The organism is Enterobacter sp. KB-221C9 (assembly GCF_041320715.1).
GTDB classification, from domain to species: domain Bacteria; phylum Pseudomonadota; class Gammaproteobacteria; order Enterobacterales; family Enterobacteriaceae; genus Enterobacter; species Enterobacter asburiae_D.
In genome coordinates this window covers 57,497-115,167 of record NZ_JBGIWG010000001.1, presented here as the reverse complement: position 1 = coordinate 115,167, position 57,671 = coordinate 57,497, and the positions used below count along the sequence as shown (strand labels likewise).

Sequence of the window (57,671 nt, the reverse complement as noted above, 5' to 3'; positions counted from 1 at the left end):
CATATTGAATTTGTAGCGCCCTAAAGAGTTGTGCGCCCCGGGAGCCTGCTGGAAACGGAACGGCAGATTCGACGCGGTGATCGTCGACCAGTCGACCATATAAGGATCGATAGCCTCTTTACTGTTCCATCCACGCATCACCGTATAGCCATGACGCTCCAGATAACCCGGATCGTTCCAGACCTTCGGCAAAATATCTTTTCGCGCTAGAGTCGGCGGCACGTTCCACGGCGGGTTAACCACCACGTTATTCAGCGCGCTGCTCATCATCGGTGTTTTACGATCCGGACGCCCGACAATCACGCGAGACGCCAGCTTTTCGCTACCATCCTGATAATAGACCAGGGAATACGCCGGGATGTTAACCATAATCCCGGTAGAGAGCGTTCCCGGCAGCAAGCGCAAACGCTGAATATTGAGCGCCAGTACCCCTGCCCGCTGCGCAGGCGATACGTTAAGCCAGTCGCGCGTCGTCTGGCCAATGACGCCATCGGCCCCCAGCCCCTGAGCGGCCTGGAATTGCTTAACGGCCGCAACCAGCTCGCGATCGTAAGCCGCAGGTTTGCTGCTCAGGGCATCGGCTTTCTTCTCTTTCACGGGAGCTGACGGGCTGACGGCGACGCTTTGCGAATCATCACCCGGGAGAGCAATCTTTGGCCCGCCGTCAAGAAGACCGGAACGCATCAGGATCTCGCGCAGGGCAGGCACATCGCTGCTCCACTGCCCTGGACGCAGCGTCGCGGTACCGCGCATTTGCGGCCACGGACGCGTGTCCCCCACCAGCGCGAGGAGCGACTGGTGCAGAGTGGCATATTGTGGATGCGCCGGTGCAAGGCTGGCGATAAAGCGCGGCAGATCGCCGTTATCCAGCGCTAGCTGCCATTGGTTAATCACCGACAGCGCCGGCGTCGCCAGCTTGTACGGCTTATCGCTGTACAGCCAGCGGTTACCGTTGACCGGAATACCCGCCACGAACTGCAGGTAGCCCATCATGGCATCGGAAAGCACCACGTCCCGCGCCTGCCCGGTGACGGCAGGATCGGTTAACAGCTCAACCCACTTTGTAAACTGCGGCTGAAATCCTGCAATCGCAACCTCCGCCAGCTGCTGCTGGAAGGCGCGCACGGCATCGCGGTTTTCCCACATGGGTTTCATATCGCGGGCAGCATAGAGGAGCGTAAGCTGATTGATATAGACAGGCGCGTAGCCTGACGGCAGCTCCGACTGCAGCTGCTGGCTGAGCGATTCGGCGTCGATGCCTTCCGGCAGCGGTTTAATACCGGCCATGATAGCCGTTGCCGGAGACTGGTCCAGCGGCTGGGACAACGACGTTGGCTGCGCGCCTGTCGTTGCCGAGCTGTCAGTCGGTACAATTTCAGGCTCGTCGGCCTGGGCGGTTAACAGCGGAGCAAACATCACTGCCAGGCATAAACTCAGCGCAGACAGCTGACGACCACATTCTTTCTTAAGCAACATCCCTTGCCCCCTGTTTTCACGACATGCCCATCACGTTGGGGCTTTCTTTCATTATAGGTAGACGGCTAAGCTGTTGCCTTACCTTATGTAAAGAAGTTTAAAGATAACGCAGCCCTAAGCACAAGTTAAGTTTAAAAAAAAAGCGGCGCCAGTGCGCCGCTTCGGGTCAGAAGACGCGTCAGGAAGCGTCCGCCGTGGTTTCCGGCAATGATTCCGGCGGCTGCGGCGCAAAGCCACGCAGCCCCACAACGTGAACGTGTTCGCTGTTCTGGAACACTTTACGCACCAGTTTGTAGGTCGTGCCCTTCTCGGGGCTGATGTTCTCCGGCGCCGCGATAATGAGCTGCATGTCGAGACGTTCGCAAAGCTCGAACAGCGTAGCAATTGAGCGGGCATCAAGACGCGCCGCCTCATCCAGGAACAGCAGTCGGCATGGCGAGATGTCTTTGCCGCGCAGGCGGCGCGCTTCATCTTCCCAGCTCTGTACGACCATCACCAGAATTGACATCCCGGTACCGATCGCTTCACCGGTAGAGAGCGCCCCGGATTCCGCACGCAGCCAGCCGTCTGAGCCACGGTTTACCTCAACTTCCATTTCCAGGTAGTTACGGTAGTCCAGCAGCTCTTCACCGATGGTTTGCGGCGTACGTTGCCCCATATCAATCTGCGGGTTCAGGCGCTGATACAGCTTCGCCAGCGCTTCGGAGAAGGTCAGACGGTTGCTGTTGAACAGATCCTGATGCTGCTCGTGCTGCTCAGACAGCACTTCCAGCAGCGTCGCGTGGGCTTCACGCACGTTGACGTTGAGGCGCACGCTGTTCACCTGGCCAAACGACACGCTCTGCAGACCCTGGTTCAGCTGGCGGATACGGTTCTGCTCGCGCTGAATGGTTTTACGAATGATGTTCGCCACGCTGCGGGAGCTGATCGCCAGCTTCTGCTCGCGGGAGGTCAGCTCTTCCGTCAGGCGACCCAGCTCGATTTCCATCTGTTCGATGGCTTCAACCGGATCGTCGGTACGGATGATGTCCTGACGAATACGCTCGCGCAGGTGCTGGTAAACCGCCACGAAGAACTGGATTTTACGTTCCGGACGTTTTGGATCTTCCGACATACGCAGCACGTCGCGCAGGTGTTCGTTATCCGCCACCGCCAGACGCAGCGCACCCAACGCCTTATCCGACATAGAACGCAGCTCATCGGCAGAGAGGTACGCCAGTTCACGGCGGTGCAGACGACGCTCAACGTTATTGTCTTTCACCATGCGCATCACCGCGCACCAGCCCGCCTTGGCGGTCACGACCTGCTCGCGCATCTCAAAGTAGTCGCGCTCCAGCTTGCGCAGGCGACGGGTCAGGTTATCCATTTCCGCTTCGCAGAAGGTCAGCGCTTTTTCCAGCTGATTACGACGCGCGCGGTTATTGCTGAGCTGAGAATGCAGCTCGTCACGACGAATACGCGCGCGCTCTTCTGCCCCGCTGTCGGCACGCACGCCGATGTCCTGAAGCTCTTTCTGCAGATCGTTTAACAGCTCTTTCTTGGTATCGAAGGAGCTTTTCAGCGAGGCCAGCACCTGGTTGTACTGGTTCAGCTGAGCGGAGTGGCTGCGCATTGCTTCGCGGGCGCGAGTACGTTCCGCTTCCGCCTGCTCAAGGCGCTGGCGCAGTTTTTCGTTCAGGTCGCTGTTACCGCTCAGCATTTCAGCCGAATCGGAGTAGCCAAAGTGGGCCCGACGCTGCACCACTTCCGTCAGGGCAAACGCCTGCTGACGCGCTTCGCGCTGCACCTGCTGCGACCAGGCATAATCTTCTTTTAACTGCTCGAACTGTTCCGGGTCGCTCTGCAGTACAGACACGACCGGCTCCAGCTTCGCCAGCTGATTGCCGTGCTGCTGAACGAAACGCGCAGCTTCCTGCGCTTCATCCAGACGCTCCTGGATCTCATCCACACGGTCAGCCAGCGTGTCGTCCGCCAGCAGGTTCAGGCGCGGCAGGATGCGGTTAAGGGCAGCGACGCCCTCTTTCGCCTGTTCAAACTGAACGCGACTCTGCTGGTTATCACTTTCATGGCTGGCAATGGCACGTTCCAGCTCGCCACGACGGGTATTGAGCTTGCGGATTTCGGCTTCCGGATCCGCGTCAAACGCCACGGCGAGATGGCTGCCGATAAAGCGGCTGAACGCCTGGTGCAGACGCTGGGTTTTCTGCACGTCAAACGACAGGGTCGCAAAACGTTCAGACAGCGTCTCACGCTCGGCGTGCAGGCTTTCGATGCGGCTTTCGCGCGCGGCGCGGCCAAACAGCGGCAGCTCAGGGAAGCGGGAATAACGCCACTGACGGTCGGCGATTTTCACCACTACCGCTTTTTCCAGCTCGTCGACGCTGAATACGCTGTCATCGAACGACTGCGGATCCCCTTCGATCAGATAGAGATCTTCCGGGCAATCTTCCAGGCCGGCAAGCTGGTCAGAAATCAGCGACAGATCCGGGACCACAATCGCGTTGCGGGATGGACCGTACAGCGCGGAGAAGTACGGGGCATCGTCAAGGCCAACATCGTCATAAATCTCGGACAGCAGCACGCCGCCAAAACGCTCGGCTAGCGCATTCAGGCGCGGATCTTCTGACCCGCCCGGCTGGCTTAAGCGCTCAATTTCTTCATCGACGTCGCGCTTGCGGGCGCCCACTTCGTCACGCTCAACAATGGCTTCGCGCTCGCGCTCCAGCAGCTGCTGCAGGTATTCGGTCACTTCCTGGCTGGATTCGAACTGCTCGCCGCACTGCTCGCTGAGCTGATTCAGGCTGCTTTGAGCCGCCAGCCAGACCGGCGCTCGTTGCAAGAGCGTCTTCGAACGGGACTGAATCTGCTCCAGCTCCTGACGCAGCGTCATACGCTGTTCGCTGGCGTTTGATACGGTATCGGACAGGGCCGCAATACGCGCTTCCAGCTCCTGATGCAGGGCCTCAAGCTCGTCGAAGTCGTAATTTTTACCCTGACGCTTGCAGAAATCTGACAGCAGACGCTCGGCTTCCTGCTGCTCGCGCAGGCGCTGCTCCAGCTCGTTCAGACGCATACGCAGCGGCTGAACCTGCTCGGCCAGATGGCGCTGGTTCACACCGTCGCGCAGCAGTTCACGGGCAACGTCCCAGGCTTCGCTACGCGCCAGCGGGCCGTTAATCGCGACCACCAGCTGATAAGCCTGCTCAAACTGGCTGTGCGCCGTTTGCGCGACGCTCATTTTTTGTTCGAGAGACAGCAGTTTCTCGGTGGCTTCCTGCTCTTTGGCCTGGAAGGTATCCAGCCACTCGTCGGCGCTGTCCGGCGTCAAGTCAGGCAGATGGCACAGCTCTTTCGCACGCTGTAATGCCTGCAATGCCTGGGTGTACTGAATCGCTCGCGTCTGCTGCACGTCAAGTGCCTGCTGGTAATCGGCAAGCTGGTTTTTCAGCTCATCCACTTCCAGCTCGGCCGCTTCGGCGCGGGCTTCGTTCTCTTCCTGCATGTCGGCAGCTTCAGCCACCACTTCATTCTGCTCTTCGAGACGAATTTGCAGCTCATCGAGGTCCGCTTCGTAGCGCTCGATTTTTTCCTGCTGACGCAGCGCGGTCTGCACCAGGTTCAGGTGATCGCTGGCGGCCTGGTAATCGGCTTCCAGGTCGCCTTCAGCACCGTTGTGCTCGCCCAGCTCGCGCGCCATTTCGACGTGCTTGTACTGCTCGGCCACCAGCTGCTTACGGGAGGTAAACAGCTCGCGGCGGTATTCTAATGCCTGATCGAGATGCACCCGGCGCTCGTTGGCGTGGCGCATGTAGTCCGCCGCCACGTAGTTGGTGGCTTCGCTAATCAGGTGTTTAAACAGGTCGCGGTCAGACTGGGTAACGCGAATCGCTTCCAGCGTCATGCGGTTTTCACGCAGCGCCGCTTCCATATCCTGGAAGGCCTTACGCACGCCGCTGTTTTCCGGCAGCAGGTAGTCGCGCAGGGAGCGGGTAATCGCGCTGGAGATACCGCCGTACAGAGACGCTTCGATCAGGCGGTAGTATTTGCTACGGTCTGATGCCGTGCGCAGACGACGCGCCACCACGCCCAGATCGAACATCAGCGAGTGGTAGTCGGTAATGGAGTTGAACTGCTTGAACTGCACGCCTTCGATGGCTTCGAGCTTGTCCTTCAGCTCCTGCAGCGTCAGCACGCGCGCCTGACGTTCGTTCAGGGTTTCCGTCAGCAGCGACGTCGGCTGCACGGACGTTGGCAGACCCTGGATCGCGAACGGTTTGATATCCACTTTACGGTCGCGACCGGCGACCTGCTGCAGGCGCACGCCCACCACCACACGCTGATGACGGGAGTTAATGACGTCCAGAACCGAATAACAAACGCCGGCCTTCAGCTTACCGTGCAGACCTTTATCGCGGGAGCCGCTTGTTGCCCCCGCTTCGGTGGTGTTACGGAAGTGAAGCAGCGTCAGATCGGGGATCAGCGCCGTAACAAAGGCCGCCATGGTGGTGGATTTACCCGCACCGTTACCGCCGGAGAGCGTCGTGACCAGCTCATCCAGATCGAACGTTCGGGCAAAGAAGCCGTTCCAGTTAATCAGCGTCAGTGAGCGAAATTTACCGCGTTCAATCATTACTCTTCCTCCCCGCTATCCGGCAGATTCTCTTCATGCTCATCATTGAGCTGCAAATGGTTTTCCACCGGCATCGCTTCACCGTCGCGGATCATGCGAAGCTGCGCTTCACGCGCGTCATCGCCCGCACGCACGTCGGCGCCGAAGCGGAAGACAGATTCCGTGATGCGGAATTTGCTGCTGTCGTGGCCCATAAACCAGACCATCCCCAGACGACGCAGACGGTTCAGGGAAGAGCGAACCTTTTCCTGTAATTTCTGACGGTCAAGATCCGACCCCGTAGAGCGGTTGTTCACCAGCTTGAGCAGCTTGCTCTCATCAGCCAGCGTCAACAGCTCGTCGTAAAGTTCCTGCTGAGTGAAGATCCCTTCATTCGCCAGACGTTCCGGGCTGAGGTAGAGGTAGCAAAGAATTTTGCCGACCATCATATCCAGCTCGGAGAGCACGGAACGCGGAATCAGCGTCGTGGAGCGCGGGCGCAGGTAGAAAAACCCTTCCGGCGCGCGGATAAGCTCCACGTTGTAGCGTGCGTAAAACTCTTCCAGGTACTCCTGAAAGTCCATCAAAAAGGCGTGATTATCCAGCTCGTCTAAGCCAATGTGACGACCGGCACGCAGCTGGCTGTCCAGCGCCGGAAATAACGGATTCGCCAGCGCCTGTGCCAGTTTAACCGGCATCACTTGTTCAATATTTGTCAATGACATGCGCCTGTACCTTGGCTCCGTAATCGTTAATTGGCTGCCACTTCGGCGGCAGTCCGGTGAAATCTGCTTGCGCGACGCCCAGACGCACCGCCTGGTCTACCACAATGCGGGCTATGTCGAAGTGGCGCGCGCGTGGATATTGCGCCAGATAGTCGCGCACCACGAGCCCAAGATCCAGCGGCACTTGTCTGGTTTTGTAGACGGCGAGCTGTTCTTCGATCATCGCCGCAAGCTGCTCGCGAATTTCGTTAAATTCTTCGTATTCCAGATCCGGCGGCAGTTCACCGGTCACCTCTTCATCGCGCAGCGCCATCTCTTCGTCGCGCATATCCAGCAGACGATCGGCATTGGCGTAGGTCAGCGCCCACGGCGCATCGAAATAGGTCTGCACTGACTGACGCAGACGCTGAGCAAAGACGCGGTTTTTATCCATATCAATCGCGGTACGGATAAATTTATGCACGTGTCGGTCGTAGCCGATCCACAGGTCGATCGACTGCTGGCCCCAGCTGATAATGCGGTCGAGTTTGCTCTGCAGATCGAATACCAGACGGTCGATAAAATGCAGATCGTCATGCGCCAGCGTCGCGTCCTGGATGCGCAGCAGGTGAGCCTGCAGCTTGTCCCCTGCGGCTTCCAGCGTATCCTGGAGCTCACGCAGCGTGCCGGAGGTTTCTGACAGCAGAAGTTCACAGCTGGAGATGGCCGCTCGCCAGTCTTTATTCAGCAGCTGCGCGATATCGTCTTTAACCTGCTGCTGCTGTTCGTCCATCAGGCGCTGGGTGAGATCGATACTGTCGAAAATCTCGGCCACCGAATATTTCAGCGGCGCGTAGACGTTACGGTGCCAGTGGAATTCGTCACCGTTTTCATCCGCCGCGTCGGCGGCGCGCTTAAGTTCCCCCGCCACGATCGAGAGCTGCATGGAAAGACGCAGCGTGGAAAATTCACGCTGGCGAATATAGTAATCGGTGATGCCGATGCCCAGCGGCGTCAGGCGATAGATGGCGTTTCCTTCCGCCTGCTCGCTGGTAAAGCGGTTCAGCAGACGTTGACGCACCATATCGTTGATCGCGTTGTTGGCACGCACGCTAATGGTTTCGCTGGTTTGCTCAAACGCATCACTGACATGGCGGAACGCATCCACCAGTTCACCCTCGCTCATTTCACCGTCCAGCCGTTCGCCGTTCAGCGTGGCAACCGCCAGCAGGAAAGAGAGTCTGTCTACCGGCAGCGAGATGGAGAAATCGTTTTTCCTGGCCCAGGCAACCAGTTCGGGGACTGTCTGGGAAAATTCACTCATAGGTTATCCTTGCATCTGCGGCTTGTGCGCGGTGACGTGAATATAGCGGCCAAGGCTGATAAAAGGCTCCTGACGGCAATACCGCGTTTCTAATTCTGTTAAGGTGTCAAAACAGTCACGCTGTTTGTGTTTTTCACGCAGATAATCATGAAACACCCTGACGCCCGTCTTCCCGACGATCTGCCAGCCAATCGCTTCCAGCCAGCCATAAACCTGCTGTGGATCGCGCGGATAGTCCGGGGAAAGCGTGCGCTTTTTCTTTTTGGGCATCCCGACCTGAACATAGTCGAAGTTTCCTGCAACCATGTTGTGCATCAGGAAGCCGTTAGCATTGTAGAACATCAGCGACAGCGTGCCGCCCGGGCGTAACATCGACCACAGGGTTTGTAACACGCTTTGCGGATCGGCAACCCACTCCAGCACCGCATGAAACAATATCAGATCAACCTGGGTTTCCAAATGCTGTGCGATGTCCTGAGCGGCGCATTGTATAAAATGCATGTTGTCGCTCACACCTTTCTCTTCTGCAGCACGCGTCGCGCGGGCGACCATTTCAGCAGAAAGATCGCAAAGCGTGACGTGATGACCGCGCTCGGCCATTTTTATCGCCGTCTGCCCTTCACCACCACCGGCGTCCAGCACGCGCAACGTTTGGCCGCCGAAGGTCGCCAGAATGGTGTCCAGATCCTGCCAGAGGATCGTCTGACGGAGCTGTCCTTTGGTGGTGCCATAAATGTTGCGCGAAAACTTTTCCGCGATGTCATCAAAATTGCGATCCCGCATTGGGAGAGTTCCACTCGCTAACTGCAAAACCGCTATTTTGTCACACCCGCGCGGAGAATGAACCTCTCTGGTGTAATATCACGGGTAATCGCCTGCTGTATGGTCAAAAAAGGAACCAAAAAGGATGCTTTTTACCCTTAAGAAATACTTTGGAGGGATGATGCTTCCCCTTCCGCTGCTACTCATCATCATCGCGCTGGGGCTGGCGCTGGTGTGGTTCAGTCGCTTTCAGAAGAGTGGCAAAACGCTTATCACGCTCGGCTGGTTTGTCCTGCTGCTGTTGAGCCTGCAGCCGGTCGCGGATGGTCTTTTACGCCCCATCGAAAACAAGTACCCAACATGGCAGGGAAATCAGAAAGTGGCGTATATCGTGGTGCTGGGCGGCGGATATACCTGGGATCCTGACTGGGCCCCCAGTTCAAACCTGATCAACAACAGCCTGCCACGGCTAAACGAAGGCATTCGCCTCTGGCTGGCGAATCCGGGATCAAAAATGATCTTCACCGGCGCGGCGGCCAAAACGAACCCGGTGAGTACGGCTGAAGCGGGCGCCAGAGTCGCGGAATCACTCGGCGTGCCGCGCTCCTCAATCATCACCCTGGACAGCCCAAAAGATACCGAAGAAGAGGCAGCCGCTGTGAAGCAGGCGATTGGCGATGTCCCGTTCTTACTGGTGACCTCCGCCTCACACCTGCCGCGCGCGATGATTTTCTTTGAGAAGCAAGGCCTGCACCCGCTTCCTGCACCGGCAAACCAGATGGCCATCGACGCGCCGCTCAACCCGTGGGAACGGGCGATACCGTCCCCGGCGTGGCTGATGCATAGCGATCGCGTCGGTTATGAGACGCTCGGACGCCTCTGGCAATGGCTAAAAGGCTCGTCAGGCGAGCCAGGGCAAGAGTGATTTTGTTGCCAGATCGAAGTTTGCGCGATTAAAACGTCCGGTGTTGACCAGCTGCGCGACTTCGTCCCAGAGCAGGTAAAGCCAGCGCCGCCAGAGAAACGCTTCTGCAACGGGCGCGCGTTGAAGGTAGTGCCACAGCAAACCTTCCGCCGCCCCGCTGTCGCTGAGCCTGAACAGCTCGTATTCGCGTGGAGCCCAGAGCATGATCCCCGGCCCCAACATCGCCAGAAGCTGATCGCTGCGGGAGTCTTTGAGCATGCTGCGCAGGGTGAAATTACCGTGGATCAGCACGCAGTTGTCATTAAAACCGTCGAACAGCGCCGGTAAGCACTCGCGGGTGCGAAACAGAATACGCTTATCCTGCATGGTTAAACCGGTATTGTTGAACTGGTTGAGCGTCCCCCACAGGACTTCAACCCGCTGGCGATACCACAATGGCCACAGGTTTTCCTGAGTGCTGTCGACCGGACCGACAAGCCCGCGGCTATCCTGACGGTGCCAGGCCAGCAGCGCCTCGACAATCTGGTCTTTTAGCTGCTCCCAGCGTTCCGGCGTGCGCGCGGGCGCTTCAACGGGCACGCCGCGCAGGCGCTCAATCAGCAGCACGTCCGGGCCGGGGTGTTCCTCATGCGTCATCACGCCGTACACCGTCGGCATACGGACGGTTCCCTCCCGCGCCAGCATCGACATTTTCCATGCAAGCTGCCTGGCAACGCCCGGCGAGGTGAAACTTCTGGCCATCAGCGGCATTGGGTTGCCCTGACTGTCATACAACGACCAAAGCGCGGTATCGGCCTTTTCACTCACGCATTCGATCCGGCTTAATTTCTCACCCAGCAGATGGCTAAGTTCGGCACGCAGCTGTTCCATATGAGATTACCCCCCATTAAGACTACTGCTTTTATAATGAGCGTCCTGAAGGAAGATGTCACCCGGAAGAGATCAATTAGGGGAAAAGAAAGGGGAATTAGCGGGAGAGGACATCCCCCCGACCGGAGGGATGCAGGCGGTATTAGCGCAGCTCGGCGCGGACGCGCTCAAGATCTTCCGGCGTATCAACGCCCGTTCCAGGCACTTCGCTGGCAACGGCAACGTGAATTTTTTCGCCATACCAGAGCACGCGAAGCTGCTCCAGCATTTCGATATGCTCCAGCGGACTCGGCGCCCAGGTAACATATCGACGAATAAAACCGGCCCGATAGCCGTAGATCCCAATATGACGCAGGAAGGTATCACCGATGGTCTCTTTAGAGAGCGCAAAGCGATCGCGATCCCACGGGATCGTGGCGCGCGAGAAATAGAGCGCATAGCCTTCAGCATCCATGACCACCTTCACCGCATTCGGATTGAATGCCTCTTCAGCGTGGTGAATCGGCACCGCGAGCGTCGCCATACCAACCTGCCGCTGAGCCAGGTTTTCTGCCACCTGACGGATAATCACCGCCGGGATCATCGGCTCGTCACCCTGCACGTTAACGATGACCGTATCATCACTGAAACCACATTTCTCAACCACTTCCGCCAGACGCTCGGTGCCGGACTGGTGATCGGCGCGTGTCATGCATACCTCACCGCCTGCCGCCTCAACCGCACGGGCGACGTCAGGATGATCGGTAGCAACAATCACGCGATCGGCACCGGATTCACGCGCACGCTCAAGAACATGCACAATCATCGGCTTGCCGTTGATATCCACCAGCGGTTTACCCGGCAGACGCGTCGAGGCATAACGCGCAGGAATAATGACAACAAAACTCATGGTTTGCTCTCTTCTGCCACCAGGGAACGAGCTTCATTTTCCAGCAGTACCGGAATGCCGTCACGCAGCGGGAAAGCCAGGCTGTCCAGCTTGCAGATCAGCTCCTGTTTATCCTGGCTGTAGTAGAGTTTGCCGTTGCATACCGGGCAGGCAATAATTTCAAGTAAACGGTGATCCATAGTTCCTCCGTATGGGTAATCGCTAAAGCTTAACACATTCCCTTTTCAGGGAGTGCCTGTTTCCCAGCCACTTCGACAGGATGTAAACAGTCCGTCGGGTACCCGGCCCAGCGTCACGTCGCGGGCACCCTGCCAGCGCGCGAATTCGCTAATGGCGAACGTTAACCCTTTCTCCAGGCTCGCCGTCACCCTGACGCCCTCTTCCAGATAAAGCGCAATGATTTCAAGCGTGCCGGTCTTGCGGTGCATTTTGGCGTCCATGCGCCCGACCAGTTGCCCCTTATGCAGCAGCGGGAGAACAAAGTAACCATACTGGCGCTTTGGGGCCGGGGTATAACATTCCAGCCGGTAGCTAAAATCGAACAGCTGCTCGGCGCGTTTTCTGTCCCAGACGACCGGGTCGAAAGGCGACAACACCGCACTGTGGGTTGCCTGAAGTTTCCCCTCCAGGGCCAGAGGCAGTAGCGGGAGGAGATCCGCATGCAGCCACATTTCGCCCAGCGTTTCCACCGTGACGGGGATAACGCGCTGTTCGCGTTGCCATACGTCCAGCAGCGGTTTCAGCGCGGGCTGGCGAAGGCGATAATAATCTGCCAGCCATTGCGTGCGGAAAATCCCCAGGCTGCGGGCGCTGTTCTCCAGCATGATGGCCTCGGCTGCCTCCTGGGTAAGCAGGTCACGCTCGTCGTCCCAGTGCGGCATCACGCGATGCGTCAGGTCGTAGACGCGCTGAAAATTACGCCGCTCAATCACCATGACTTTGCCAGAGGTAAACAGCCCTTCGAGATGGCGTTTATGCGGCTTCCACTCCCACCAGCCGCTGGTGCCTTTGCGCGGGTGTTCAAAATCGGCGGAGCGTACGGGACCGTTATCCTGAATATGCGCGATTAGCTGCTCAATTTCGGCCGCATGTTCCAGCATCCACGCCTGTCGGTATTTCCAGCCCATCTTTTCCGGGGCAAGCATACGGTGGCGAACCAGGGCAAAATCGCTGCGGGGCAGGAAGCAGGCTTCATGCGCCCAGTACTCCATTAACTCTCCCTTGCTGAGCGCCTCATCCAGCCACTGCGAAGGATAATTTCCCAGGCGGCTAAACAGGACCAGGTAAGGGCTACGGGCCACAATGTTAATGGTGTCGATTTGAAGCAGCGACATGCGCTGGACGGTAGAGAGAATATCGGTAGGCTGGGCGCGGCGGCGCGGCTTTTTAAGTAGCCCCTGCGCGGCAAGGTGTAAATGACGTGCGGCTGAAAGCGAGAGTTGCGGTAAAGACATGCGTTTTCCTGTCAGTCAAAGCGCCACCAGAACCGCGTAAGCCTTTACTGCACCAACGCAATCAGTTCCTGGAGCAAGTGTTCCGGCTGCTCGCCGCTGAGTTCAGCGTCAACCGGCAGATACCACCAGTTATCTTTCGCAAAGGCACGGCATTTCACCGCATCTTTTTCGGTCATGATCAGCGACTGCCCGGGTACGGTCAGGGCGTCAACCTGCCCTTCCACCAGCGCCTGGTGGTCGGCCAGCGGAACGTGTTTTTCCAGCCGGGCACCGCACTGTTCCAGCGTCGTGAAGAAGCGCGGCGGATGACCAATCCCCGCCATCGCCACCAGGGAAGGCAGCTCAGCAACCGACCGGCGTTCCCCCGTCACCAGGTTGATCGCCAGACCCGGCTGCAGGTGCATCGGGATTTCACCCGCGCTTGCTTTACCACCGTTAACAACCACCGCATCAACGGACTTAAGACGCGAAGCGCGTTCGCGCATGGGGCCAGCCGGCAGCCACCAGCCGTTACCGAAACGGCGAACGCCGTCGATGACCACAATCTCTTTATCACGCGCCAGGGCGTAATGCTGCAGGCCATCGTCAGTGATAATGATTTGTACCGCGTGTTCGGCAAGCAGTGCCTGAACGGCATCGCTGCGCACCGGGGAGACCGCAACCGGTGCGCCGGTACGCTGGAAAATCAATACCGGTTCATCACCCGCTTCGGCGGTCGTGGTTTCCGCCGTCAGCAGCAGCGGATAACGCGCTGCTTTACCACCATATCCGCGCGATACCACCCCCGGGCGGATACCGCGTTTTTGCAATTGCTCCACCAGCCAGATCACCACCGGCGTTTTACCGTTGCCGCCTGCCGTAAGATTACCGACAACCACAACCGGAACCGGCGCGCGCCAGGCACGCTTCAGCCCCAGACGGTAAAGCAGACGGATAGAGCCGCTCACCAGGCCGTATAGCCAGGAGAGCGGCAAAAGCAGCAGCCACAGCGGAGATTCACCGGACCAGATGCGTGCAATCATTGTTGGCCAAACTGCATCTTATGAAGCTGAGCGTAAACGCCGCGGTGTTCCAGCAAATCAGCATGGCTCCCGCGTTCAACAATGACGCCATCCTCAACCACGACGATTTCATCAGCCTGCTCGATAGTCGACAGTCGGTGCGCAATCACCAGCGAGGTACGGTTCTTTTGCAGCTCATCCAGCGCAGACTGAATAGCGCGTTCAGATTCGGTATCCAGCGCAGAGGTCGCTTCGTCGAGAATCAGAATCGGGCTGTCGCGCAGCAGCGCACGCGCAATGGCGATACGCTGTCGCTGACCACCGGAGAGCAGTACCCCGTTCTCACCGATTATCGTATCCAGACCGTTATCCATCTTGTTGATAAAGTCCATTGCGTAGGCCATACGCGCGGCGTTCTCAATCTGTTCGCGGCTGTACTCATCAGTGCGTGCGTAAGCGATGTTGTTGGCGACCGTATCGTTAAACAGATGCACGTTCTGAGAGACCAGCGCAACCTGGTTACGCAGCGACTGCAGGGTATACTCCCGCAGGTCATGACCGTCTAACAGGATCTCACCTTCGTTAATGTCGTAGAAACGGGTCATCAGGCTGGCAATAGTCGATTTACCCGAACCAGAACGGCCCACCAGCGCAACGGTTTTACCCGCCGGAATAGACAGGTTGATATTACGCAGGGCAGGCACTTCGCGGCCTGGATAGGTAAAGGTCACGTTGCGGAATTCAACGTCTCCGTTTGCACGCTCGATCACGCGCTTACCTTCATCTTTTTCCTGTTCGGAATCCAGAATGCTGAACAGCGTCTGACAGGCGGCCATCCCGCGCTGGAACTGGGCGTTGACGTTCGTCAGTGATTTCAGCGGGCGCATCAGTGCAATCATAGAGGAGAAGACCACGGTGATGGTACCCGCCGTCAGCGTCTCCATGACGCTCGGGAAGCTTGCCGCATACAGGACGAATGCCAGTGCAAGGGAGGCAATCAGCTGAATAATCGGATCAGAGATGGAAGAGGCCGAGACCATTTTCATCCCCTGAAGACGCATTTTGTTGCTGACTTTATCAAAGCGTTTGGTTTCGACGTCCTGACCGCCAAAAATCAGAACTTCTTTATGCCCTTTCAGCATCTGTTCCGCGCTGGTCGTCACCTGGCCCATCGTGTTCTGCATATTCTTACTGATATTGCGGAAGCGCTTTGAGACGACGCGGATAGCAATAGAAACTATCGGCGCCAGAACGATAAGGATGATCGACAGCTGCCAGCTGTAGTAAAACATCATCGCGAACAGGCCGATGATTGACGCACCCTCACGCACAACGGTAATCAGTGCGCTAGAGGACGAAGAGGCAACCTGCTCGGAGTCGTAGGTAATACGGGACAGCAGCGTCCCGGTAGACTGCTTGTCAAAGAACGAGACCGGCATGCCCATCATGTGGCTGAACAGGCGACGGCGCATGGTCATCACCACTTTCCCTGATACCCAGGAAATACAGTAGCTGGAGATATAGCTGGTGATGCCGCGTAAGATCATCAGTCCGATAACCACCAGAGGCATCCATAGCAACACTGAGCGATCCGTTTTACCAAAACCGTCGTCCAGTAACGGTTTGAGAAGCGATAGCATAAAAGTATCGCTGGCTGCGTTGAGGATTAACGCTACTCCCGCCACGATCAGGCCTGTTTTAAAGGGCGCAATCATCGGCCAGAGTCGGCGGAAGGTTTGCCACGTGGAGAGATCTTTGTCGTTATGCATTCAAAAAACCAGCATTCGTTGAAATAGCCGCATATTCTACCCGTTATCGACGGGCGCGCCAAACCACTGATGATACCAAACGGGTAAAAATTGCTCTCGCAAGCGCCGGATTTGCCAGTGATGTTGCGAGAATGTCACCGATATTTGTCCAGAATGAGGGGTATCGTGCCAGATATACCCCTCTTTTCGATAACGTCGGACAACTTTTGCCGACGGGAATCGCCATGCGTTATACCGGGCCGCTGAGTCCAGGGCGATCTGACCTTCCACCCGCTGTACCAGCGGCAATGAAGACGACGTATTGCTGCCATGATGGGGCACCTGTATGAGCGTGGACGTCAGATAACGCCAGTAATGGCTAAGCATAGCCTGTTCCGCTTGCGCTTCAATATCCCCTGTTAGCAGGACACTCTGCTCGCCGTCGTCCACCTTTACCACGCAGGAACGGTTGTTACCCTGAGCCGGGTAATTTTCAGGAGGCCAGTGGACGGTGAAGGTGAGTCCCTGCCATCGCCATCTCTCCCCGCGAAAACAGGGACGATGTCCCGCCTGCTGCAATGGGCTTCTTACCCATAGGTCAGGCCACGCTTTTTTCAACGATGCGAGGCCTCCCGCATGGTCGAGGTGTTCATGACTGAGAATCACCCCTTCAGGCCGCAGGTGATGCCAGCGAAGCCACGGAATAATCAACCGCTGCGCGCTATCCCCGCCCGGCCAGGCGAGCCCGGTATCATAGAGAATGGCTTTTCCCTGACGTTCAATAACCATCGCCAGCCCCTGCCCCACATCCAGCATATGCAGCGTCCAGCTCTCGCTTTTTGCCGTTCGCCAGAGAGGAAATGTGAGTAAGACACTCCCTGCCAGGCAAACGGCAGGAAGTGTTTTCCAGACACGAAAGCGCCAGCCGATGATGATAAGCCAGGGCAGTAACGTCATGTACTGCCAGCGTTGATCGACACTCTGCCAGCCGTCAGGCAGACGCATGAGGAGCCAGAACAGCCCTGCAAGTGACCTATCGGCTGCGAACCAGACGACGCTTTCCAGTGCTGCCAGCGGTAGGAGGTGAAGCAGCATGCCGAGCAGGATCAGCGGCACGGAGACAAACGTCACCAGGGGAACGGCAATGAGATTCGCGACCAGGGAGGAGATGCTGAAGCCATGGAAAATCAGGACCTGTAACGGCATGAGCAGCATCAGCATACCGACCTGCAGATAGAGCAGGTTCAGTAGCGGTCGAATACGTCGAGTCCGCGGCCACTCAGGAAGAGGCAGCCACTGAAACCAGAAAATCAGCGCGGCGACGGCAAATGCGGACAGGGCGAGACTCTGCGAAAGTACGGCTAAGGGATCGCTTATCAGGATCGCCGCGATACAGCACACCCATACCTGCCAGGGAGACCACTGACGGGCAGCGATCCGCAACATGGCAAGTACAGCAAGCGCGATGACCGTTCGAAGCGCAGGAGGTTGCAGACCGGTAAGCCAGGCGTAGAAAGCGGCAAAGCATAATCCGGCCAGGAGAGGCATTTGCCAGTTTATCCGGTGGCTGGGTAATAAAAACTGTAGTCCACGTGCAAGCAACCAGACGAGGGATGCCGCCAGCGCGATATGCAGACCCGAAATCGCCATCAAATGCAGCGTCCCGGTTTCACGCATCAGGTCTTGTATTTCCCGAGGCACATCCAGACGTTCACCCATTCCCAGTCCGAGGATAACCGCCCCCCAGCGGTAAGCAGAAAGTCGGTTTTGCAGTGACGCCAGATATTGCGCTCGCAGGCTGCAGCGTCCATCAACGAGTTCAGCACGGGTGAAGCGCCCGCTCAGCGTTTGATGTCGGGCAAAAGCGCTGCGCTGAGAATCATATCCGCCGTCGTTCAGTTCGCCATGGGCAGGCCTGAGCCTGAGGGTCATGCTCCAGCGCTGACCGGCACACGCTTGCTGTGGCAGATAATTGCCATACAGCGTTACGCCGGTGGAGGCCCACCAGCGCTTGCCACCAACGCTGAGAATGTTTCCCTGATGCAGCGTTGCGCCATCTGTGGCGGTGATTTCTACCTCGGCCTGCACTGCCCCCGTGGTTAAATGCTGCATCGGCCAGACGCTCTCCTGCGCGGCAAGCATACCCCATACACAAAATAACAACGCGATCCCGACATACTTCAGTCTTACGTTTCGCATTGCGGCCAGCGCTATCCCGCCAACAATCATTAGCCACACGGTATGACGTGACGGCAGCTCGGGTAACCAGAGTAACGGGGTTATTGCCAGAATGACGCAGACGCTTAGAGCGGGAATTCCCATTGCTACCTCCCTGTTTCAGGAAGGCAGTATGTAAGCAGGCAGAGCAAGTTGTCAGGTGGGAAGAGTGTGTTTTACGGCACGCGCTGTGCTGTTTTTATCACTTTGCAGATATTGAAGCGAAAAATGCGTGTCGCCTTCAGAAGGAAAGCGACAGAGACAAAAAAAGCACCCGCAGGTGCTTTCTTTCGAACCCAGTTTAACCAGCTGGCTAAACTCAGTTGCCGTAAATATTGGCGCGATCGCGCAGTTCTTTACCCGGCTTAAAGTGTGGAACGTACTTACCTTCCAGCTCGACTTTATCGCCAGTTTTCGGGTTACGCCCGGTACGTGGAGCACGATAGTGCAGAGAAAAACTACCGAAACCGCGGATTTCAATGCGCTCGCCCTGGGCAAGAGTGGAGGCCATATGCTCCAGCATCTCTTTTACGGCATCTTCCACTGCCTTGGCAGGGATATGCGGTTGCTGACTGGCAAGTCTTTCAATCAATTCTGACTTGGTCATGATTCCTCCGGTTCCTTTCAAACCAATTAGCTGAACAGCTCATTAAACAAGGGCGGCCGTAGCCGCCCTTTGTTATTGATTACAGGACGAATCCTGCAATCTGTCAAGTTTGCTCCTCATCCTTCGCGCTGTAAATGCGTTACAGCGCAAATGATGCTGAGAACCTGATATTACTCGCCTTTAGCTGCTTTGAAAGCTTCAGCCATTGCGTTGTTAGAGAAGTTTGCATCTTCCTGTTTGTTAACAGTTGCGATTGCATCTTTCTCATCAGCTTCGTCTTTAGCACGAACAGACAGGCTGATTGCACGGTTCTTACGGTCAACACCGGTGAACTTAGCTTCAACGTCGTCGCCTACGTTCAGAACCAGAGTGGCATCTTCAACGCGGTCACGTGAAGCTTCAGAAGCGCGCAGGTAACCTTCAACGCCGTCAGCCAGTTCTACGGTTGCGCCTTTAGCGTCAACTGCAGTCACTTTACCGTTTACGATTGCGCCTTTCTTGTTCAGTGCAACCCAGTTGTTGAACGGATCTTCTGCGAGCTGTTTAACGCCCAGGGAGATACGCTCACGCTCTGCGTCAACCTGCAGAACAACTGCAGCGATTTCGTCGCCTTTTTTGTATTCACGAACTGCTTCTTCGCCTGCAACGTTCCAGGAGATGTCAGACAGATGAACCAGGCCATCGATGCCGCCGTCCAGGCCGATGAAGATACCGAAGTCAGTGATAGACTTGATTTTACCTTCAACACGGTCGCCCTTGTTGTGGGTTTCCGCGAACTGCTGCCATGGGTTGTTTTTGCACTGTTTCAGGCCCAGGGAGATACGACGACGTTCTTCGTCGATATCCAGAACCATCACTTCCACTACATCACCAACGTTAACAACTTTGGATGGGTGGATGTTTTTGTTGGTCCAGTCCATTTCGGAAACGTGTACCAGACCTTCAACGCCTTCTTCGATTTCAACGAAGCAGCCGTAGTCAGTCAGGTTGGTTACGCGACCAGTCAGTTTAGTACCTTCTGGGTAACGCTTAGCGATAGCTACCCATGGATCTTCGCCCAGCTGTTTCAGGCCGAGGGATACACGAGTACGCTCGCGGTCGAACTTCAGCACTTTAACAGTGATTTCGTCGCCCACGTTCACGATTTCGCTTGGGTGCTTAACGCGTTTCCACGCCATGTCGGTGATGTGCAGCAGGCCATCAACGCCGCCCAGGTCAACGAATGCGCCGTAGTCAGTGAGGTTCTTAACGATACCTTTGACTTCCATGCCTTCCTGCAGGTTTTCCAGCAGCTGATCGCGTTCTGCGCTGTTTTCGGATTCGATAACGGCACGACGGGATACAACAACGTTGTTACGCTTCTGGTCCAGCTTGATTACTTTGAACTCAAGCTCTTTGCCTTCCAGGTGCAGAGTGTCACGAACTGGACGAACGTCTACCAGAGAACCTGGCAGGAACGCACGAATACCATTCAGCTCAACAGTGAAGCCACCTTTAACTTTGCCGTTGATAACACCGACCACAGTTTCAGCTTCTTCGTAAGCTTTTTCCAGCGTGATCCATGCTTCGTGACGTTTAGCTTTCTCACGAGAAAGCAGGGTTTCACCGAAGCCGTCTTCTACTGCGTCCAGAGCAACGTCAACTTCGTCACCTACCTGGATTTCCAGCTCGCCCTGGGCGTTTTTGAACTGCTCTGCCGGAATGGCGGACTCAGATTTCAGACCGGCGTCAACCAGTACTACGTCTTTGTCGATAGCAACAACAACACCGCGAACGATGGAACCCGGGCGGGTTTCGATTGTTTTTAAGGATTCTTCAAACAGTTGAGCAAAAGATTCAGTCATGTTTAATCTTCAGGTTAATATTAACGTCCACCTGGCTCCGTGCCGGATGGGGTTGTTTCACATACCCGCCGTCAATCCATTGCAGCGGGGGTACTACTAAATCGGTCGCGATTACGCGAGTGCCAGTTTTTGGCGCGCATATTGTAGCGCTTTTTCAATCACTTGCTCAATAGTTAAACTGGTTGAATCCAGAACTAATGCATCTTCTGCAGGAACAAGTGGGGCGACGGCGCGGTTACGATCGCGGTCATCGCGCTCTTTTATCTCGGATAAAAGGCGATCAAAGTTAACACTAAACCCCTTTTCCTGCAACTGAAGCATGCGGCGTTGAGCACGTTCTTCCGAAGAGGCGTCAAGGAAAATTTTCACAGGCGCATCAGGGAATACCACGGTTCCCATATCGCGTCCGTCAGCGATCAGACCCGGGGCTTCACGGAACGCGCGCTGACGACGCAGCAGCGCCTCACGAACGCGCGGGAAGGCAGCGACCTGGGAGGCGGCATTCGCCACTTCCTGAGTGCGGATTTCGCCACTCACGTCTTCCCCTTCAAGGATGACTTCCAGGTTGCCATCGGTCGACACGAAACGCACATCCAGATGCGCGGCCAGCGGAACCAGCGCCTCTTCAGACGCGACATCCACGTGATGGTGCAGCGCGGCCAGCGCCAGCACGCGATAGATTGCTCCCGAATCTAAAAGATGCCATTGCAATGCTTCCGCCATCGCTTTGCACAGAGTACCTTTCCCTGCGCCACTCGGCCCATCAATGGTGATTACCGGGGCAACTGCCGTCATCTTTTTCTCCTTAAATAAGGCATACCGTTTACATGAACGCCGCGCATTATACGCGCCAACGTGCGCAACTGTTACCTTTGCGTGCAAATTACGGAATGATTGAAGCAGAGTGTAGAAGAAATGAGCGAAGGTGTTCGTAATGAAGCGTAAGCAAATGCCGCATCGGGCGATGCGGCAATACGTTATCAGGCCAGCGTGCTAATGCGGGCCAGCTGTTCGAAGTAGTCCGGGAAGGTTTTCGCCGTACATTTCGGGTCAAGGATCGTTACAGGCGTGTCTGACAGCGCCACCAGCGAGAAGCACATCGCCATACGGTGATCGTTGTAGGTTCCGATTTCCGCAAACTGCAGTTTTGCTGGAGGGGTCACGCGAATGTAGTCTTCGCCCTCTTCCACCTCGGCGCCGACTTTTCGCAGCTCGGTCGCCATCGCGAACAGGCGGTCCGTCTCTTTTACGCGCCAGTTGTAGATGTTACGCAGCGTGGTGGTGCCTTTGGCAAACAGCGCCGCCGTGGCAATGGTCATCGCCGCATCCGGAATATGGTTCATGTCCATGTCGATGGCGTTCAGCTCGCCGTGGGTACAGGAGATGAAGTCATCGCCCCAGGTGACAATGGCGCCCATTTTTTCCAGCACGTCCGCAAAACGGATGTCGCCCTGCACGCTGTTACGGCCAATACCGGTCACTTTTACCGTGCCGCCTTTAATCGCCCCCGCGGCCAGGAAGTAGGACGCGGATGACGCATCTCCTTCAACCAGGTAGTTGCCCGGAGACTGGTACTGCTGCGCTCCGCGAACAACAAAACGCTGATAAGACTGGTTTTCCACCTCAACGCCGAAGGTTTTCATCAGGTGCAGCGTGATATCAATGTACGGTTTGGAAACGAGTTCACCTTTAATCGTGATAACCGTATCCTGCGGTGCCAGCGGCGCGGTCATCAGCAGTGCCGTCAGGAACTGGCTGGAAACGCTGCCGTCAACCTCGACGTTACCGCCGGTAAAACCGCCGCGCAGACGCAGTGGCGGATAGTTTTCCTGCTCCAGATACTCAATCTGCGCGCCGCCCTGACGCAGGGCGTCCACCAGGTGACCAATCGGACGCTCTTTCATGCGCGGCTCGCCGGTCAGCACGATGTTGTTGCTCCCCAGGCACAGGGCCGCCGCCAGCGGTCGCATCGCGGTACCCGCATTGCCCAGAAACAGTTCAAGCTCTTCGCCCGAACGCAGCGCGCCGCCGTTGCCGGTCACTTCGCAGCGGGTACGATCGTCGGAGAGAGTGTAATGAACGCCCAACGCTTTCAGCGCATTGAGCATATGGCGCACGTCATCGCTGTCCAGCAGGTTTGTAAGGACGGTGGTGCCGTTTGCCAGAGCTGCCAGCAGCAGAGCGCGGTTCGAGACACTTTTTGAACCAGGCAGATTAATGGTGCCATCTACCCGCGCGATAGGTTGTAACGTCAGGGATTCCATGAAAACTAAACTCTCAACTCAACATAATAAAAACCCCGCAGGGACGCTGCGGGGGTGAAAAACAGCACATTAACCGTGACGACGTTCGAAGTCGATCATGAAATCCGTCAGGGCTTTAACGCCTTCCAGCGGCATCGCGTTATAGATGGAGGCACGCATGCCGCCAACGACGCGGTGACCTTTGAGCGCATGCAGTCCTGCCGCGAAGGACTCTTCCAGGAACACTTTATCCAGGTTGCTGTCCGCCAGCTGGAACGGCACGTTCATGCGGGAGCGGTTAGCTTTCGCCACATCGTTGCGGTAAAAATCGCTCTTGTCGATCACGCCATACAGCAGTTCAGCTTTTTGCTGATTCACCTTGTCCATCTGCGCCACGCCGCCGTTTTGCTTCAGCCATTTGAAGACCAGGCCGGAGAGATACCAGGCAAACGTGGGTGGGGTGTTGAACATAGAATCGTTATCGTTCAGCACGGTGTAATCGAGAATTGACGGGCAGGATTTATGCGCTTTACCCAGCAGGTCTTCACGCACGACGACGATAGTCAAACCGGCCGGACCGATATTTTTCTGCGCGCCAGCATAGATAACGCCGTAGCGGCTGACATCAATTGGCGCAGACAGAATGGTGGAGGAAAAGTCGGCGGCAACCACGACATCGCTGCCGAAGTTTGGCGTCTCGTCGATGGCAATCCCGTCAATGGTTTCGTTCGGGCAGTAGTGCAGATACGCTGCGTTATCAGAAAGCTGCCATTCGCTCATTGGCTTCACGGCGCGCAGACCGTCAACGGTCACCTTGGCGTCGATAACATTCGGCGTGCAGTATTTATGCGCTTCTTTAACGGCGCTTGCTGCCCAGTAACCCGCGTCAACGTAGTCAGCCGTCGTTTTGTCACCGAGGATGTTCAGCGGAATACCCGCAAACTGGCCGCGTCCACCGCCGTGACAGAATAATACTTTGTAGTTCGAGGGAATATTCAGCAGATCGCGAAAATCCTTTTCTGCCTCTTCCGCCACCTGAATAAACTCTTTACCACGGTGGCTGATTTCCATCACCGACGTACCGAGACCGTTCCAGTCACAAAGTTCCTGTTGAGCCTGTTTAAGCACGTCTGCCGGTAACATTGCCGGACCTGAACTGAAATTAAAGACTTGAGCCATTTCCCCTCACCACGCTAAAAGCCATAAGTTATAACTGTGGATATCGGTTTTATCATTCAGTGACACGCGCCGCAATGTCTAAAACTTATGACCCGTGAAATGTGTCCCACGTCACACAAAACAATCTGCCGCCTCGCTAAGACAAAACCGACAAAATGGCTGTCAGGTGATACGTTTGGCCCGGCTAACCTTCGTCCATTCCGGATTTGCACAGCGGGGGCATAATTGGCGATCCCCCGGCTGCATCGCGACAACATGGCTACATCTTACGCAAGCATACTTGCCTGATTCCGGTACCGTTCTGAAACGCTCAATGAGCATATCCGGCAGGATACACAGTCCCGGCTTCACCTCGTCGTCAGAATAGTAATAGACGCTGATCTGCCCGTTGGTTTCCATGATCGCCAAACGCACCTGCCCGAGCTGTTCAACGCTGTTCAGGCGTAACTCCATAAAGAACTCAAACTCGGTCATATTGGCGCTTTGTACATTTTCCCAGGCCAGCTGTCCGTTCTCGACGATAACGACCGGCTTCCCTTCAAGCAGATCTTCCAGCTTTTCGCTTTTCGACATCAGCCACATGACAAGTCGGTAAATTAGCGCCAGTGAGACAAAAACGATAAACACCGGCACCATCGGCACGTCGTCATAAAACGCGACGTCCCCCGCCGCTGACCCCAGCGTAAGGATGATCAACACCTCAAAGAGCGACATCTGCCGCACGCCGCGACGCCCGGTGATTTTAAGAAACAGGAAGACAAGTACGAAGGTATACAGGCTGCGCAGCGCCACTTCGCCCAGAAATTCAGGAGGAACTTTATCAAACGCCATCCGCTGGAGATCAAATGCTTTCATTTTTCTATGCCTTAACAGTCAGTTACTGCCACTAAGCATAGCCCAGCCTTTTATTTTCGCCGAAGATAGCACCCGTCACGCAAAACCCGTATCATTGCGCGCTTTACGTACGATAAAAGTGAACGCCATGACTCAAACGTTTATCCCCGGCAAAGACGCCGCTCTGGAAGATTCCATCGCTCGCTTCCAGCAGAAACTGACCGACCTGGGTTTTAACATCGAAGAAGCCTCCTGGCTCAATCCGGTGCCTCATGTCTGGTCCGTGCATATTCGCGATAAAGACTGTGCCCTGTGCTTTACCAACGGTAAAGGCGCGACAAAAAAAGCGGCACTGGCCTCTGCGCTGGGTGAGTATTTTGAGCGTCTGTCCACCAACTATTTCTTCGCTGACTTCTGGCTGGGCGAAACCATCGCTAACGGCCCGTTCGTTCACTATCCAAATGAAAAATGGTTCCCGCTGACCGAAGATGACGAACTGCCGGAAGGTATTCTCGACGCTCGCCTGCGTGCCTTCTACGATCCAGACAGCGAACTGACTGCCAGCATGCTGATCGATCTGCAGTCCGGTAACGAGGATCGCGGTATTTGCGCCCTGCCGTTTACCCGTCAGTCTGACGAGCAGACCGTGTATATCCCGATGAACATCGTCGGCAACCTGTATGTATCCAACGGTATGTCCGCCGGCAACACCCGCAATGAAGCGCGCGTGCAGGGTCTGTCTGAAGTCTTTGAACGTCACATCAAAAACCGCATCATCGCCGAATCCATCAGCCTGCCTGAAATTCCGGCCGACGTGCTGGCACGCTACCCGGGCGTAGTGGAGTCCATCGCTAAGCTCGAAGCAGAAGGTTTCCCAATCTTTGCCTATGACGGCTCGCTGGGCGGTAAGTACCCGGTTATCTGCGTGGTGCTGTTTAACCCGGCCAACGGCACCTGCTTCGCCTCCTTCGGCGCGCATCCTGACTTCGGCGTGGCGCTGGAGCGTACCGTTACCGAGCTGCTGCAGGGCCGTAGCCTGAAAGATCTCGACGTCTTCACCCCGCCAACGTTTGACGACGAAGAAGTGGCCGAGCATACCAACCTTGAAACCCACTTCATCGACTCCAGCGGTTTAATTTCCTGGGATATGTTCAAGCAGGATGCCGACTATCCGTTCGTGGACTGGAGCTTTGCCGGTACCACGGAAGAAGAGTTCGCCACGCTGATGGCGATCTTTAAAGCCGAAGACCAGGACGTCTATATCGCCGACTACGAACACCTTGGCGTCTACGCGTGCCGCATTATTGTTCCGGGCATGTCCGACATCTACCCGGCTGAAGATCTGTGGCTGGCGAATAACAGCATGGGCGCGCACCTGCGCGAAACGCTGCTGGCTCTGCCGGGCAGCGAGTGGGAGAAAGAAGATTATCTGAACCTGATCGCCCAGCTGGACGAAGAAGGCCACGATGACTTCACCCGCGTACGCGAACTGCTGGGTCTGGCGACCGGTAAAGACAACGGCTGGTATACCCTGCGTATCGGTGAGCTGAAAGCAATGCTGGCCCTGGCGGGTGGCGATTTGGATCAGGCTCTGGCCTGGACCGAGTGGACCATGGAATTCAACCAGTCTGTCTTCTCTGCCGAGCGCACCAATTATTACCGCTGCCTGCAAACCCTGTTGCTGCTGGCACAGGAAGACGATCGCGAGCCTCTGCAATACCTGAACGCTTTCGTGCGTATGTACGGTGCTGAGGCCGTAGAAGCCGCCAGCGCGGCCCTGAGCGGTGAAGCACCGTTCTATGGCCTGCAGGCTGTCGATAGCGATCTGAAAGCCTTCCCTGCGCATCAGTCGCTGCTGAAGGCCTACGAAAAGCTGCAGAAAGCAAAAGCCGCTTACTGGTCAAAATAAGCGCACATAACATTACCAGCAGTAGGCGTATTCAATCGTCTGGGCTATATTACGGGGCAATTTCATTGCCCCGTTTTTTTATTTTCTTCGGCAATGACTGTTGATTGTGATAATAAAGTTAAATATGGGTAAATATAATAATATTTACCTGGGCTTTACTGTTACTTTTTATGGTAAATACTCCATACTAATTAACTGTCTCAGAGGTGGCTGAACGAAAAAATTCAACTCTTTTCATAACTTTTAAAATTTATTTTTATACGGATAATCAAATACTTACTCCGCATTTGTCGTAAAACCATACACACTGCGGGCCTATAAGCCAGGCGAGATATGATCTATATCAATTTCTCTTCTATAATGCTTTGTTAGTATCTCGTCGCCGACTTAATAAAGAGAGAGTTAGTGTGAAAGCTGACAACCCTTTTGATCTTTTACTCCCTGCTGCGATGGCCAAAGTTGCCGAAGAAGCAGGTGTCTATAAAGCAACGAAACACCCGATGAAGACGTTCTATCTGGCGATCACGGCTGGTGTGTTCATCTCTATCGCTTTCGTCTTCTACATCACCGCCACCACCGGTACTGCCGGAATGCCTTTCGGCATGGCCAAACTGATTGGCGGCATTTGCTTCTCACTGGGTCTGATTCTCTGCGTCATCTGCGGCGCCGACCTCTTCACCTCAACGGTGCTGATTGTCGTGGCAAAGGCCAGCGGAAGAATTACCTGGGGTCAGCTGGCACGTAACTGGCTTAACGTCTACGTGGGTAACCTGGTTGGCTGTCTGCTCTTTGTTTTGTTGATGTGGCTTTCTGGCGAGTACATGACCGCCAACGGTGGCTGGGGCCTTAACGTCCTGCAAACCGCCGACCACAAAATGCACCACACATTTATCGAAGCCGTTGCTCTCGGCATCCTCGCTAACCTGATGGTCTGCCTGGCTGTATGGATGAGCTACTCGGGTCGTAGCCTGATGGACAAAGCCTTAATTATGGTTCTGCCGGTTGCGATGTTTGTTGCCAGCGGCTTTGAGCACAGTATCGCGAATATGTTCATGATCCCAATGGGCATAGTCATCCGCGACTTTGCGAGCCCGGAGTTCTGGACCGCAGTTGGTTCATCCCCGGAAAGTTTCTCTCACCTGACTATTATGAATTTCATTACTGATAACCTGATCCCTGTCACTATCGGGAACATTATCGGTGGGGGTCTGTTAGTTGGGTTGACATACTGGGTCATTTACCTGCGTGGCGACGATCATCATTGATGGTTTTCTCAGGCAGTAAATAAAAAATCCACTTAAGAAGGTAGGTGTTACATGTCCGAGCTTAATGAAAAGTTAGCCACAGCCTGGGAAGGTTTTGCGAAAGGTGACTGGCAGAATGAAGTAAACGTACGTGACTTCATTCAGAAAAACTATACCCCGTATGAAGGTGACGAATCCTTCCTGGCTGGCGCAACTGAAGCGACCACCAAGCTGTGGGACAGCGTTATGGAAGGCGTTAAACTGGAAAACCGCACTCACGCGCCAGTTGATTTTGACACCTCCGTTGCTTCCACCATCACTTCTCACGATGCTGGCTACATCAACAAAGCCCTTGAGAAAATCGTTGGTCTGCAGACTGAAGCACCACTGAAACGCGCAATCATCCCGTTTGGTGGTATCAAAATGGTTGAAGGTTCCTGCAAAGCGTATAACCGCGAGCTGGACCCAATGCTGAAAAAAATCTTCACCGAATACCGCAAAACCCACAACCAGGGTGTATTCGATGTTTACACCAAAGACATTCTGAACTGCCGTAAATCTGGCGTTCTGACCGGTCTGCCAGATGCGTATGGCCGTGGCCGTATCATCGGTGACTACCGTCGTGTTGCGCTGTACGGTATCGACTTCCTGCTGAAAGACAAATACGCACAGTTCGTCTCCCTGCAGTCTGACCTGGAAAACGGCGTAAACCTGGAAGCGACTATCCGTCTGCGTGAAGAAATCGCTGAACAGCACCGCGCGCTGGGTCAGATCAAAGAAATGGCTGCCAAATATGGCTGCGATATCTCTGGTCCTGCGACCAACGCTCAGGAAGCTATCCAGTGGACCTACTTCGGCTACCTGGCCGCGGTTAAGTCTCAGAACGGTGCTGCAATGTCCTTCGGTCGTGTATCCACCTTCCTGGATGCGTACATCGAACGCGACATCAAAGCAGGCAAAATCACCGAGCAAGACGCTCAGGAAATGATTGACCACTTGGTCATGAAACTGCGTATGGTTCGCTTCCTGCGTACCCCTGAATACGATGAGCTGTTCTCTGGTGACCCAATCTGGGCAACTGAATCCATCGGTGGTATGGGCGTTGACGGCCGTACTCTGGTAACCAAAAACAGCTTCCGCTTCCTGAACACCCTGTACACCATGGGTCCTTCTCCGGAGCCGAACATCACCGTTCTGTGGTCTGAAAAACTGCCTCTGAACTTCAAGAAATTCGCGGCTAAAGTGTCTATCGATACCTCTTCTCTGCAGTACGAGAACGATGACCTGATGCGTCCGGACTTCAACAACGACGATTACGCTATCGCTTGCTGCGTAAGCCCAATGGTTGTTGGTAAACAAATGCAGTTCTTCGGTGCGCGTGCAAACCTGGCGAAAACCATGCTGTACGCAATCAACGGCGGCGTTGATGAAAAACTGAAAATGCAGGTTGGTCCTAAGTCTGAGCCGATCAAAGGCGACGTTCTGAACTTCGACGAAGTGATGGAGCGTATGGATCACTTCATGGACTGGCTGGCTAAACAGTACGTCACTGCACTGAACGTCATCCACTACATGCACGACAAGTACAGCTACGAAGCCTCTCTGATGGCGCTGCACGACCGTGACGTTGTTCGCACCATGGCGTGTGGTATCGCTGGTCTGTCCGTTGCAGCTGACTCCCTGTCTGCAATCAAATATGCGAAAGTTAAACCAATTCGTGACGAAGACGGCCTGGCTGTTGACTTCGAAATCGAAGGTGAATACCCGCAGTTTGGTAACAACGACTCTCGCGTTGATGACATGGCGGTTGACCTGGTAGAACGTTTCATGAAGAAAATTCAGAAACTGACGACTTACCGTAACGCTATCCCGACTCAGTCTGTTCTGACCATCACCTCTAACGTTGTGTATGGTAAGAAAACCGGTAATACCCCAGACGGTCGTCGTGCTGGCGCGCCATTCGGCCCAGGTGCTAACCCAATGCACGGTCGTGACCAGAAAGGTGCAGTTGCCTCTCTGACTTCCGTTGCTAAACTGCCGTTTGCTTACGCGAAAGATGGTATCTCTTATACCTTCTCTATCGTGCCAAACGCGCTGGGTAAAGACGACGAAGTGCGTAAAACTAACCTCGCGGGTCTGATGGATGGTTACTTCCACCACGAAGCGTCCATCGAAGGTGGTCAGCACCTGAACGTGAACGTCATGAACCGTGAAATGCTGCTCGACGCGATGGAACACCCTGAGAAATATCCTCAGCTGACCATCCGCGTATCTGGCTACGCAGTACGTTTTAACTCCCTGACTAAAGAACAGCAGCAGGACGTTATCACCCGTACTTTCACTCAGTCCATGTAAGTGGAATTGACTGAAATCACGCGTTAAAAAGCGTACAATAAAGGCTCCACGTCAGTGGGGCCTTTTTAGCACCTTCTCCACCTCAGTCTCTTTTGTCCGCTATCTATACTTAATGGATAACAGCCAAAACAGACTTAACACAGCCGGCTTTGAGCTGTGCATACACAGGCCCTGGACGGGCCGATGCTGGAGATATCACCGCAATGTCAATTATTGGTCGCATTCACTCCTTTGAATCCTGTGGCACCGTCGATGGCCCGGGCATCCGCTTTATCACCTTTTTCCAGGGCTGCCTGATGCGCTGCCTGTACTGCCATAACCGTGACACCTGGGATACGCACGGCGGTAAAGAAGTGACCGTTGAAGAATTGATGAAAGAGGTGGTGACCTACCGCCACTTTATGAACGCGTCCGGCGGCGGCGTCACCGCATCCGGCGGTGAAGCCATTCTGCAGGCTGAATTTGTCCGCGACTGGTTCCGTGCCTGCCGCAAAGAAGGCATTCATACCTGTCTCGATACCAACGGCTTTGTACGCCGCTACGATCCGGTTATCGACGAGCTGCTCGAAGTGACCGATCTGGTGATGCTCGATCTCAAACAGATGAACGATGAGATCCACCAGAACCTCGTTGGCGTTTCAAACCACCGCACGCTGGAATTTGCCAAATACATTGCCGATAAAGGCATTAAAACCTGGATCCGCTACGTGGTTGTGCCTGGCTGGTCAGATGATGACGATTCCGCGCACCGCCTCGGGGAATTTACCCGCGATATGGGCAACGTCGAAAAAATCGAGCTTCTGCCCTATCATGAGCTGGGTAAACATAAATGGGTGGCAATGGGCGAAGAGTACAAACTCGATGGCGTGAAGCCGCCGAAGAAAGAGACGATGGAACGCGTCAAAGGTATTCTTGAGCAGTACGGCCACAAGGTGATGTATTAAAGAAAGGCCCGGTGAGAACCGGGCCTTTTTATATTCTATTTAAAGACGCCGTTAATAATGGACGTCACAATGGCTGTACTCAACGCAATTAAGACCAGGTCGTCACCCACTACCCGCCACTCATAGCCTGGATAGGAAGGAAGCTGACCCAGCATAGAGGCTGGCACGGCCTTCTTCGCAATGCCCGGAGGCAACGGCTTACCGCGCGCCAGGTTTTTCGCGATACCCGGAGGCAGAGACTTGTAGCCCGTTAAGCCGTAATTCAGGGCCAGATGGCGAGCATGATCGAAACTCACGCGCGCGTCGACATCATTACCGACATCTTTGCTGTTTTTAACGCTCTTATCAGATTTACCAGGGTTTTCCTGACCGTTATTTTGCTTATTACCATGGTTACCAGAATTCCCGTTACCATGACTGCCGCTGTTACCCTGTCCGCCACCGTTTCCGTGACCATTGCCATTCCCGTTTCCAGGATTAGCCATGACTGGAGCCGTTGCAAACGTTAAAGACAACACTACGGCAAGTGCGGTAGTGGAAAAACGACGAATAGACATGATTGATGCCTTATAGTGGTAGGACTCACATGAATTATCGTCTGACGCAATAAACAAACAATAAGTAAAACTCTTAGTTGTGACAGGGACAAAAAAGCCTGTCATCGACAGGCTTTTAATTAATCAGGCATGAGCCACAGGCGTTGGGTGTTCGCCCACTTTACGCAGCAGCATTAAGAGATAAATAAACGATACGCTGGCGATCATGATAAACAATAAATTATCAGAGTAATTCTGCATCAGCATCGCGGTAAACGTCGGCCCTAATAAACTGCCGATGGTATAGCTCAGTAACAGCGCCTGGTTCATTGCCACCAGCTGGTGATGTTCCACTTTCTCACAGGCCCAGGCCATCGCAACCGGATAGAGCGTAAAGCCAGCGGCCCCGAGAATAAACAGCGCAGGCGCCATTGCGGCATTGCTGAGCATGGCAAGGCAGCCCATGATGACCACGAAGACCTGAACGCGCAGCACCAACAGACGACCGAAACGGTCCGCCAGACGGCCAATCGGCCACTGCCCGACGATCCCCGCACTCACCATGACCGCCATCCAGAAGCCAATTCCGGAATCGCTGACGCCCTGATGATTCAGATAGAGCGGCATCAGGCCATAGAGCGAGCCCAGTACAATCCCCGAGATAATGCAGCCGTTTACGCCCAGACGCGCCTGACGGAGTCTGAGCATTGGCCAGACGTGGGTTGCTTCCTGATGCTCGCTGTTCTGGTTCACAATGCGCGTGAAGAGCAGCGGCAGGATCGCGGCCAGCACCATGCCCGTGACCCACGGCAGAACGCTCATCAGGTCGGTTGGCAGCTTGCTGACCATCAGTTGACCCAGCACGGTACCGACGTAGTAAACCATCATGTAGGCTGCCAGCAGGCGTCCGCGGTTGCGGGAGGTGCCGCTGCACATCAGCGCACTTTCAACGACCACCCAAATCATCGCGCAGCCTACGCCAGCGATAAAGCGCCATGCCATCCAGCTCCAGAAGCCGACCATCAGGCCCAGCCCGGCACACCCGGCGGCGAAAATCAGCGAAGCCAGATAATAGCTGCGATTAAAGCCAAAGCGCTTAATCAGGCTCCCGGTGACCAGCGTCCCCAGCAGGTTGCCGGTAAAAAAGGACGAGCTGACCATACCCACCTGCCAGGTCGGTAAGTTTTCATGGGCGAGCCACAGCGGGACGAGCGTATTTAACACTGCGATCGCCAGGGTCAACAGAAGCAGGCCACAGAGCAACAAAAGCACTGGCCGGGTATAGGTGGTCATGGATTAAAAACCGTGAGGAAGTTCAGATTTCGTGCGCATCATGCCACTGGCAAAAACAAAGTCAATCCACTGATTTAGCCGCCTCGCACAATATGTTCCCTGTCGATTTAAAAAACTTATCCTGCTAATGCCACGCCTGCTATAGATATTAATTATGTATCTGTTTTTATTTATTAATGGGCAAAATTAAAACAAAACGACAGTCGAAAAATTTCATGATCGAAAAAAGAAAAAGCCGGGCACTCGGGCCCGGCTTGATATAACGAAATGCAACGCTAGCTGGCGATAGCCATACCAACGGTCATATGCAACCCGTAGAACACACCGCGGCCAATCAGTTCACCCGCCAGTACCAGCACAAAGGCCAGCGACAGCAGCGGCAGTGCGGGCTGATATCCTTTGAGCTGGGGCGCGATCCAGAATACCAACGCCGCGACCAGCAGAACGATGCGCCAGGCCATCAGAGAACCGTAGTCCGGCACCAGGGCAGAAGCCTGCTGGATAGAGCTGTGAATGGTTGCCAGTTCGGCACCCTGCATCAGGGCGACCATCGCACTCACCACCAGCGCCAGCAGTGAAACAGCGGGCAGCAAACGCATTGCCCACCCGTCTACGCCCGCCACGCGCAGCAGCAGGTAGCCCAGCAGCGGCCCGCCGATAAACATCGTCAGGAAGAAGCTCATCGGCGTCCAGACGCTGTACCAGGTAGGGACGGTATCAATAGTGTTATAGACACGCACCATCATCCACACGAACACCACGCCCAGTACCATCGTCACGATCAGCCACAGGCTGCGCAGACCCGCAGGCAATTTCTTCATCGCGGCCAGCAGCCAGCCCAGCCCACCGACGGCAAAGAAAATTGCCCCGCTGGCAATCTCGTTACTGAGGGATGAGGCCCCCACGCGGTTCAGAGAGTTAAACGCGCGCATCGGTGACCCCAGGTGCAGCGTAGAGGCGATAAAGCCAATTCCCATCAACACCCACAGGCCAAACATGCTCAACACCAGACGCTGTTGCTGCTCAGCATTAAGACGACCTTTCAACAGCGCCAGCGCGAGCACGATAAAACCGCCCGCCACGCACTGGCCAAAGACCGTGAAGATCATCAGCGGCCATTCATGCCATCCACTTCCCATCTCACACCTCCTTCGGATTTGCCAGGTAGCCGGTGGTGTCACCTGTAGGACGGCTGTTGGCGTTAGGTTTAATCACAATGCTCGGCTTCGTGAAGTGCGCAGACGGCAGCGGTGCCACTGCGGCAAGCTGACCGTGTTTTTGACGCAGCTCTTCAATCGGGCCGAAGTCCAGCGCGCGCAGCGGACAGGACTCGACGCAAATCGGCTTTTTGCCATCCGCCACGCGGGTGTGGCAACCGTCGCATTTCGTCATATGACCTTTGGCGGCGTTGTACTGCGGCGCGCCGTACGGGCAGGCCATATGGCAGTACCGACAGCCGATGCAGACATCTTCATCCACCACCACAAAACCGTCTTCACGCTTGTGCATCGCCCCGCTCGGGCAGACCTTGGTGCAGGCCGGATCTTCACAGTGGTTACAGGCAATCGACAGGTAATAGGCAAAGACGTTTTGATGCCAGACGCCGTTATCTTCCTGCCAGTCACCACCGGCGTATTCGTAAATACGGCGGAAGCTGACGTCCGGGGTTAGGTCTTTGTAATCTTTACAGGCCAGCTCGCAGGTTTTGCACCCGGTGCAACGGCTGGAATCAATAAAAAATCCATACTGGGTTGTCATCGGTTACTCCTTAAACCTTTTCAACCTGGACAAGGTTTGTGTGGGATGGGTTGCCCTTCGCCAGCGGCGACGGACGCTGCGTGGTCAGCACGTTAATACTGCCCGCCTGGTCGATGCGGTTGGCATCGGGGCTGTACCAGGCCCCTTCCCCCAGCGCCACCACGCCTGGCATCATGCGCGGCGTCACTTTGGCCTCAATGTGCACCTCGCCGCGACCGTTGAAGATGCGTACGCGATCGCCATTGCCGATGCCGCGTGCTTTGGCATCCATCGGGTTGATCCACATCTCCTGACGGCAGGCGGCTTTCAGTACGTCGACGTTACCGTAGGTGGAGTGCACGCGCGCTTTGTAGTGGAAACCGGTCAGCTGCAGCGGGAATTTCGCCGTCAGCGGATCGTTGTAGTTTTCGAAACCTGGCGTGTAGATCGGCAGCGGATCGATAACGTCCCCTTCCGGCAGCTCCCATGTCGACGCGATTTTTGCCAGCTCTTCGGAGTAGATTTCGATTTTGCCCGACGGGGTAGTCAGCGGGTTCGCCTGCGGGTCTTCACGGAACGCTTTGTACGCCACGTGATGCCCTTCCGGATCGCGCTGTTTGTACATACCCTGCTTGCGGAAGGTATCGAAATCCGGCAGGTCAGGGATCGCCTTACGGGAGAGTTCATGCAGATGGCGCATCCACCCTTCCTGAGTACGTCCCTCGGTAAACTGCTGCTCAACGCCAAGACGTTTCGCCAGCTCAGAGGTCATCTCATAAATGGTTTTGCACTCGAAGCGCGGTTTGATGGCCTGATCGGTGAAGATCACGTAGGACATGTTGCCGCAAGAGGCGTCCAGGGCGAAATCCATCTGCTCAGAGGCGGTGCAGTCCGGCAGCAGGATATCGGCATATTTAGCCGAGGAGGTCATGTGGCAGTCAATCACCACAATCATCTCGCACTTCTTGTCATCCTGCAGGATTTCATGGGTGCGGTTGATTTCAGAGTGCTGGTTGATGAGGCAGTTACCGGCATAGTTCCAGATCATCTTGATCGGCACGTCCAGCTTGTCCTTGCCGCGCACGCCGTCGCGCAGGGCGGTCATTTCCGGGCCACGTTCGATCGCATCGGTCCACATAAACATGGAGATGCTGGTCTGAACAGGGTTATCCAGCGTCGGCATACGTTCAAACGGCACTTCATACGAGCCTTCACGCGCGCCGGTGTTACCGCCGTGAATGCCCACGTTACCCGTCAGAATGGAGAGCATAGAGATGGCACGGGTCGCGATTTCGCCGTTCGCATGACGCTGCGGTCCCCAGCCCTGGCTGATATAGGCCGGTTTGGCTGAGCCAATCTCACGCGCCAGCTGAACGATACGCTCCACCGGGATCCCGGTGATGGTGGACGCCCACTCGGGCGTTTTCGCCACGCCATCGCTGCCCTGACCGAGAATGTAGGCTTTGTAATGCCCGTTAGCAGGCGCGCTGGCTGGCAGGGTTTTCTCGTCATAGCCGACGCAGTATTTATCCAGGAAAGGCTGATCGACGAGGTTTTCGGTGATCATCACCCATGCCAGCGCTGAAACCAATGCCGCATCGGTACCCGGACGGATTGGGATCCACTCGTCTTCACGTCCGGCACCGGTGTCGGTATAGCGCGGATCGATGATGATCATGCGGGCATTGGATTTGGCGCGGGCCTGTTCGAGGTAGTAGGTTACCCCGCCGCCGCTCATGCGGGTTTCACCCGGGTTGTTACCGAACAGGACGACCAGCTTACTGTTTTCGATATCAGACGGGCTGTTGCCGTCCGCCCAGCCGCCATAGGTGTAGTTCAGGCCAGCAGCGATCTGCGCTGAGGAGTAGTCGCCGTAGTGGTTCAGATAACCGCCGCAGCAGTTCATCAGGCGCGCCACCAGCGTTTTACCCGGTGGCCAGGAGCGGGTCAGCGTGCCGCCGAGCGTTCCGGTACCGTAGTTCAGGTAGATGGATTCGTTGCCGTACTCTTTGATAAGGCGCTGCATGTTGGTGGCGATGATGTCGTAGGCTTCATCCCAGCTAATGCGCTCGAACTTCCCTTCACCACGCTTACCGACGCGCTTCATCGGATATTTCAGGCGGTCCGGGTTGTACACGCGACGGCGCATGGAGCGACCGCGCAGACAGGCGCGAACCTGATGTAACCCTTCGTAGTTATCGTCCCCGGTATTATCGGTTTCGACATATTTAATTTCACCATCCACCACATGCATACGCAGCGGACAACGGCTACCGCAGTTTACGGTACAGGCACTCCACACCACTTTTTCCGGCGTGGTGGCCGGGGACAGTGCATCTGCCGCCGACGCCAGTCGGGTAAAAGGGAGCGTGAAGGCACTACTGGCTACGGCCAGGCCGCCAATTGCCGTGGTTTTCATCAACCCACGGCGAGTGACCTCGGCAGCCATTAATGCTTCAGGCGCGTTGATTTTCATAGAGACTCACTTTGGTTGCTCACAAAGAAAAGAGAGGCGGCGCATACCGCTATGTAGTTTTATATATAACGAGTTTCTTCGTTATCAGCTTTTTATGCTGACTTTCATTCGGAGGAGTATTACTACTTTAGAGGGAGAGGTTATTGCTTCGTATCAAATCAAAGGCATAAAAAAAGCGCCCTGAGGCGCTTTTTTGTTTTAAGACAAATTATTAGCCGATGTACTGCTGGCCTTTCATGTACGGACGCAGCACTTCCGGGATCTCAATACGACCGTCCGCCTGCTGGTAGTTTTCCAGCACGGCAACCAGCGTACGGCCCACAGCCAGACCAGAACCGTTCAGGGTATGCACCAGACGGGTTTTCTTGTCAAATTTGCTGCGGCAGCGAGCCTGCATGCGGCGCGCCTGAAAATCCCAGACGTTAGAGCAGGAGGAGATTTCACGGTAGGTATTCTGCGCAGGCACCCACACTTCCAGATCGAAAGTCTTGCAGGCACCGAAGCCCATATCACCGGTACACAGGGCCATACGACGGTATGGCAGACCCAGCAGCTCCAGCACTTTCTCAGCGTGGCCGGTCATCTCTTCCAGCGCGTCCATGGACTCTTCAGGACGGACGATCTGCACCATCTCAACTTTGTCGAACTGGTGCATACGGATCAGACCGCGCGTGTCGCGACCGTAAGATCCTGCTTCAGAGCGGAAGCACGGAGAGTGTGCAGTCAGCTTAATTGGCAGGTCGTCTTCATCGATGATCTCATCACGCACGAGGTTAGTCAGCGGCACTTCAGCGGTTGGGATCAGCGCGTAGTTGCTGCTGTCGGCTTCCTCGTCCAGCGGACGGGTATGGAACAGATCGCCGGCAAATTTCGGCAGCTGACCCGTACCATACAGCGTATCGTGGTTGACCAGATACGGCACGTAGGTTTCGCTGTAGCCGTGCTGCTCGGTGTGCAGATCCAGCATGAACTGCGCCAGCGCGCGGTGCAGATGGGCAATCTGGCCTTTCATCACCACGAAGCGAGAACCGGTCAGCTTAACCGCCGCCGCAAAGTCCAGGCCCGCGTGCATTTCGCCCAGCGTCACGTGATCGCGCACTTCGAAGTCAAACTCACGAGGCGTACCCCAGCGTTTCACTTCAACGTTGTCGTTCTCATCTTTGCCGACAGGCACGCTGTCGTCAGGAATATTCGGGATAGCCAGGGCGATATCACGAATTTCGGCCTGAAGAACGTCCAGCTCAGCTTTAGCCTGATCCAGTTCTTCACCCAGTTTGTTCACTTCCAGGCGTAATGGCTCAATATCTTCCCCGCGCGCTTTCGCCTGGCCGATGGATTTCGATCGAGAGTTACGCTCTGCCTGCAGATTTTCAGTTTGTACCTGCAGTACTTTACGACGCTCTTCAAGAGCGCGCAGCTTATCTACATCCAGCTTAAAGCCCCGGCGTGCCAGTTTTTCAGCGACTGCGTCTGGCTCATTACGCAGCAGATTGGGATCGAGCATGCTTATCCTGTGCTTATCGAATTAAAATAGGAAAATGTGACCACAGCCTGCGGCCACAAGGATACATTGCCAACATTACCGCAACGATTGAACTAACGGTAGCGTTTTATAGGGCTATTTTGATCCTGTCCGGCGAGCCAGGTGAGCTTTTCACCAATCTTGCCTTCAAGACCTCTGTTTGTGGGGCGATAATAGCGCGTTTGTGCCATCTCCTGCGGGAAATACTCCTCCCCGGCAGCGTAGGCATTGGGTTCGTCGTGAGCGTAGCGATACCCCTGCCCGTAACCCATCTCTTTCATCAGCTTGGTCGGCGCGTTACGCAGGTGAACCGGCACATCGTAGTCCGGGCGTTCGCGCGCGTCGGACATCGCCGCTTTGAACGCGGTATAAACCGCATTGCTTTTCGGTGCGCAGGCCAGATAGACAATCGCCTGTGCAATGGCTCGTTCGCCTTCTGCAGGTCCAACGCGGGTGAAGCAATCCCAGGCCGAAAGCGCGACCTGCATGGCGCGAGGATCGGCATTGCCGACATCTTCTGACGCAATCGCCAGGCAGCGACGCGCGACATATAACGGATCGCCGCCCGCAGTGATAATGCGCGCGTACCAGTAAAGCGCCGCATCCGGCGCGCTGCCGCGCACGGACTTATGCAGCGCCGAGATCAGGTCGTAAAAACGATCGCCTTTGTTATCGAAACGCGCGCTGCGTTCACCGGCAATTTCGGTGAGAAGCTCCTGCTTCAGCACCCGCTTACCGGCATCGTCGACTTCAGCCATATCGGCCATCATTTCCAGCGTATTCAGCGCCCGACGCGCATCGCCGTTGACCAGCTCGGCAATCGCACGACGCGTGTCGTCAGGCAGAACGATATCCTGCCCGCCGTAGCCGCGCGCTTTGTCGTCCATCGCCTGGGTGAGAACCTTTTCGATATCCTCGGTAGTCAGCGATTTGAGCAGGTAAACGCGCGCGCGGGAAAGCAGCGCCGAATTCAGTTCAAACGACGGGTTTTCGGTGGTCGCACCGATGAAGAAGATCGTGCCGTCTTCAATATGCGGCAGGAAGGCATCCTGCTGGCTCTTGTTGAAGCGGTGGACTTCGTCCACGAAGAGGATAGTGCGCCGCCCGGCATTGCGGTTCTGCCGCGCACGTTCGATCGCCTCACGGATCTCTTTCACGCCGGAGGTGACCGCCGAGATGCGTTCAACGTCCGCGTTGGCATAGCGGGCGATCACTTCTGCAAGCGTGGTCTTGCCGGTGCCAGGGGGACCCCAGAGGATCATGGAGTGAAGATGCCCGGCCTCAATGGCGCGCGGCAATGGCTTACCGGCAGCCAGCAGGTGCTGCTGGCCGATGTACTGCGCTAAATTTTCTGGCCGCATACGAGCGGCCAGAGGTTGAAACGCGTTATCTGAAAAATCGAGCGACAGATTGCCCACTCACGCCTCTTACTTATTGCGTTGGTCGTCCACCGTTACGCCCTGCGGCGGGGTAAAGGTGAATTTCGATGCATCAACGGCGCCGTTCTGCTGAGACTTGAGCTGGTAGCTGCTACGCTGATCGTCCTGCTCAACCGCGCCGAACTGATTAATGGTACCGTTGGTGCTTACGTTAATGGTGAACTGCTTCAGGTTGCCGTTGCTGCCTTTCGGCGTCAGGACAAACTCGTCACCCGTCTGTTTAATATTGTACTGCTGCCAGTCGCTGGACTGGTTACGGGCAATCAGCATAAACGGCGTATTGCTGGTGGCATCTTTCAGCCAGGTCGCCGTTGCCTGCTCAACGAACGGGTTGAAGAACCATAAGGTTTTGCCGTCAGACACCAGGATGCTCTCATCCGGCTGGGTCATGTGCCAGTTGAACAGATTTGGGCGTTTTACCCACAAATCTCCCTGGCCTTCCTGCACCGCGTTGCCGCTGCCGTCAGTCACTTTTTGCGTGAAGCTGGCGTGGAAGCTGCTTACTTTATCCAGTCGGCTTTTAAGGTCGCTGGCCGCATCAGCCCAGACGCTGCTGGCGACAAAACTGGTGAGTAATGCACAGGCGATGGCGATTTTTTTCATTGTTATTCCTTAAAATACGTCTTCCCGATATGGGGTTTCCGTCTTCTATTCTGGACCTGCCCGAAGGCAGGCGACAGAAGAAAATGCTTAATTTTGGCTGATTTACCCTTCTTTGCAATCGCTGAAGGTTAATCAAACGGCGGCGGTGCCAGCACCTCGCGGTTACCGTTATGCCCCTGCTCGCTCACAATGCCCTGCGCTTCCATCTGCTCGATGATACGCGCTGCGCGGTTATAGCCGATGCGGAACTGACGCTGCACGCCAGAGATGGACGCTTTGCGTTTTTCGGTAACGAAGTTAACCGCCTGATCGAATAACGGATCCAGCTCTTCACCGCCGTCGAAGCCGCCGCCGCCGCCTTCGCTTTCCGTATCATTGGTAATGCCGTCAACATATTGTGGACGACCGCGCGCTTTCCAGTCCTGCACGACGGCGTGAACTTCCTCATCGCGGACGAACGCACCGTGGACACGCACTGGAGAGGTGGAGTTCGGGCCGGAATAGAGCATGTCACCCATACCCAGCAGCGACTCTGCGCCGCCCTGGTCAAGAATGGTACGGGAGTCAATTTTACTGGATACGGTAAAGGCTATACGCGTCGGGATGTTCGCTTTGATAAGACCGGTGATAACGTCCACAGAAGGACGCTGGGTCGCCAGCACAAGGTGAATACCGGCCGCACGCGCTTTCTGCGCCAGACGGGCAATCAGCTCTTCCACTTTCTTACCGACGGTCATCATCAGGTCAGCGAATTCATCGACCAGCACGACGATATAAGGCAGTTTTTCCAGCACCGGATGCTGGGCATCCATGCTGTCACCCGGCTTCCAGTAAGGGTCTGGGATTGGACGTCCCATACGCACCGCCTGGGCGATTTTCTCGTTATAACCGGCCAGGTTACGCACGCCCAGCGCAGACATCAGCTTGTAGCGGCGCTCCATCTCATTGACGCTCCAGCGCAGGGCGTTGGCGGCGTCCTTCATGTCGGTCACAACTTCGGTCAGCAGATGCGGGATGCCTTCGTAGACCGACAGTTCGAGCATTTTCGGGTCGATCATGATGAAACGAACATCTTCCGGCTGCGCTTTATAAAGCATGCTGAGGATCATGGCGTTCACGCCGACAGACTTACCGGAACCGGTGGTACCCGCCACCAGCAGGTGAGGCATTTTCGCGAGATCTGCCACTACCGGATCGCCCGCAATATCTTTACCCAGCACCACGGTCAGCGGGGATGGGTTATCGCGGAACTTGGTGTTATCCAGCACTTCACGCAGGTAGACGGTCTGACGTTTCTTGTTCGGCAGCTCAAGGCCAACGTAAGGTTTGCCTGGAATCACTTCCACCACACGCACCGCCACGGTCGACAGAGAACGCGCCAGGTCGCGGGACAGGTTGGAAATGCGCGCGGCTTTAACGCCAGGCGCCAGGTTCAGTTCAAAACGGGTGATAACAGGACCCGGCGAGTAGTTCACCACGTCCGCCTTGATGCGGAAATCAGCCAGACGGGCTTCAACCAGACGCGCCATTTGTTCGAGCGCGAAGGTATCGACCGGCTCCACTTCTGACGGCGGCGGCGTTAACAGATCCAGAGACGGCAGCGGCGTGCTTGGACGCTGCAGCGGACGGCTGTCACCGTTACGCATCAGGAGCGGGTGAATCAGGCTCTCCTGCGGCTGAGGCGCAGGCTGCTGGAACTGCGGCGGCTGTGGGGGCTGCTGCGGTTGCGCATACGGCTGCTGAACAGCTTGTTGTGGCTGCGCGTAGGCCTGTGGTACTGGCTGCTGGCGCACAGGCTCTGCTTCCGGCATCACGCTCGGGGTAAATAAAGGCTCGCTCGGGCCATCATCCACCAGATCCTTCATCGGCGAGAATTCAAAATCTGACAGCGAGAACGGATTTGCACCAGCCGGTTGTTCACCGGAATAGCGCTGCTGCTGGGTGGCAGCAAACTGGCGCGCCAGTTCTGCTTCTGCCGCGTCCTCTTCGTCTTCCAGCACCGGTTCATCGTGCTGATATTCTTCACCGTAGCGCTGATTCTGCTGCGCAGCGAACTGGCGGGCCAGCTCGTCCTGCTGCATTTCATCCGCGTCATCTTCGTACTCAGGCTCGCGCGCTTTCTCTTCGGCCATACGCTGGGAAGGCAGCTTGATACCATAAGAGGCAAGCTCACGGCGGGTTGGAACGCGAACGCGGTTAGGGCGAGGCAGTTGCGGACCAATCCCCTCCTTCACCTGAGGACGTGGCGCGCCCCCTGTTGCCAGGCTAAAGACAGGCGTCGCCACGGCAGCGGCCGCGGTAGCCTGCTTCACGCTTTCCGCTACGGGTGCGACTGCAGGTGTCGGGTCGACCGGTGGAACGGAAACAGAAGGCGCTTTCGTCACCGGCTCCTGCACCGGTTCAGGCACGGGCTGATACCAGGCCGCCAGCTGCTCGCGTTCACGCGCGCGACGCTCTTCAACTTCTTCAAAATAGTACATAGGTGGACGAGAGGGTTTTACCTCTTCCACGATTTCAGGTTCAGGCTGCGGCTCAACATAAGGCTGCGCAGGTTCAACCGGTTCAGGCGCATACTCCTGATAAGGTTGGGCCACAGGCTGCTCATAGTGCGGGTAATCTTGCGGTTCATACGCAGGCTGCGGCGGCTGGTAAGGCTGCTGCCACTGCTCCTGCTGCACAGGGATGTAGCTTTCAGGTTCTGGCGCGATAACGGGCTCCGGCGTGTGAACGCCCGGCGCAGTCTGCCAGTCAACCTGAGGTTGCTGAATGACGGATTCCGGCGGCGAAACCGGCGCGGACGGCATCACGGCGTCGACAGGCGCGGCATACGCCTGCGCAGCGGTCGTCGCGGCGGCGGCAGCCGCAACCGGCTCGGTAACAGAGTGGCCATTTAACAGCGGATCGTATTCGTCGAAGTCACCCGGCGTGGCCCGGCTGCCGGAGAAGAGCACATCGTCAGGATCGACGGCGACACCCGCCGCGCGATACGCCACCTGCTCGTCTTCATCCATACGTTTACCGGAGAAGAGTGCCGCATCGGTTTTACGGCCAAGCGGGTTGGCAAATTTCTCAGCAACACGCTGACGACGCGCCAGCGCGCCGCGCAGAATACGCGCGCGACGAGATTCGCGACGCTGCACAGGGGCATCGTCTTCCTCTTCATCTTCGTATTCATCTTCATCAACCCACGTATCGTCACGGCGGGTACGGTTGCTGGCGAAGGTCAGAATAGTGAGGATAAAACTGCCGATCTTCTCGGCAATGCTCACCCAGGACCAGCCGGTGAATAACGTCAGCCCCGCCGCCCAGATGCAGAGCAGCGCCAGCGTGCCGCCGCTGCTGTGCAGCATCGGCTGTAGCGCGGAACTGAGTAAGCTGCCGATCACCCCGCCAGAGGCGAAGTACCAGATATCATCCGCATTAATTGCTGCCAGCCCGCACGAGGTGAGGATCAGAGCCAGCGCGCCAATCAGGCGCAGAGACACGGCGAAATAGTCGATGTAATCATCGTTTTGACGATGACGCCACGCAAACCAGCACCCGCCAATGATAATGACGGGAAGGGTGTAGGCCATCACACCGAAAATGAAAAACAGCGTGTCCGCAAGCCAGGCACCGGGGACACCGCCTAAATTATGGATAGGCTCATGCCATGCAGTTTGTGACCAGCTGGGATCTGAGGGGTTGAAACTGAGTAAGGCTGCCATCAGCCAGACGGCAAAAAGGGCAATAACAATCAGCAAAGCCTCGAGGAGACGACGTCCGCTGCTTAGCTTCGATAGTGTGACTTCTTTGTCTTCAGTGTATTCCTGGCTCAAGAAAGGCTCTCCAGGTATCAGGCATATCCTGCCTGTTTGCTAAAACGGACAACAGCGCCGGGACTCCCCGGCACTGTTGCTGTATGGATTAACAGGAGTGTAATCAAACTACGCTGATTTTGCACCTGTTCCGTGTTAGCGCGTCTTAATAACCAGACGATTGCTCTGTTTGACCTCTTCCATCACCACATATGTACGGGTGTCGTTCACGCCTGGCAGACGCAGCAGGGTTTCCCCCAGCAGCTTACGGTAGGCGGACATATCAGGCACACGGGTTTTCAACAGGTAGTCGAAATCACCGGATACCAGGTGACACTCTTGAATTTCTTCAAGTTTTTGTACAGCGGAGTTAAATTGCTCAAACACATCCGGCGCACCACGATTCAGAGTAATCTCAACAAATACCAGAAGTGAGGCATCCAGATAATGCGGGTTCAGCAGAGCCGTATAGCCCTGAATAAAACCCTGTCTTTCCAGTCGGCGCACACGCTCAAGGCACGGCGTCGGGGAAAGTCCCACACGTTTTGAAAGCTCGACGTTGGAAATACGCCCATCCTTTTGCAATTCATTAAGAATGTTACGATCGATACGGTCGAGATCTTTGCCAGGGCGCTTCTTGCTATCTACCATTATTATTGTCTCTCTGTATTCCTTCCCTACTCCTGCCTGGACCCTGTGCACATCACTGTTCAGAGCCTGTACCCGTTAGTCATCACATCGCCTGGTTTTGTATTAGACGCGATGCGGATTCGGGTTCTGTTGGTAAGAAGACCGTTGCCCGAAAGCAGTCACCGACATCACGTATGGCGTCTGTCCACGCCATGCGTAGATTTCACTGACCCGGTAAAAATGGCATTTACGTGCATGCCTATGCGGCATACGGTTAACGCGGTTTTTTTTCTTCCTTGAATGTTTTCGCAAAAGCGCAGGGGATTGTCAAAGCAAAACATCGTTTTTTAGTACAACATGCCGGATATTCATTACGGCAGGGTATTAATCCTCATTTTATTGCCTTACAAACGAGCGATTTTCAGGAGAAAGCGTGATGTTATAGCGCCTCATTCATCGTCCGTGGCTATTACACAGATTGATATCAAAATTGCTGCGCTCTTTTTTTACGACAACAAATTCCCTACAATCCAGCCAAATGTCTGCCAACAACAATGGGGATCTCATGGGCACGGCCAAACACAGTAAGCTGCTAATCCTTGGTTCTGGACCTGCGGGATATACCGCAGCGGTCTATGCTGCACGCGCTAACCTGCACCCGGTACTCATCACCGGTATGGAAAAAGGCGGTCAGCTGACCACCACCACCGAAGTGGAAAACTGGCCAGGGGACCCGAACGACCTGACCGGGCCGCTGCTGATGGAACGTATGCACGAGCATGCCGCCAAATTCGAAACCGAAATTCTGTTCGACCACATCAATAAGGTCGATCTGCAGAACCGTCCGTTCCGCCTGACGGGCGACAGCGGCGAATACACCTGTGACGCGCTGATCATCGCCACCGGTGCCTCTGCCCGTTACCTCGGTCTGCCATCCGAAGAAGCGTTCAAAGGCCGCGGCGTCTCTGCCTGCGCAACCTGCGACGGTTTCTTCTACCGCAATCAGAAAGTCGCGGTCATCGGCGGCGGCAACACCGCAGTAGAAGAAGCGCTCTACCTGGCGAACATTGCCTCTGAAGTGCACCTGATCCACCGTCGCGAAACCTTCCGCGCGGAGAAAATCCTGATCAAACGTCTGATGGATAAAGTGGCAAGCGGCAACATCGTGCTGCACACCAACCGTACCCTCGAAGAGGTGACGGGCGACCAGATGGGCGTTGCCGGCCTGCGTATCCGTGATACCCAGAACACCGATAACGTCGAAACGCTTGAAGTGGCGGGTCTGTTTGTGGCGATCGGCCACAGCCCGAACACCGCGATCTTCGACGGTCAGCTGGAGCTGGAAAACGGCTACATCAAAGTGCAGTCCGGCATTCACGGTAACGCGACCCAGACCAGCATCCCGGGCGTTTTCGCGGCTGGCGACGTGATGGACCATATTTATCGTCAGGCGATTACCTCTGCGGGCACCGGCTGTATGGCCGCGCTGGACGCTGAACGCTACCTCGATGGACTGGCTGAACAAGGTAAATAATCTTTACAAGTCAGTAACAAACGTAAATAAAGGCGGCGATAAGTCGCCTTTATTGTCTCCCCGTTGTAACATTGCGCTGCCCAATTTCTAATAACGTCACCTGCAAAGTACGCAATGGAAAAAACCCGTCAACAAGAGTTAACACGCTGGCTGAAACAGCAAAGCGTTATTTCCCGCCGCTGGCTTACGATTTCCCGTCTCTTGGGATTCGTTAGCGGTCTGTTGATTGTTGCCCAGGCATGGCTGCTGGCCCGCATTCTTAATCACATGATCATGGAGAACATCCCGCGCGAGGCACTCCTGCTGCCCTTTATTGTCCTGATCCTGATTTTTATCCTGCGCGCCTGGGTGGTGTGGCTGCGTGAGCGCGTCGGTTTTCACGCCGGACAGCACATCCGCTACGAGATCCGCCGTCAGGTGCTGGATCGCCTTCAGGAAGCCGGGCCCGCGTGGATACAGGGTAAACCGGCCGGTAGCTGGGCGACGCTGATCCTTGAGCAGATTGACGATATGCACGACTACTATGCGCGCTATCTGCCGCAGATGGCCCTTGCCGTCTTCGTTCCGCTGCTGATCGTGATCGCCATCTTCCCGGTGAACTGGATGGCTGCGCTGATTCTGATGGGCACCGCCCCGCTGATCCCGCTGTTTATGGCGCTGGTCGGCATGGGGGCAGCGGATGCCAACCGCCGTAACTTCCTGGCATTGGGTCGCCTGAGCGGCCATTTCCTCGATCGTCTGCGCGGCATGGAGACGTTACGCATTTTTGGCCGCGGTGAAGCAGAGACCGAAAATATTCGCCAGGCATCGCAGGACTTCCGTCAGCGCACCATGGAAGTGTTACGCCTCGCCTTCTTGTCTTCCGGCGTACTGGAATTCTTTACCTCACTGTCGATTGCCCTCGTGGCGGTCTACTTCGGCTTCTCCTACCTCGGCGCGCTGGATTTCGGCCATTACGGGACGGCGGTGACCCTTTCCGCCGGGTTCCTGGCGCTGATCCTGGCCCCGGAGTTTTTCCAGCCGCTTCGCGATCTGGGGACCTTCTATCACGCCAAAGCGCAGGCGGTTGGCGCAGCCGATAGCCTGAAAACGTTCCTGGAAACGCCGCTGGCACACCCGGAGCGCGGTGACGTGACGCTGAATGCTAAAGACCCCGTGACCATCGAAGCGCAGGACTTTTCCATTCTGTCACCCGAAGGCAAAGTGCTCGCGGGTCCGCTGAACTTTACCTTACCTGCCGGACAACGCGTGGTGCTCGTCGGCACCAGCGGTTCCGGGAAAAGCTCTCTGCTGAATGCGCTATCCGGTTTTATGGCCTACACGGGTTCACTGCGGATCAACAAAACCGAACTGCGCAACCTCGATCCTGACGCCTGGCGCAAACAGCTCAGTTGGGTCGGCCAAAACCCGCAGCTTCCAGCCTCAACGCTGCGTGAAAACGTCCTGCTGGCGCGCCCGGATGCGCGTGAAGATGAACTGCAATCGGTTCTCGACCGCGCCTGGGTCAGCGAGTTTCTGCCGCTGCTCCCGCAAGGTGTAGATACCGTGGTCGGCGACCAGTCCGCAGGGCTGTCGGTCGGACAGGCGCAGCGTGTGGCGGTTGCCCGCGCGTTGTTGAATCCTTGCCAGCTGATGCTGCTGGATGAGCCTGCCGCCAGCCTGGATGCCCACAGCGAACAGCGCGTAATGGAGGCCCTGAACGCCGCCTCCCGGCAGCAAACCACCCTGATGGTCACCCATCAGCTGGAAGGCATTGCCGACTGGGACCAGATCTGGGTCATGGAGAACGGCCGTCTTGTTGAGCAAGGCGATTACGCCTCTCTCGTTGCCGCGCAGGGACCGTTTGCCGCCCTGCTGGCGAACCGTCAGGAGGACATCTGATGCGTGCTCTGCTGCCTTATCTTGCGCTCTATAAACGCCACAAATGGATGCTGACGCTGGGGATTGTGCTGGCGATTGTCACGCTGCTCGCCAGCATCGGCCTGCTCACGCTTTCCGGCTGGTTCCTGTCGGCCTCGGCCGTCGCGGGCTTTGCCGGATTGTACAGCTTCAACTATATGCTCCCTGCTGCCGGTGTTCGCGGTACCGCCATCACCCGTACTGCCGGACGCTATTTCGAACGGCTGGTCAGCCACGACGCCACTTTCCGCGTGCTGCAGCACCTGCGCATCTACACCTTCAGCAAGCTGCTGCCCCTCTCCCCTGCCGGGCTGGCGCGTTTTCGTCAGGGTGAGCTACTCAACCGCGTCGTTGCGGATGTCGACACGCTGGATCACCTGTACCTGCGCGTGATCTCCCCGATCGTGGGCGCGTTTGTGGTGATTGTGGTGGTTACGCTGGGGCTATCTGTTCTGGATGTTCCCGTTGCGCTGACGCTGGGCGGGATCATGCTGTTGACGCTGATCGTTCTGCCGCCGCTGTTTTACCGCGCCGGGAAATCCACCGGGGAAAATCTGACGCGTCTGCGCGGGGACTACCGCCAGCAGCTAACCTCCTGGCTTCAGGGGCAGGCAGAGCTGACGATTTTTGGTGCCAGCAAGCGCTACCGTGCCCGGATGGAAAGTACGGAGCTGAACTGGCATGAGGCCCAGCGCCGCCAGTCGGAGCTGACGGCCTTCTCTCAGGCGCTGATGATGTTAATTGGCGGCGTGGCGGTGATTGCCATGCTGTGGCTGGCCTCCGGCGATGTCGGGGGGAATTCACAGCCGGGTCCTCTTATTGCCCTTTTCGTCTTCTGCGCGCTGGCGGCGTTTGAAGCGCTGGCCCCGGTGACGGGTGCCTTCCAGCATCTGGGACAGGTCATCGCCTCTGCCCTGCGCATCACCCAGATTGCGGAGCAGGAGCCTGAAGTCACGTTCAGTGCCGGGCAAACCGCTGTACCAGAGCAGGTTGCGCTAACGCTTGAAGATGTCACCTTCGCCTACGACAAACAGGCGCAGAACGCGCTCGACGGTATCAACCTTTCTGTTAAGGCAGGACAGCGGATTGCGATCCTCGGCCGTACCGGCTGCGGTAAATCGACGCTGCTGCAGTTGCTGACCCGCGCCTGGGATCCGCAGCGCGGTCAGATTCGTTTTAATAATACGTTGCTGACTGATTTCAGCGAGCAGGCCCTGCGCAAGACCGTGAGCGTCGTTCCACAGCGCGTGCATCTGTTTAGCGCCACGCTGCGCGATAACCTGCTGCTGGCCGCGCCAGAGGCCTCTGATGATGCGCTTCGCGCCGTGCTGGAGCAGGTCGGACTGCAAAAGCTGCTTGAGGACGAGGGGTTGAACAGCTGGCTTGGCGAAGGTGGCCGTCAGCTCTCCGGCGGCGAGCTGCGCCGTCTAGCCATTGCGCGTGCGCTGCTGCACGATGCGCCGCTGATGCTGCTCGACGAGCCCACCGAAGGACTGGACGCCACGACCGAGAGCCAAATTCTTGATTTGCTGGCGAATGTAATGACCGGCAAAACTGTGCTGATGGTCACGCACCGCCTGCGCGGACTGGCGAGCTTTGATCGGATAATTGTGATGGACAACGGGCACATTATTGAGCAAGGTAATCACACAGAACTGTTGGCAAAACAGGGTCGCTACTACCAGTTTAAACAGCGTCTGTAGACTATATTTGTAGCGTCTTCACTCGCGTACTGGAGTTTTGCTGTCATGCGCCTGGTCCAGCTTTCTCGTCATAACATCGCGTTCCCTTCTCCGGAAGGGGCGCTGCGTGAGCCCAACGGGCTGCTGGCCCTTGGCGGTGACCTCAGTCCCGCTCGACTATTAATGGCGTACCAGCGCGGTATCTTCCCCTGGTTTTCCCCCGGCGATCCGATTTTATGGTGGTCCCCCGATCCCCGTGCCGTGCTGTGGCCAGCGCAGTTTCACCTGAGCCGCAGCATGAAGCGTTTCCATGCAAAATCACCGTACCGCGTCACCCTCAACCACGCCTTTGGTCAGGTCATTGAAGGCTGTGCTGAAGACCGCTATGAAGGGACATGGATTACCCGCGATATCATTACCGCCTACCATCAGCTCCATGAGCTTGGCTACGCCCACTCCATCGAGGTGTGGGAAGGCGGAGCGCTCGTCGGCGGCATGTACGGCGTGGCGCAGGGAACGCTGTTTTGCGGCGAGTCGATGTTCTCTCGTGCGGTTAACGCCTCGAAAACCGCGCTGCTGGTCTTCTGCGAGGCGTTTGCCCAGCGCGGCGGGCGCCTGATCGATTGTCAGGTGCTCAACGAGCACACTGCCTCCCTGGGTGCGGTTGAAATCCCGCGACGCCAGTACATCGAACAGCTGGACGCCAGCCGTCAGGAGAAGCTCCCGCGCGACTTCTGGATACCGAGAACGCTCTTTATGCCCAATGCCTAAATGTTTTCCGCATATTTTTTGTGAGGGTGTTATAATTATGCCGCAGAGTAGCTTCTGCCTGTTGCCCCGCCGCCGTTTGGGACCCTCGCTTCAGATAACGTCCTGACGTTTATCCTGTCGTCTCCCCTTTACGAATGCGCTTCCTGTTCGGTTGTACCGTGACGCTTGGGCAATGCGCAGAAAATGTTTTGCTGCGTTTTAATCGCGCAATTCTTTACTTAATTGATGAATTTCGGCATTATCTTGCCGGTTCAAAACTTGGTAGTGATACCCCAGAGGATTAGATGGCCAAAGAAGACAATATTGAAATGCAGGGTACCGTACTTGATACGTTGCCTAATACCATGTTTCGCGTAGAGCTGGAAAACGGTCACGTGGTAACTGCGCACATCTCCGGTAAAATGCGCAAAAACTACATCCGCATTTTAACGGGCGACAAAGTGACTGTTGAACTGACCCCGTACGACCTGAGCAAAGGCCGCATTGTCTTCCGTAGTCGCTAATTGTTTTCGCCTGTAATGGCAGATGAATATTTAAAAGGTCGGGATTATCCCGGCCTTTTTTATTTATGGCTTTAGTGTTGCTGCGTCGGAAGATGTATTGTCATCCACGGTTGTACAGGAGCGATTAAATCCCCCGCCATCGAATGCGTAATGTCATGAAGGAGCCCCGTGAGGTGCGGCAACATATCGCGGTCAAAATGCGACACCAGTAGCACATGGTTTAACGCCCGGCTGTAGTCGCATTTCGTTTCTGTATCTTCCAGCAACCACTCTTTTTGTCGCGGCTGTTCCGCTTCATCCTCAAATTCCACCACCTGAAAATCACGCATTGATTCTGTGAGGCCGGATTTCACCTCTTCCAGCCAGGCCCCGAGACAGCGGCAAACGGGCTGCGTTTGCGGGAGTGATTTGCAGTCGAGGAGGATTTCGGTGAGCAGTTTACAGCGCTCGGCAAGGGTTGGGAGATCGGGGTTGAGGGAGAGTTCGCTATAAAGCAGAGAAAGATTGTTATGTTCCATTTGGTTATGACTCCGTGTGAAATTATGAGATCTCCACCCGAACGCCAACTCAGGTGGCAGACTGAACCGGTTTGGCGTACCGACCCACACGGGAAAATCGGCGCTTCAAAAGAAGCCCCGGTTCAGCCCACCATAATTGAGTCTGCGGATTATATCGCTAGCTTTCAAAAGTGTGAACGAACCTGATGATAGTTGACGCATCAACATCATTACTCGTGTGTAATCAGGACGCCAATCCCGGCACCTGATTTTGCAGGTGCGCCGCCATTTTATTACTGTGGATTTATCCAGCAACTGACTTCGAAAGAAACTGGAAAGCGCCTCGCAAAATTCTCTGCGGCCTGTTGCCCTCACCCCAACCCTCTCCCACAGGGAGAGGGAGAAAACCCTAAAAACGACAACCCTGTTGTCGTTTTGCTTTTACCTTGGCAGGCATAAAAAAACCGGGCAAATGCCCGGTTTTTAAGTTTAACGTTTAACTCAGTGAGCCGCTTCCGGCTTGTGCTTCGCCGCACTCTGGAAATCGTACGTCAGTTCGTTCTTCGCCTGGTCCAGCGCCACGGTCACCTGGCCGCCGTCCACCAGCGAGCCAAACAGCAGCTCGTTCGCCAGCGGTTTCTTCAGGTTGTCCTGAATCACGCGCGCCATTGGACGAGCACCCATCGCACGGTCGTAGCCTTTCTCGGCCAGCCAGTTGCGGGCCTCCTGGCTTACTTCCAGAGACACGCCTTTCTGATCCAGCTGGACCTGCAGCTCGACGATGAACTTGTCCACTACCTGATGGATCACGTCGGTAGACAGGTGATCGAACCAGATAATGTTGTCCAGACGGTTACGGAACTCCGGCGTGAAGATCTTCTTGATCTCCTCCATCGCATCGGTGCTGTTATCCTGGTGGATCAGGCCGATGGATTTACGCTCGGTTTCACGCACACCGGCGTTGGTGGTCATTACCAGCACCACGTTGCGGAAGTCCGCCTTGCGCCCGTTGTTGTCGGTCAGCGTCCCGTTGTCCATCACCTGCAGCAGGATGTTGAACACGTCCGGGTGCGCTTTCTCGATTTCATCGAGCAGCAGGACCGCGTGCGGATGCTTGATCACCGCGTCGGTGAGCAGGCCGCCCTGGTCAAAGCCTACGTAGCCCGGAGGCGCACCAATCAAACGGCTGACGGTGTGACGCTCCATATACTCGGACATATCAAAGCGCAGCAGCTCAATGCCCAGCGCTTTGGAGAGCTGAACCGTCACCTCGGTTTTCCCCACGCCGGTCGGGCCAGCGAACAGGAAGGAACCGACAGGCTTGTGGTCATGCCCCAGTCCGGCGCGGGCCATCTTGATCGCTTCGGTTAAGGCCTCAATGGCTTTATCCTGACCAAAGACCAGCATTTTCAGGCGATTGCCGAGGGTGCGCAGCGTGTCGCGGTCGCTCTGAGAAACGCTCTTCTCAGGGATACGCGCGATGCGGGCCACCACGGACTCGATATCCGCCACGTTAACGGTTTTCTTACGCTTGCTGGCCGGCATCAGACGCGCACGCGCCCCGGCCTCATCAATCACGTCAATCGCCTTATCCGGCAGATGACGGTCGTTGATGTATTTCACCGCCAGCTCCACCGCCGCACGGACCGCTTTCGCGGTATAACGCACGTCGTGGTGCGCTTCGTACTTCGGCTTCAGGCCGTTGATGATCTGCACCGTTTCCTCGACGGACGGCTCGGTCACGTCGATTTTCTGGAAGCGGCGCGCCAGCGCACGGTCTTTCTCAAAGATGTTGCTGAACTCCTGGTAGGTCGTGGAGCCAATCACGCGGATCTTGCCGCTGGAGAGCAGCGGTTTGATCAGGTTCGCGGCATCCACCTGGCCACCGGAGGCCGCACCTGCGCCGATGATGGTGTGGATCTCATCAATAAACAGGATGCTGTTGGTGTCCTGCTCCAGCTGCTTTAACAGCGCCTTGAAGCGTTTTTCAAAATCACCGCGGTATTTGGTGCCCGCCAGCAGCGAGCCGATATCCAGCGAGTAGATGGTGCAGTCGGCAATCACTTCCGGCACGTCGCCCTGCACAATGCGCCAGGCAAGACCTTCGGCAATCGCGGTTTTACCCACGCCTGACTCACCCACCAGCAGCGGGTTGTTCTTGCGGCGACGGCACAGCACCTGGATCGCGCGCTCCAGCTCTTTATCGCGACCAATCAGCGGGTCGATACCGCCAACGCGAGCAAGCTGGTTAAGGTTGGTGGTGAAGTTTTCCATACGATCCTCCCCGCCTGCTTGCTCTTCATTGTTATTGACCTGATTGCTGGAATCCGATGCCTGGTTAGGCTCGTCTTTGCGCGTTCCGTGAGAAATAAAGTTAACCACGTCGAGGCGGCTGACTTCGTGTTTGCGCAGCAGGTAGGCAGCCTGTGACTCCTGCTCGCTGAAGATGGCGACTAAGACGTTTGCGCCAGTCACTTCGCTACGCCCGGAAGACTGGACGTGGAATACCGCGCGCTGCAACACGCGCTGGAAGCTGAGCGTCGGCTGCGTGTCGCGCTCTTCTTCACTGGCTGGCAGCACCGGTGTGGTTTGTTCGATGAAGGCTTCGAGTTCCTGACGTAGCGCCACCAGATCCACGGAGCAGGCTTCCAGCGCTTCGCGGGCAGATGGGTTGCTAAGCAGTGCGAGCAGTAAATGCTCGACGGTCATAAACTCATGTCGGTGCTCACGCGCTCTGGCGAAAGCCATATTTAAACTGAGTTCCAGTTCTTGATTGAGCATAGGCACCTCCCCCAATTTTATGCCTTATCAGGCCTTTTCCAGCGTACACAGCAACGGATGCTCGTTCTCCCTCGCATAGTCGTTCACCATCGCCACTTTGGTTTCCGCGACTTCGGCAGTAAAAATGCCGCAGATCGCTTTGCCTCGATAATGAACGGTAAGCATCAGTTGCGTTGCACGTTCTACATCATAAGAAAAGAACTTTTGTAGCACGTCAATAACAAATTCCATCGGCGTGTAATCATCGTTCATTAACATAACTTTATACATAGATGGCGGTTTTAGCGCGTCGCGCACTTTATCTTCCGCCAGCTGGTCAAAATCCAGCCAATCGTTGGTCTTACCCATTATGCATAACCACTTTGAATCTACCTCAGATGTTAGATAACAATCATCTATTACTGTCATCCGCGATGTCTGTCACAAACTGTTGCAATAGCGTTAACTGCTTCAAACTTTGGTTGATTATTGTCCCATCTCCAGCGCCAAACGCTTGACGACTTCTTTCGTTTCTCTAAATTGTACAAGCGTGAGATGGCGAGGTTTTGAACAGCCCCCACTCCACCACCGGTTCATTCCATCTTAACTTATAAGATTTACGAAGGATGTCGAAGCATGGAAATGGGTACTGTTAAGTGGTTCAACAACGCCAAAGGGTTTGGCTTCATCTGCCCCGAAGGCGGCGGCGAGGATATCTTCGCTCACTATTCCACCATTCAGATGGATGGTTACAGAACGCTCAAAGCCGGGCAGTCCGTCCGGTTCGATGTACATCAGGGTCCAAAAGGCAATCATGCAAGCCTAATCGTACCCCTTGAAGCAGAGACGGTTGCATAGCTCTCTGTTTTATTGTGTACATCCCGCAGTCAAAATGCCAGCCCGATCGGCTGGCATTTTTATTTTCGGGTTATTCCCGAGCCAGCGCGTCCACCGGATCCAGCCGCGCCGCGTTGCGGGCGGGCAACCAGCCAAACAAAATGCCGGTAAAGGTCGAACACAAGAATGCGGTAATAATGGCAACCGGCGAGAAGCCAATCTCCCAGCCGGGTAAAAAGAGCTGGAGCGCAAACGCGATCATCATCGAGAGCGCAATGCCCATCGCCCCGCCGACCAGACACACCAGTACCGCTTCAATCAAAAACTGCTGCAGCACGTCGCTGGCCCGGGCCCCGACCGCCATGCGGATGCCGATCTCCCGGGTGCGCTCGGTTACCGACACCAGCATAATATTCATCACCCCGATGCCGCCGACGACCAGCGAGATCACCGCCACCAGCGTGAGGAACAGCTGAAGAGTACGTGTGGTCTTTTCCGCCGTTTTCAAGAGGCCGTCCATATTCCAGGTGAAGAAATCTTTCTTCCCGTGGCGCAGGGTTAACAGCCGCTCAAGCTGCTGTTCGGCAAGCGCGCTGTCGTAGCCCTCCTTCACGCGCACGGTGATGGAGTTGAGCCAGGACTGCCCCATAATCCGCCCTGAGATGGTGGTATAGGGCAGCCAGACGCGCAGGATCTTGCTGCTGCCAAACATCGACTGCTTCTCTTCCGCCACGCCGATGACCGTGGCAGGCATGTTGCCGACCAGGATCACTTCGCCTACCACGTTAGCTTTATTGGGGAAAAGCTGTCTGCGCGAGTTCGCGTCCAGCACCACCACCTGCGCCCTGCCCGCCAGCTGCTCGGCGTTGAAGGTGGCGCCTTCGCTGAAGGTCATGCCGTAGACGTTGAAATAGTCTCCGCTCACGCCGTTAGCGCTGGCGGCCACGTCAACGTTGCCCACGCGCAGACGCAGGTTCTGCGAAACCGCAGGCGTGGCGGAGTTCACCCACGGCTGCTTCTGAATCGCCGCCAGATCGTCGTATTTCAGCGCCTGCTGATACTGCGGCTCGTCGTCGCCAAAGTCTTTGCCGGGATAAACGTCAATGGTATTGGTGCCAATGGCGCGGATATCTGCCAGCACCAGCTGCTTGGCCGCGTCGCCCACCACCACAATCGACACCACCGAGGCGATGCCGATGATGATGCCAAGCATCGTCAACAGGGTGCGCATTTTATTGGCCGCCATCGCCAGCCAGGCCATGGTCAGCGCCTCGCGAAAGCCGCTGGAGAACTGTCCCCAGCCGGTTGATGCCGGTAGTACTTCTTTCGGCGCCGCTGCCCTGGACTCGCGCGGCGGCGGATTGCTGACCAGCTCGCCGTCGTGGATCTCAATAATGCGTTCCGCCTGCGCCGCCACCTGCGGATCGTGGGTAACGATAATCACCGTGTGCCCCTGATCGCGAAGCTGATGGAGGATCGCCATCACCTCTTCGCCGGAATGGCTGTCAAGCGCGCCGGTCGGTTCATCCGCGAGGATCACCTGCCCGCCGTTCATCAGGGCGCGGGCAATACTCACGCGCTGCTGCTGGCCGCCGGACAGCTGCGAGGGCTGGTACTCCACCCGCTCTGCCAGCCCCAGACGCGTCAGCAGCATCTTCGCGCGCTCAAGGCGCTTTTTACGCTCGACGCCCGCATAGACCGCAGGCACTTCCACGTTCTGCGCCGCATTCAGGTGAGAAAGCAGATGGTAACGCTGGAAGATAAAGCCGAAGTGTTCCCGGCGCAGCTTCGCCAGCGCGTCACCGTCTAGCGTGGAGACATCCGTCCCGGCCACGCGATAGGTACCGCTGGTCGGTTTATCCAGGCAGCCGAGAATGTTCATCAGCGTCGATTTACCGGAACCCGATGCGCCGACAATCGCCACCATCTCGCCCGCCTCCACGCGCAGGGAGATGCCCTTCAGCACCTCCACCGGGCCGTCGCCGGAGGGATAGCTGCGACGAATGTTATTCAGCTC

Annotated in this window: 43 protein-coding genes (2 of these 43 running past the window's edge); 11 read left to right on the top strand and 32 right to left on the bottom strand. The window is 56.0% G+C overall.

Annotated features, from left to right (window positions below; all coding sequences use genetic code 11):
• The 5 genes from ldtD to cmoM form a co-directional block, all read right to left on the bottom strand.
• A protein-coding gene (gene ldtD / locus AB8846_RS00485; protein ID WP_370731763.1) for a L,D-transpeptidase crosses the window boundary here: on the bottom strand, positions 1-1,476 show its 5' portion. Its footprint begins 348 nt before the window's first position; 1,476 of the gene's 1,824 nt are visible here — the first part of the coding sequence; it begins with the start codon at positions 1,474-1,476; its stop codon lies off the left edge, out of view.
• Between the two features lie 178 nt (positions 1,477-1,654).
• Positions 1,655-6,106 carry a chromosome partition protein MukB gene (gene mukB, locus AB8846_RS00480; protein WP_370731762.1) on the bottom strand — a complete coding sequence of 1,484 codons (4,452 nt, stop codon included), beginning with the start codon at positions 6,104-6,106 and terminating at the stop codon, positions 1,655-1,657.
• Positions 6,106-6,810: a chromosome partition protein MukE gene (gene mukE, locus AB8846_RS00475; RefSeq protein ID WP_008499954.1), complete on the bottom strand. Its 705-nt coding sequence runs from the start codon at positions 6,808-6,810 to the stop codon at positions 6,106-6,108. Before mukE ends, mukB begins: the two co-directional genes overlap by 1 nt.
• Positions 6,791-8,113, bottom strand: a complete 1,323-nt coding sequence (gene mukF, locus AB8846_RS00470; RefSeq protein ID WP_331412826.1) for a chromosome partition protein MukF — start codon at positions 8,111-8,113, stop codon at positions 6,791-6,793. The genes mukE and mukF overlap by 20 nt, the downstream gene beginning before the upstream one ends.
• Before the next feature lie 3 nt (positions 8,114-8,116).
• Positions 8,117-8,896, bottom strand: coding sequence for a tRNA uridine 5-oxyacetic acid(34) methyltransferase CmoM (cmoM, locus tag AB8846_RS00465; protein ID WP_023311004.1), 780 nt, complete (start codon positions 8,894-8,896; stop codon positions 8,117-8,119).
• Positions 8,897-9,020: 124 nt separating this feature from the next.
• On the opposite strand from cmoM, the gene elyC reads away from it, so the two are divergent.
• Complete coding sequence (gene elyC, locus AB8846_RS00460; protein ID WP_370731761.1) at positions 9,021-9,800, top strand: envelope biogenesis factor ElyC; 780 nt, start codon at positions 9,021-9,023, stop codon at positions 9,798-9,800.
• Here the strand turns inward: elyC and AB8846_RS00455 are convergent.
• From AB8846_RS00455 to AB8846_RS00395, 13 genes are all read right to left on the bottom strand, one after another.
• Entirely contained in the window at positions 9,777-10,670 is an 894-nt protein-coding gene (locus AB8846_RS00455) for a YcbJ family phosphotransferase (protein WP_063144414.1), read from the bottom strand. The genes elyC and AB8846_RS00455 overlap by 24 nt on opposite strands.
• 142 nt (positions 10,671-10,812) lie before the next feature.
• Complete coding sequence (gene kdsB, locus AB8846_RS00450) at positions 10,813-11,559, bottom strand: 3-deoxy-manno-octulosonate cytidylyltransferase (RefSeq protein WP_023311001.1); 747 nt, start codon at positions 11,557-11,559, stop codon at positions 10,813-10,815.
• Positions 11,556-11,738, bottom strand: coding sequence for a protein YcaR (gene ycaR, locus AB8846_RS00445; RefSeq protein ID WP_006174474.1), 183 nt, complete (start codon positions 11,736-11,738; stop codon positions 11,556-11,558). Before ycaR ends, kdsB begins: the two co-directional genes overlap by 4 nt.
• Before the next feature lie 45 nt (positions 11,739-11,783).
• On the bottom strand, positions 11,784-13,013 hold the full coding sequence (locus AB8846_RS00440) for a winged helix-turn-helix domain-containing protein (protein WP_370731760.1): 1,230 nt from the start codon (positions 13,011-13,013) through the stop codon (positions 11,784-11,786).
• Between the two features lie 44 nt (positions 13,014-13,057).
• The gene (lpxK, locus tag AB8846_RS00435; RefSeq protein WP_370731759.1) at positions 13,058-14,035 is read right to left on the bottom strand and encodes a tetraacyldisaccharide 4'-kinase; all 978 of its coding nucleotides are present in this window, start codon (positions 14,033-14,035) and stop codon (positions 13,058-13,060) included.
• The gene (gene msbA / locus AB8846_RS00430) at positions 14,032-15,783 is read right to left on the bottom strand and encodes a lipid A ABC transporter ATP-binding protein/permease MsbA (RefSeq protein WP_023335128.1); all 1,752 of its coding nucleotides are present in this window, start codon (positions 15,781-15,783) and stop codon (positions 14,032-14,034) included. Before msbA ends, lpxK begins: the two co-directional genes overlap by 4 nt.
• A 36-nt stretch (positions 15,784-15,819) precedes the next feature.
• Positions 15,820-18,084: a ComEC family protein gene (locus AB8846_RS00425; protein ID WP_370731758.1), complete on the bottom strand. Its 2,265-nt coding sequence runs from the start codon at positions 18,082-18,084 to the stop codon at positions 15,820-15,822.
• 214 nt (positions 18,085-18,298) lie between these two features.
• On the bottom strand, positions 18,299-18,586 hold the full coding sequence (gene ihfB, locus AB8846_RS00420) for an integration host factor subunit beta (protein WP_008499965.1): 288 nt from the start codon (positions 18,584-18,586) through the stop codon (positions 18,299-18,301).
• Positions 18,587-18,756: 170 nt separating this feature from the next.
• On the bottom strand, positions 18,757-20,430 hold the full coding sequence (gene rpsA / locus AB8846_RS00415) for a 30S ribosomal protein S1 (protein WP_014169387.1): 1,674 nt from the start codon (positions 20,428-20,430) through the stop codon (positions 18,757-18,759).
• A gap of 111 nt (positions 20,431-20,541) precedes the next feature.
• A complete protein-coding gene (gene cmk / locus AB8846_RS00410) occupies positions 20,542-21,225 on the bottom strand; it encodes a (d)CMP kinase (RefSeq protein ID WP_013097305.1) in 684 nt (227 codons plus the stop codon).
• A gap of 185 nt (positions 21,226-21,410) precedes the next feature.
• Positions 21,411-22,694, bottom strand: a complete 1,284-nt coding sequence (aroA, locus tag AB8846_RS00405; protein WP_033145092.1) for a 3-phosphoshikimate 1-carboxyvinyltransferase — start codon at positions 22,692-22,694, stop codon at positions 21,411-21,413.
• A gap of 69 nt (positions 22,695-22,763) precedes the next feature.
• Positions 22,764-23,852 carry a 3-phosphoserine/phosphohydroxythreonine transaminase gene (gene serC / locus AB8846_RS00400; RefSeq protein ID WP_063144420.1) on the bottom strand — a complete coding sequence of 363 codons (1,089 nt, stop codon included), beginning with the start codon at positions 23,850-23,852 and terminating at the stop codon, positions 22,764-22,766.
• Positions 23,853-24,014: 162 nt separating this feature from the next.
• Positions 24,015-24,707, bottom strand: coding sequence for a DUF421 domain-containing protein (locus AB8846_RS00395; RefSeq protein WP_370731757.1), 693 nt, complete (start codon positions 24,705-24,707; stop codon positions 24,015-24,017).
• Between the two features lie 127 nt (positions 24,708-24,834).
• On the opposite strand from AB8846_RS00395, the gene ycaO reads away from it, so the two are divergent.
• From ycaO to pflA, 4 genes are all read left to right on the top strand, one after another.
• On the top strand, positions 24,835-26,595 hold the full coding sequence (gene ycaO, locus AB8846_RS00390; RefSeq protein ID WP_248206592.1) for a 30S ribosomal protein S12 methylthiotransferase accessory factor YcaO: 1,761 nt from the start codon (positions 24,835-24,837) through the stop codon (positions 26,593-26,595).
• 407 nt (positions 26,596-27,002) lie between these two features.
• Positions 27,003-27,860, top strand: a complete 858-nt coding sequence (focA, locus tag AB8846_RS00385) for a formate transporter FocA (protein ID WP_008499974.1) — start codon at positions 27,003-27,005, stop codon at positions 27,858-27,860.
• Between the two features lie 51 nt (positions 27,861-27,911).
• Positions 27,912-30,194, top strand: coding sequence for a formate C-acetyltransferase (gene pflB / locus AB8846_RS00380; RefSeq protein WP_063144422.1), 2,283 nt, complete (start codon positions 27,912-27,914; stop codon positions 30,192-30,194).
• A 203-nt stretch (positions 30,195-30,397) separates the two neighbouring features.
• Positions 30,398-31,138, top strand: a complete 741-nt coding sequence (pflA, locus tag AB8846_RS00375; RefSeq protein WP_063144423.1) for a pyruvate formate lyase 1-activating protein — start codon at positions 30,398-30,400, stop codon at positions 31,136-31,138.
• A gap of 35 nt (positions 31,139-31,173) precedes the next feature.
• Here the strand turns inward: pflA and AB8846_RS00370 are convergent, their stop codons facing one another.
• The 10 genes from AB8846_RS00370 to lrp all read right to left on the bottom strand — a co-directional run bounded on the left by AB8846_RS00370 (position 31,174) and on the right by lrp (position 45,192).
• A complete protein-coding gene (locus AB8846_RS00370; protein WP_331412838.1) occupies positions 31,174-31,695 on the bottom strand; it encodes an anti-virulence regulator CigR family protein in 522 nt (173 codons plus the stop codon).
• 123 nt (positions 31,696-31,818) lie between these two features.
• A complete protein-coding gene (locus AB8846_RS00365; protein ID WP_023335120.1) occupies positions 31,819-32,967 on the bottom strand; it encodes an MFS transporter in 1,149 nt (382 codons plus the stop codon).
• Between the two features lie 275 nt (positions 32,968-33,242).
• Entirely contained in the window at positions 33,243-34,106 is an 864-nt protein-coding gene (locus AB8846_RS00360) for a dimethyl sulfoxide reductase anchor subunit family protein (RefSeq protein ID WP_331412839.1), read from the bottom strand.
• A 1-nt stretch (position 34,107) separates the two neighbouring features.
• Positions 34,108-34,725 (bottom strand): DMSO/selenate family reductase complex B subunit, encoded by a 618-nt coding sequence (locus AB8846_RS00355; RefSeq protein ID WP_021240882.1) that lies wholly within the window; start codon positions 34,723-34,725, stop codon positions 34,108-34,110.
• A 10-nt stretch (positions 34,726-34,735) separates the two neighbouring features.
• Positions 34,736-37,180: a dimethylsulfoxide reductase subunit A gene (dmsA, locus tag AB8846_RS00350; protein WP_331412841.1), complete on the bottom strand. Its 2,445-nt coding sequence runs from the start codon at positions 37,178-37,180 to the stop codon at positions 34,736-34,738.
• A gap of 211 nt (positions 37,181-37,391) precedes the next feature.
• Positions 37,392-38,684 (bottom strand): serine--tRNA ligase, encoded by a 1,293-nt coding sequence (gene serS, locus AB8846_RS00345; RefSeq protein WP_370731756.1) that lies wholly within the window; start codon positions 38,682-38,684, stop codon positions 37,392-37,394.
• 92 nt (positions 38,685-38,776) lie between these two features.
• Entirely contained in the window at positions 38,777-40,120 is a 1,344-nt protein-coding gene (rarA, locus tag AB8846_RS00340; RefSeq protein WP_370731755.1) for a replication-associated recombination protein RarA, read from the bottom strand.
• Positions 40,121-40,129: 9 nt separating this feature from the next.
• On the bottom strand, positions 40,130-40,744 hold the full coding sequence (lolA, locus tag AB8846_RS00335; protein WP_023310983.1) for an outer membrane lipoprotein chaperone LolA: 615 nt from the start codon (positions 40,742-40,744) through the stop codon (positions 40,130-40,132).
• 128 nt (positions 40,745-40,872) lie between these two features.
• Positions 40,873-44,562 carry a DNA translocase FtsK 4TM domain-containing protein gene (locus AB8846_RS00330; RefSeq protein ID WP_370731754.1) on the bottom strand — a complete coding sequence of 1,230 codons (3,690 nt, stop codon included), beginning with the start codon at positions 44,560-44,562 and terminating at the stop codon, positions 40,873-40,875.
• Between the two features lie 135 nt (positions 44,563-44,697).
• Positions 44,698-45,192 carry a leucine-responsive transcriptional regulator Lrp gene (lrp, locus tag AB8846_RS00325; protein WP_002439523.1) on the bottom strand — a complete coding sequence of 165 codons (495 nt, stop codon included), beginning with the start codon at positions 45,190-45,192 and terminating at the stop codon, positions 44,698-44,700.
• Between the two features lie 544 nt (positions 45,193-45,736).
• Between lrp and trxB the strand changes: the two genes are divergently transcribed.
• The 5 genes from trxB (at position 45,737) to infA (ending at position 51,560) form a co-directional block, all read left to right on the top strand.
• The gene (trxB, locus tag AB8846_RS00320) at positions 45,737-46,705 is read left to right on the top strand and encodes a thioredoxin-disulfide reductase (protein WP_032638969.1); all 969 of its coding nucleotides are present in this window, start codon (positions 45,737-45,739) and stop codon (positions 46,703-46,705) included.
• A 114-nt stretch (positions 46,706-46,819) separates the two neighbouring features.
• A complete protein-coding gene (gene cydD / locus AB8846_RS00315) occupies positions 46,820-48,586 on the top strand; it encodes a cysteine/glutathione ABC transporter permease/ATP-binding protein CydD (RefSeq protein WP_159513768.1) in 1,767 nt (588 codons plus the stop codon).
• Positions 48,586-50,307, top strand: coding sequence for a cysteine/glutathione ABC transporter ATP-binding protein/permease CydC (cydC, locus tag AB8846_RS00310; protein WP_370731753.1), 1,722 nt, complete (start codon positions 48,586-48,588; stop codon positions 50,305-50,307). The genes cydD and cydC overlap by 1 nt, the downstream gene beginning before the upstream one ends.
• 45 nt (positions 50,308-50,352) lie before the next feature.
• On the top strand, positions 50,353-51,057 hold the full coding sequence (gene aat / locus AB8846_RS00305) for a leucyl/phenylalanyl-tRNA--protein transferase (protein WP_063144430.1): 705 nt from the start codon (positions 50,353-50,355) through the stop codon (positions 51,055-51,057).
• Positions 51,058-51,341: 284 nt separating this feature from the next.
• Entirely contained in the window at positions 51,342-51,560 is a 219-nt protein-coding gene (gene infA / locus AB8846_RS00300) for a translation initiation factor IF-1 (RefSeq protein WP_002211347.1), read from the top strand.
• Positions 51,561-51,631: 71 nt separating this feature from the next.
• Here infA and AB8846_RS00295 read toward each other — a convergent pair whose 3' ends face one another.
• The 3 genes from AB8846_RS00295 to clpS all read right to left on the bottom strand — a co-directional run bounded on the left by AB8846_RS00295 (position 51,632) and on the right by clpS (position 55,186).
• Entirely contained in the window at positions 51,632-52,078 is a 447-nt protein-coding gene (locus AB8846_RS00295) for a hypothetical protein (RefSeq protein ID WP_370731752.1), read from the bottom strand.
• 480 nt (positions 52,079-52,558) lie between these two features.
• Complete coding sequence (gene clpA / locus AB8846_RS00290) at positions 52,559-54,838, bottom strand: ATP-dependent Clp protease ATP-binding subunit ClpA (RefSeq protein WP_023335109.1); 2,280 nt, start codon at positions 54,836-54,838, stop codon at positions 52,559-52,561.
• Positions 54,839-54,865: 27 nt separating this feature from the next.
• The gene (clpS, locus tag AB8846_RS00285; RefSeq protein WP_006174393.1) at positions 54,866-55,186 is read right to left on the bottom strand and encodes an ATP-dependent Clp protease adapter ClpS; all 321 of its coding nucleotides are present in this window, start codon (positions 55,184-55,186) and stop codon (positions 54,866-54,868) included.
• A 267-nt stretch (positions 55,187-55,453) separates the two neighbouring features.
• On the opposite strand from clpS, the gene cspD reads away from it, so the two are divergent.
• Complete coding sequence (cspD, locus tag AB8846_RS00280; RefSeq protein WP_063144440.1) at positions 55,454-55,675, top strand: cold shock-like protein CspD; 222 nt, start codon at positions 55,454-55,456, stop codon at positions 55,673-55,675.
• Between the two features lie 70 nt (positions 55,676-55,745).
• On the opposite strand, the gene macB is transcribed toward cspD, so the two are convergent.
• On the bottom strand, positions 55,746-57,671 hold the 3' portion of the coding sequence (gene macB, locus AB8846_RS00275; RefSeq protein WP_370731751.1) for a macrolide ABC transporter ATP-binding protein/permease MacB. The gene runs 15 nt beyond the window's last position; 1,926 of the gene's 1,941 nt are visible here — the last part of the coding sequence; its start codon lies beyond the right edge, outside the window; it ends in the stop codon at positions 55,746-55,748.

Bases quoted from the DNA above. Each gene is read 5' to 3' on its own strand.
- mukB (WP_370731762.1), bottom strand. From the start codon at position 6,106: ATGATTGAACGCGGTAAATTTCGCTCACTGACGCTGATTAACTGGAAC.
- mukE (WP_008499954.1), bottom strand. From the start codon at position 6,810: ATGTCATTGACAAATATTGAACAAGTGATGCCGGTTAAACTGGCACAG.
- mukF (WP_331412826.1), bottom strand. From the start codon at position 8,113: ATGAGTGAATTTTCCCAGACAGTCCCCGAACTGGTTGCCTGGGCCAGG.
- cmoM (WP_023311004.1), bottom strand. From the start codon at position 8,896: ATGCGGGATCGCAATTTTGATGACATCGCGGAAAAGTTTTCGCGCAAC.
- elyC (WP_370731761.1), top strand. From the start codon at position 9,021: ATGCTTTTTACCCTTAAGAAATACTTTGGAGGGATGATGCTTCCCCTT.
- AB8846_RS00455 (WP_063144414.1), bottom strand. From the start codon at position 10,670: ATGGAACAGCTGCGTGCCGAACTTAGCCATCTGCTGGGTGAGAAATTA.
- kdsB (WP_023311001.1), bottom strand. From the start codon at position 11,559: ATGAGTTTTGTTGTCATTATTCCTGCGCGTTATGCCTCGACGCGTCTG.
- ycaR (WP_006174474.1), bottom strand. From the start codon at position 11,738: ATGGATCACCGTTTACTTGAAATTATTGCCTGCCCGGTATGCAACGGC.
- AB8846_RS00440 (WP_370731760.1), bottom strand. From the start codon at position 13,013: ATGTCTTTACCGCAACTCTCGCTTTCAGCCGCACGTCATTTACACCTT.
- lpxK (WP_370731759.1), bottom strand. From the start codon at position 14,035: ATGATTGCACGCATCTGGTCCGGTGAATCTCCGCTGTGGCTGCTGCTT.
- msbA (WP_023335128.1), bottom strand. From the start codon at position 15,783: ATGCATAACGACAAAGATCTCTCCACGTGGCAAACCTTCCGCCGACTC.
- AB8846_RS00425 (WP_370731758.1), bottom strand. From the start codon at position 18,084: ATGGGAATTCCCGCTCTAAGCGTCTGCGTCATTCTGGCAATAACCCCG.
- ihfB (WP_008499965.1), bottom strand. From the start codon at position 18,586: ATGACCAAGTCAGAATTGATTGAAAGACTTGCCAGTCAGCAACCGCAT.
- rpsA (WP_014169387.1), bottom strand. From the start codon at position 20,430: ATGACTGAATCTTTTGCTCAACTGTTTGAAGAATCCTTAAAAACAATC.
- cmk (WP_013097305.1), bottom strand. From the start codon at position 21,225: ATGACGGCAGTTGCCCCGGTAATCACCATTGATGGGCCGAGTGGCGCA.
- aroA (WP_033145092.1), bottom strand. From the start codon at position 22,694: ATGGAATCCCTGACGTTACAACCTATCGCGCGGGTAGATGGCACCATT.
- serC (WP_063144420.1), bottom strand. From the start codon at position 23,852: ATGGCTCAAGTCTTTAATTTCAGTTCAGGTCCGGCAATGTTACCGGCA.
- AB8846_RS00395 (WP_370731757.1), bottom strand. From the start codon at position 24,707: ATGAAAGCATTTGATCTCCAGCGGATGGCGTTTGATAAAGTTCCTCCT.
- ycaO (WP_248206592.1), top strand. From the start codon at position 24,835: ATGACTCAAACGTTTATCCCCGGCAAAGACGCCGCTCTGGAAGATTCC.
- pflB (WP_063144422.1), top strand. From the start codon at position 27,912: ATGTCCGAGCTTAATGAAAAGTTAGCCACAGCCTGGGAAGGTTTTGCG.
- pflA (WP_063144423.1), top strand. From the start codon at position 30,398: ATGTCAATTATTGGTCGCATTCACTCCTTTGAATCCTGTGGCACCGTC.
- AB8846_RS00370 (WP_331412838.1), bottom strand. From the start codon at position 31,695: ATGTCTATTCGTCGTTTTTCCACTACCGCACTTGCCGTAGTGTTGTCT.
- AB8846_RS00365 (WP_023335120.1), bottom strand. From the start codon at position 32,967: ATGACCACCTATACCCGGCCAGTGCTTTTGTTGCTCTGTGGCCTGCTT.
- AB8846_RS00360 (WP_331412839.1), bottom strand. From the start codon at position 34,106: ATGGGAAGTGGATGGCATGAATGGCCGCTGATGATCTTCACGGTCTTT.
- AB8846_RS00355 (WP_021240882.1), bottom strand. From the start codon at position 34,725: ATGACAACCCAGTATGGATTTTTTATTGATTCCAGCCGTTGCACCGGG.
- dmsA (WP_331412841.1), bottom strand. From the start codon at position 37,180: ATGAAAATCAACGCGCCTGAAGCATTAATGGCTGCCGAGGTCACTCGC.
- serS (WP_370731756.1), bottom strand. From the start codon at position 38,684: ATGCTCGATCCCAATCTGCTGCGTAATGAGCCAGACGCAGTCGCTGAA.
- lolA (WP_023310983.1), bottom strand. From the start codon at position 40,744: ATGAAAAAAATCGCCATCGCCTGTGCATTACTCACCAGTTTTGTCGCC.
- lrp (WP_002439523.1), bottom strand. From the start codon at position 45,192: ATGGTAGATAGCAAGAAGCGCCCTGGCAAAGATCTCGACCGTATCGAT.
- trxB (WP_032638969.1), top strand. From the start codon at position 45,737: ATGGGCACGGCCAAACACAGTAAGCTGCTAATCCTTGGTTCTGGACCT.
- cydD (WP_159513768.1), top strand. From the start codon at position 46,820: ATGGAAAAAACCCGTCAACAAGAGTTAACACGCTGGCTGAAACAGCAA.
- cydC (WP_370731753.1), top strand. From the start codon at position 48,586: ATGCGTGCTCTGCTGCCTTATCTTGCGCTCTATAAACGCCACAAATGG.
- aat (WP_063144430.1), top strand. From the start codon at position 50,353: ATGCGCCTGGTCCAGCTTTCTCGTCATAACATCGCGTTCCCTTCTCCG.
- infA (WP_002211347.1), top strand. From the start codon at position 51,342: ATGGCCAAAGAAGACAATATTGAAATGCAGGGTACCGTACTTGATACG.
- AB8846_RS00295 (WP_370731752.1), bottom strand. From the start codon at position 52,078: ATGGAACATAACAATCTTTCTCTGCTTTATAGCGAACTCTCCCTCAAC.
- clpA (WP_023335109.1), bottom strand. From the start codon at position 54,838: ATGCTCAATCAAGAACTGGAACTCAGTTTAAATATGGCTTTCGCCAGA.
- clpS (WP_006174393.1), bottom strand. From the start codon at position 55,186: ATGGGTAAGACCAACGATTGGCTGGATTTTGACCAGCTGGCGGAAGAT.
- cspD (WP_063144440.1), top strand. From the start codon at position 55,454: ATGGAAATGGGTACTGTTAAGTGGTTCAACAACGCCAAAGGGTTTGGC.